Source organism: Bacillus fungorum (assembly GCF_002746455.1).
Classification (GTDB): domain Bacteria; phylum Bacillota; class Bacilli; order Bacillales; family Bacillaceae_G; genus Bacillus_A; species Bacillus_A fungorum.
This window is the reverse complement of the sequence record NZ_NWUW01000002.1, coordinates 288358-346028: the sequence shown is the minus strand read 5'-3', so window position 1 is coordinate 346028 and position 57671 is coordinate 288358. Positions and strand designations below refer to the sequence as shown.

Below are 57671 nucleotides of genomic sequence, written 5' to 3'. Positions count from 1 at the left end.
GATGTGATGTGAGCCACAATAAGAGCATGTTTGCACGTCTTTCTGTTTCATGAGAGCACCACCTTTAATCTGTTTCTACTCCCTTCGACAGTTCACTTCCATTTCCCTTCCAAAAAACCTCTAATTCTCTTACATTTCAACAGGAATCTCAGAACAAACATCGTATATGTGTACTATGAAATATATTTAATGACGGGGGAATCTCATGAGTACAATTATGACAATCAATACCGCACAAGAAATTGAAAACGCAGAAATACATATGCTTTCTTCTAGATTAGCACTACTACAAGCAATGAACGGGAATCCAATGCAAGCACAAATAAAAAAATTCGGGAGCGCCACTGCCTTTTCATCAAAAATAATTGCTGGTCCTACTTTTAACACAGTAAAAGGCGTTACCTTTACAAATACAGATGCGATAGATGCGATTATCTCTTATTATCAATCACTACAAATCCCTTGCCGTTTTGAAATTACACCAGCGCAAGGTACAGCTGAACTATTTCAATACTTATCTGAAAAAGGATTTTACCAATCTAGCTTCCATACCGCTTTATATAGTAAACCGACAGAAGATCCATCTCTTCTTCCTTCTAACATTTCAGTACGCAAACTAAAAGAAAATGAATTTGATATTTTTGCAGACATATATGTACGTGGATTTAACATGCCATCCTTTACAAAAGATGGCGTGCGCCAAAATAACAAAATTCTTTTCAATAAACCAGAATGGCATTTTTTCATAGCTGAAATTCAAAACACTCCTGCAGGCATTGGTGTCTTGTATATAAATAATAGGATTGCTTCATTAGCTGCTTCTGCTACTTTGCCAGAATTTCAGCGTAAAGGCTGTCATACTGTCTTAATTCAAAAACGAATTGAAACAGCTATTGAATCCAATTGTCATTTAATAGTCGGACAAGCAAGATTCGGTAGCGGCAGTCAAAATAATATGGAACGGGCCCATATGAAAATCGCTTATACGAAATCAATATGGACTGCAAAAGACATGTAATTAACATTTTTCTCTTCTCATTACAATTTTATCTATTTTATGACAATCTCTTTTTCACCCTATTAATCATTTGAATATTCAAACTAAATTTGTTACGCTATTACTAGATACATCATTCAACTTGCAATATGAAAAGAGAATTCTAATCAAACTACAAGGAGGAGAAATGTATGACTAAACATGATTATGGCTTAAAAGAAAAAGTAGAAGGTGCTATTGATAAAGTAAAAGGCGAAGTAAAGGAAGTTGTTGGGAAAGTAACTGACAATAAGAAATTACAAGCTGAAGGAAAATGGGATAAGGTAAAAGGTACTGCTAAAGATACTGTCGGTAATATAAAAGAGAAAGTACATGAATATAAAGAGCATAAAGAAAATAAATAAAAGAACGAAAATGTATGGTTGTGCAAGTGGTAAGTTACTAAATCTGTAAAAAGAGAGTTTGTACCCATAAAATCATTTTAAAACGACAAATAGATGCCTCAAAGCATCTATTTGTCTATAAATAAGTATTTTAATTACCTAATCACTCAAGCTTTTCCTTACTAACATTTTCTAACATAATGCCTTTGATACAGTAAAAGCTTACTTTGTGAAATTTGGTTTTGGATCACCTGTATACGGTTCATGCTCAACAAAGATTTTTATATCTTTTCCATTCGCATCTTTCCCCATTTCTTTATATGTAAATTTCTCTTTATCTAATTGTGTTAATTCAACAACTGCTTGATAATTTTGCATCTCAGAGATTAGCACTCTCTTCTTTCCATTAAAAGATAATATAGTTCTTTAAAAAGATGGTTTGAAATTAAATGTTCATTCCATTTTTTTGTTTATGTTATTATGGTAAAAGAAAGAATATTTCGAAATAACAAACCGGAATTTGGACAGAAATGAGGAAAAGAAGTTGAATATTGAGCAACAATTATATGATGTGGTGAAACATTTAATTGAACAAAGATATCCAAATGGTTGGGGTGGAGCCGCAACGATTCGTGTAGAAGATGGAACAATTTATACAAGTGTTGCTCCGGGCGTAATAAATGCTTCAACAGAACTTTGTATGGAAACAGGTGCAATTTTAGAAGCTCATAAATTTCAAAAGAAAGTTACACATTCTATTTGTCTTGCAAGAGAAAATGAGCATTCTGAATTAAAGGTACTCTCTCCTTGTGGTGTATGCCAAGAACGTTTATTTTATTGGGGACCAGAAGTACAGTGTGCGATTACAAATGCTAAACAAAATATTATTTTTAAACCTTTAAAAGAGTTGCAACCATATCATTGGACAGAAGCATATCATGATGAAATGGCAAAAGAATGGCGTACGAGATAGGGGGATAAGTTTCATTATTTTCCTGCTGAAAATGAAAAAACTTCACGACCTTTTCCAAATAAAACATCGGAAAAAGCCGTGACATAACACTTATTTTATAATTGACGGAAGAAGGACAAAATGGCCTTTTACTTTCCTTCACTTTTTTCTAACACATACAAATCTTCTTCAATATTAGATAATTTCTCTGTTACAAGCTTTCTAGCATCTCCAATTGCTTGATTGTATGCGAACGGCCCAATTAATTTAATCATTTCTTCTATTAATCGCTCTGCTTGGAAACGCCCAATTTCATCTAAATCTTCTTCAACGAAAAATTGCTGAATTTGTGCTACAAGCTCTTCTTTTTTATCATTTGGTATTTTTATATTCATCATCATTTGTTACTCCTCTATATTTATGATAGTACGTTTCTTAACTCTACCATAGAAAAACGATTGCCAGGACAAGTTTTTGTAACTCCTTCTAGCTCCCTATGGCCGAGTACACTCTCTTTCTCAATAGCAAACTGCTTCATAAACATTTTACATAAAGAATATAATGCATTCATTTGTGCGGGAGTTGGATCATATTTATCAAAATTTCCCGTCATACATATTCCAATTGTATCTCTATTATTATCTTTCGCATGTGCTCCAATATGTAAACCTCGCCCTTCGACTACAGTTCCATCTTCTTCAATAAAATAATTGTAACCGATCCCGCTCCACCCTCTTATTTTTTGATGAAATTCATGTGTTTTATACACATCCCATCCATCTTCGGATGTATGGTGGATAATCAGTTTATTTACTTTTTCTAAAGGAACTAATTCATCTTGAAATGATAGATTAACACATTTAATTTCCATTTGAACATCCTCTCCTTAAAAATCAATGATCATAATTGTTTTATCATCTGGTCTTATTCTCTTTTCCCCTTCTAACTCTTCAATAATTTCCACATATTCACTTATACTATTTTTTCTTATAAATGCAACAGTTTGTTCGAGTGGCCAATCCGGGTGGAATAATCCGTCTGAACAAATAAAAATCCCGCTCACTTCATCTATATGTAATTCACCATGTTGTAAATAATGTATTGCTTCTTTCATTCCATTTGCAACGGCATACCCGCCCTGCATATTTGCCAGATAACGATTATATTTTAACTGTTCTCGCACATCTTGAAAAACATGTTCTTCTGGTACAGATAACCCTTTTTTACGATCTTCTTCTCTCTTTTTTTTTGCTCGTTTACTAATTCCTTCAACCGTGTCCTTCGTTAATACTTGCATCGTTCCATTTTGAAGTATTGCAACGATCATACAGTCCCCTAATTGTGCGTATTTAATTTTCTCACCATCTATTTGAACTGCCGCAATACATGTGCACCACAAATGCTCTTTTTTTCTCGTATCTACTTCATATTCTAACATTTTGCTTTGCAATGCTTCATTTGCTTTTGCAACGGCAACTTGTAAACTATGACTTTCACGTAATGAAGTAAAATAACTTGCAAATAAATGCGAAGCGATGTATGCTCCATTATGTCCCTTTTCATCACGAAACGGGACGAGCGGTGTTGCACCATCACATACACCATAAATCTTTTTTTCTTCATTACAAAAGTAAGAATCCTCACATTCTTGCTTCAACGGGCTTTTCTGTTGATATGTTTTTATCCTCACAACTGTATCCCCTTTCAAATGATAAAATACTCGAATTCTTTTGATTAATCTAATTTTCCGAAATAAACTGTTTTTCCCTAAAACTTTCAATATCATATATAATCTTGAAATAATATGAATTTTTTAGTGAAGGACGGGAAAGAGATGATCAGATTTCTTGGTGTTATTATTGGTTCTATTATTATTGCAATTGCCTTTAATCTTTTCCTTATCCCCCACAAAATTTTAAGTAGTGGCATTGGCGGAATTGCTATTATTTTAGGGATTATAACTCCTGTAAACACAGGTATTATTAACTTTGTATTAAACTTACCTATCCTTATTTTAGGCTACATAGGTCTTGGAAAAAAAGTAATTTTCAACACGATTGTCTCTGTTATTGTATTATCTGTTGCATTATACTATGTTCCAGTAAAAGTCGTAGCAACAGATCCACTTTTATCGTCGATCTTTGGTGGTGTCATTGCCGGAGCTGGTATCGGTCTTGTTTTTAACTGTAATGGATCAACTGGTGGTTTCGATATTATCGGTATGTTGTTGTCTCGCAAAAGAGACATTAAACTTGGTGGATTCCTTATTGTTTTAAATGCAGTCGTTGTTATTATTGCAGGATTCTTCTTCACTTGGGATGTTGCTCTTACAAGCTTACTTTCCATTTATGTAACTGGTAAAGTCATCGATGCTATTCATACGAAACATCGAAAGGTTACACTTATGATTGTAACAAATGAAGCAGAAAAAATGAAAAAACAACTTCTTTCAACTGTTGTACGTGGAATTACATTACTTGATGGCGAAGGTGCTTATTCCAGCGAAAAAAAACGTGTACTTATGACAGTCGTTTCTCGTGAAGAATTAGCAAGTATGAAATTAACAATTTCTGAAATTGACCCTCATGCATTCGTTAACATTACCGAAACGGTTGAAGTATTAGGATTGTTTAGAAAAGGTTAAAAAACTAGGTGGATTTCCACCTAGTTTTTATTTTCCATAAATTCAATTCGATTTCCAAACGGATCTGACACGTAAAATCTAATTACATCTGGTCGTGCATGATCATCTATTACTTTAATACCTTGCTTTATTAACTCTTGTTTAAATTCATCAATTTTTAAAACATAAAAAGCTGGGTGCGCCTTTTTAGCTGGATTAAAGTTTTGCTCAACTCCGATATGAATCTCTTGATTTCCACACTTAAACCAGCACCCACCACGCTTCTTTAATTCCTCTGGCTTCGGTATTTCCTCCATACCAATTTTATTACCATAAAATTCTCGTGCTTCTTCTTCACACCCTACAGGCGCAGCTACTTGCACATGATCAATCCCTTGAATATAACTTTTCATTTTCTCTCCCCCTCCTCTATCCTAATATTATAAGGAAAACATCCGCCTGTAACTTACAAAAGATTTATAAAACAATATAAGCTCCTCTTATTACCACCTTACATTCATTTTGCAAAAAATAAAGAAAACAAAATTTATTCTATAACTTCCATTTTTTATAGAAATACACATTACATCTATATTATAGTTATGAATAGACAAATCTTTTTAGATGCTAGTTGTACGGAGGAATTATTATGAATCGTAAAAAATATTCATCAACTCAAAGAAAACGTCATCTGAACATTTCTGGACGTTTACGAGACCATATACAAGAACGTTCATTAACAGAAATGTACGCATCTCTATTTGAACACAATCCTGATAGTATTATTTCACTCACTTTAGAAGGATTTATTCTACATATTAATCCTTCTGCTGAAAGAATATTAGGTTACAATTCTTTAGAATTAGAACGGAAGAACATTACTTCCATTTTAGAAGCTCATATTTCTGAGCAAGTATTACAATATATAAAACAAACTAAAGCCGACAATCAACAAGAGTATATCGTATCTATTTATCACAAAGACGGATATTTATTGGATGTCGTAACAAAATTAGTTCCTATTTTTTCAAAAAAACGTCTAACAGGCGTGTATGCAATTATGAAGCCTCTTGAAAAATCAGAAAGAATTGAGAAAATGCTTAAAGAAAGCGAGAAGAGACTACGTACCTTAGTGAACTCCATGCCTGCGTTTGTTATATTTAAGGATCATGAAGGGCGCTGGCTTGAAGCAAATGACTATGCACTTTCTTGCTTCAATTTCCATCATGTACCTTACCATGGGAAAAAAGATAGTGAACTCATTCAATATAACGAAGCTTACCGAGAAGCTTTTTTACATTGTGAAGAAATCGACGAACTAGCATGGCAACAAAGACAAATTCTTCATGGTGAGGAATTTATTATACATAGAGATGATTTCGATTTAATCTTAAGTATATCGAAAGTTCCACTTTATCATACTGACGGTTCTCGCAAAGGTCTTATCGTGATGGGAAGAGATGTTACTGAGCTAAAAGAAACTGAAAAGTTATTACGAAAATCTGAAAAGCTCGCAGTAGTCGGACAACTGACAGCTGGAATTGCCCATGAAATTCGAAATCCACTCACTTCTCTAAAAGGTTTTCTAACATTGCTACTCCCTGAAATAAATGAGGAGCAGAAATGGTATATCGATGTTATGTTAAGTGAAATTTCACAGATGGAATCTATCACGAGTCAATTTATGGCGATGTCTAAACCACAAGTATTATCAATCCAAACTTGTAACATACAAACTTTAATTGAAGAGGTAGTTACATTTATTTTACCGACTGCTATTATGCACAGCGTTCATATCATTATGGATCATTTTGATTACGTATATGATATTCAATGTGACGGTAACCAATTAAAACAAGTTTTTATAAATATATTAAAAAATGCGATCGAAGCAATGCCAAATGGCGGAAATATTTTCATCCAAACAAAACCATTAGAAGATAATTTCATCTTCATACGTATTATTGATGAAGGTTGTGGCATTCCAGAAGATCGTATCTCCCGTTTAGGCGAACCGTTTTATAGTTTAAAAGAAAAAGGAACAGGACTAGGATTAATGATGTGTTACAAAATAATTGAAGAACATCATGGTAAATTACACATTTCAAGTGAATTAAATAAAGGTACGATTGTTGATATTCAATTACCACTTTCTTCATCCCATCTTACAATCTAGTCTTAAATAATAAAAGAAGCATCTGTTAACGATTAGCAGATGCTTCTTTTATTTTTTGTACTTATAGAACTTTTTTCTCATACCACTCTTTTGCTTTTTCTACTTCCCCCATCGTTAATTGATGTCCTCTATTTTCCCAGTGCATTGTTACGTTTGCATTTACACTTTCTAATAACGTCTTCAGTTCCTCTGACTCAGCAGGTGAACAAATCGGGTCATTTGTCCCCGCCGCAATAAAGACGGATTTCTCAGCTAAATTAGGTAATTGTGTTCCTCTTCTAGGCACCATTGGGTGATGAAGCACAGCACCTTTTAACGCATTTTCATAATGGAATAATAAGCTTGCCGCAATGTTTGCTCCATTTGAATAACCGATAGCAACAATGTTATTTCTATCAAATTCATATGTTTTTGCAGCTTCATTTAAAAATTCATTTAATTCCTTCGTACGAAAAATAAGATCCTCTTCATCAAAAATACCTTCTGCTAATCGGCGGAAGAAACGCGGCATCCCATTCTCTAACACATTTCCACGGACACTTAATACCGAAGCTTCCGGGTCAATTATTTCTGCAAGTGGTAATAAATCTAATTCATTACCACCTGTACCATGAAGTAATAACAATACTGGTTTTGAAGTATCTTTCCCTTTTTGAAAAACATGTTTCATCATAATTCTTTTCCCCTTTCAATCACTTTAATCTAAATTTCTCACTTCAAATGGTAAAAGTGTTTGTTCAATCTGTTTTCTATGTGGTTCATATCGCTCCGGTAACTTTAATTCTTCACCCATTGTCTCTAACGATTCGTCATGAGCAAAACCAGGAGGATCTGTTGCAATTTCAAATAAGATTTCACCATGTTCTCTAAAATAAATTGCATTAAAATAATTTCGATCTTGTACAGGAGTTACGCCATATCCAAATCGAGACACATGCTCTTTCCAATCTAGTTGATCAGCATCGTCACTCGCTCTCCAAGCAATATGATGGACTGTACCAACACCCATTTGGCCACGTCCGATTGTCGATAATTTCAAATCAATAATATTTCCAATATCAGCAGAAGAACGGAATCGAACAAATTCACCCTCTTCTCCAATTTTCTCAAGACCCATAACGTGCTCTAACAATTCAGCTGTTTTTTGAGGCTGTGCAGATAAAAGAACAGCACCACCAAACCCTTTAATTGCTACTTTTGGCGTAACTTCTCCAAAACTCCACATATTTAATTCGCCTTCTTCTCTTTCAACTAATTCTATATGCAAACCATGTGGATCATCAAATTCTAAATACTGCTCTCCAAATCGAGTCATTTTTGTATACGAAACATTGAATTTTTCTAATCTATTTTCCCAAAACTCCATTGCCCCTTTTGGTATAACATAAGAAGTGATTCCTACTTGACCGTCACCAATAACTCCTTGACGAGCACCTGCCCATGGGAAAAACGTAATAATTGTTCCAGGCTTTCCTCCTTCATTACCAAAATAAAGATGATACGTACCTGGATCATCAAAATTCACTGTTTGTTTCACTAAACGTAAACCTAATACACCAGCATAAAAATCTACATTTTCTTGTGGATATCCTACGATTGCTGTAATATGATGTATCCCCATTGTTTTCTTTTCCATTTCGTCCACTCCTTTTTTATTTCATTATAAAAATTGCTTTACATTAAAATTCATTATTCATTTTGTCCATACTGCAAAGTAAACTCCACCATTATAATTACATCTCGAATTCAAGATATAATTTTAAAAATTACTCATTAATATCTAACCTATCGAAATTATCTTGAATTCGAGATAATTTACCAAAAAATATTTGTTCACTCTATAATCATAATAAACCTCGATTTAGAATGTTATTTGTCTCGAACTCAAAATTTATTATAAGTAACTTATTTTTTATTGTCAATAATTTACTTACTTCATTTCAAATTAAAAAAGTCATACAAATGTATGACTTTTCAATCTATCAAACATAACTTACCTTCTATTTACTAAGGGAAACCATTCCGAAAGAGAAACTACCCGCCCCATCTCATCCTTAAACACAATATGCTCTCTCGTTAAATGACGCGGACTCTTCACTCCGGCTGCCGCTGCTAATGAAAATAAACTATATCTCATGCTAACAATATAATTCATTACCCGCCATTTCTTTTCATAGGGATCTAACGCTTTTTGATAATGCGGATTCGTCGTCGCTACACCAGATGGACATTGGCCAGTATTACATTGAAGTGCCATAATACAACCACTCGCCATCATAAATCCACGTGCTGAATTTACAGCATCTGCACCAATAGCTAAAGCAATTGCCACTTTATCTGGTGTAATTAATTTCCCCGAGGCAAACACTTTGAATTTATCCCGAACACCATAATGATTCGCCGTATCAATACATGTCAATAATGCTGGAATAAGCGGCAGTCCCATACTATCTGCCATCGATTTATACGTTGCCCCTGATCCTCCTTCTGAACCATCGATTGTAATAAAATCTGGATAGATATTTAACTTTTTCATCGTGTTAAATAAATCTTCCAACGGCTCCTGCTGTCCAATTACAATTTTCATACCGATTGGTTTACCGCCAGTTTCTTGCAAACGCTGAATAAAATAAAGTGTATCGGCTGCATTATTTAAAAATGAAAATCGATTCGGAGAATTAATCGTCTCTCCTACTCGTACATTCCGAACAGAAGCAATTTTCTCATTTACTTTTTGCCCCTCTAAATGACCACCACGTATTTTCGCACCTTGCCCAAATTTCAATTCAAACGCTTTAATATTACTTTCTTTCACTTTCTCCATAAATTTCTCCATTGAAAAATTCCCGTCCTCCTCACGGTATCCAAATAACCCCGGACCAATTTGCGCAATGATATTCGCCCCTGTATGTAAATGTTCTGGAATAACGCCACCTTCACCAGTATTAATCCACGATCCGCCTGCCATTTTCGCTCCAAAGCCGCTCGCTAAAATATAATTTTCGCCAATCGCACCGTAAGAAGTTGCTGATGCTCCAAACATGCCATACAGTTTCCATGGATATTTACGATTTTCGCCAACGATAATTGCATCGTCTTCTTCGTATAACCAAAGATTCGTTGTATCCGCTGTCAATTTTTCTCTCCGTGAAAATAATCCTTCTTTATGAATCACATACTTTTTCCCTTCACGTTCTTGCGTTACATCCACACTTAATTCTTCTGTTAATACCGGAAACAACGTATTAGCAATATAATAACCAGATGCTTCAAAATCTCGTTTCGATCCAAAACCAAGTATTTCCGAACGATATTTCGCTAAAAACATAACACTTTGAAAATCATAACGTGAGAACGGCTTCCCATCCGTATCGTGATCAAACCAATATTGCCGAAACTCAGGTCCTATTTTTTCCAGTAAGTAGCGCATCCTTCCTAAGTATGGATGTAATTTCAAAATAGAATGATGCGTCCGTTTTTTTATAAAAAATGTGATAATAAAAAAGACGATTAAAAGCAACATTAATAATAGTAATATACTAATAATAACGAGTAGCGTTTCACTCATCTCGCTTCCCCCTATGAAATTCCATAATAAAAGGAGAACACTCCATGCGTTCTCCTTTTATCTTTATTCAAATTAATGTAGCAAGATGCTCTTTCGCGTCATATTCAACTAAACTTTCAGCATATTTAATTCGATGAACAAAATCTGGATTAGCAATTAACGGTCTTCCGAATGCAGCTACGTCAATTGTTCCTTCTTGCAGTGCTTCTTCTGCCTCTTTCGGATTCAAATTACCAACCCCAACAATCGTACCATCCCAATATTTTCTTACTAATTGATGAAAATTCTTTCCGTCAGCAATCACTGCCGTATAATTCATCGTTGAAGGGTGAATCATCGTTAATCCAACTTCTTTAAACATATTTACGAATGTTTCAATTGCCAGCTCAGGGTTTTCCCACATATAAGTAGGATTATCCCCTTTAAAAGCAGAGAAACGAAGAAGTGTTTTATCAGCTCCAACTGCTTCTATTACAGCCTCAGTTACTTCTTTCATAAACGTTAATCTTTGCTTTAAATCACCGCCATATTTATCAGTACGCTTATTTGCAAACTCATAAGTAAATTGATCAATTAAATATCCGTGTGCACCGTGAATTTCTACTCCATCAAACCCAGCTTCAATCGCATTTTTCGCAGCTTGTGCGTATTGACTAATCACTTCTTGTATTTCTTCTAACGTCATTGCTTCTGGTGTATCAAATGGTTTACGAAAACGTGGAACATTGCCTTCTGCAGCGATTGCAGAAGGCGCTTGCGGCATTTGCCCACCAATTATTTCGTGATGACTCATACGTCCAACATGCCATATTTGAGCAATAATCGTCCCACCTTCTTTATGTACCACCTCTGTAACAGGTTTCCAAGAATCGATTTGTTCTTGTGTATAAATTCCTGGTACCCCTGGGTTTCCTTTTGCTCTTGAGCTAATGACGATTCCTTCTGTAATAATTAATCCAACTCCATCAGCTGCACGTTTTCTATAATACTCCACTACATCAGCACCAACTACTCCAGTTTCATTGTCTGCAAAGCATCTTGTCATTGGTGCCATTGCTATACGGTTACGAATAGACCAAGCTCCAATTTGAATCGGATCAAATAACTTCGTCTCTTCAACGTTTTCAAAAGATCCTCCAGCGTTTACATTTGTTCCTTCATAAATACTTGCCGCTTTATTATTTGAACTTGTCATTTTTCTTCCCCCTAAAAAATTCTTACTATAATCGAATCATACTTACTTTTAGATAGTAACGTCAATTTATACGCTTTAATCACAAAACATTCGAATATCAAATAAATAGAATGCTATAAATAAACTAAAAAAGGTTTCCTTAGTAGGAAACCTTTTTTAATTGACCATATATGACTGTCAATTTGTTCATCTCTTTTATATAAAGAATATAAACAATTATAATCTCTTCACATATAAAAAATCCCTTATCAATAGAAGCGGAAATGGTTCAGTATTCTTCTAAAAATAATAACTTATAAACCTAAAACAATGAAAGCCCTGCCTCTCTTTCATCCTTACGGCTCCTCGTCCGTGCCAGTGTGAATCAGGATTGCAAAAATCAAGTAACTATTCTATCGAAGTATTTAATTAAACTTCGAACATTCGTAAAAGAATTAAAAAATAAAAATGGATTTAATCGTAGTAATAACAAAAGAAGTTAATGCTCTAAAAGTGGTTTAAAAGAGTTGAATGTCTTTGAAATGATTGATTGTCTATAATTATGTTCCCAAAAAATTCAAAATCTTTTTTGGGATGCAATACATTATTTGTAATGAACATTAACAAAAGCTTTTTATTTGATTTTCTGTGATACCTTCAATTAATCCCAGTTCACTAATCAAAAATTCATGTGCGTTATCTAACATTTTCTTTTCGCTTGCATTAAGTGCTTTTTCCTTCTGTATACGCATTAAATCACGCACAACCTCAGCACCTTCTTGCATTTTACCCGTTTTTATTTTATCAGTGTTCACTTTGTACCTTTGTTTCCACGTAAGTAATCTATCTGATTCTCCATGCTGAAAAATATCTATTATGTGTATTAATGCCGTGATATCCGTTACTGGTCGTATATTTGAATTCAATATTTTTCCTTCAGGAATCATTATTTCCATATTACTAGCCGACATTTTTATAACATAATACTGTTGTTTTTCCCCTGCGATTTCCTTCTCTTCTATGGCTTCAATTATACCTGCTCCTTGCATTGGATAAACAATGTTATCGCCAATTTGAAACAAATAATCCACCTCCATATATGGTAACCTTCTCAAGCATAACATACATTTGATTTTTTAGCAAAATTTTATTTTATCATAAAATTATTTTTTATGTCAATCATTCAGGAGTAAGAAATTAAATTTACAGAATATCAATAGAAAACCCACAGTTTTATTAACTGTTCCACCTACATCCATTCTAATTTCACATTCTCTTTTAACATAAAAACACATCACTACATTTAAGTAGTAATGTGTTTTTGATAAGGCATAGATAAAGGATCTACTTTTCGGTCTATATACTAACCTGCTTACTAACTGTTTCTCTCGCTAAAAGAAAACTCATAATCACTTGCGCAGCTACTCGACTCGTCATATCTCTGAAATCAAGGGTTGGATCAATTTCTACAATATCCATCCCTTGAACGAGCGGTTCTTTACCAAGAAATTCAATTGCATCAAGTAAAGTCGTACTGTCCATTCCGCCAGGACCAATTGCTGGACAACCTGGTGCAAATGCTTGATCTAATACATCCATATCAAGAGAAATGTAAATAGAAGTCACGCCTTGATTTCTTAATACTTCAATACTTTCCGTGATAATATCTTTGATTTCTCTCTCGCGTACATCTTTCATTGTATACACCTTCACGCCATGTTCTTTTGCATATTCATGGTACGCTCGTGCATTTGAAAAATTACGAATTCCGATTTGAACGAGTTGTTTTCCTGTAATGACATCATTTTCTAGTAAACTACGGAACGGTGTGCCATTTGATGGACCACCATCATCTAAATTACGTAAATCATGATGGGCATCAAATTGAATAATACCGACCTTCCCTTTACTATTTGCAAACCCTGTTATACTCGGAAAACTAATCGAGTGATCACCGCCAAGAACGATTGGTATCATATTCGGATTTACTTTCGTTAAGTGGGCAACTGATTTCACAATTCGGTTATGACTTTCTTTTATATCCGTCACATGCATCGTAATATCGCCGCAATCATATAAGACACTTTCTTTCATATCGTGTTCTTCTGTAATTGCATACGTGCTATATGCATCTAACATTGCACGAATTGTTTTTGGGGCAAAACTTGCTCCTGAATGACTAATAGATGGTTTAGAAAGAGGGGCTCCAATTAAGGCAGCACCGAATATTTCCACGCCTTCCTCCCAATCTTTAATCATCTCACTCCATTTCGTCACTTCACGATCAATAAACTTTGCATTTTTCTTTAAATAGTGGCCGTGCTCCACGATTGTTCACCTCTTGTATATGCGATATTACCATTCTTCCATACTGTATTTACATGACTTACGCCGTAATGATACGGTACGTAAGCATAATTGTAAGCATCCCATAAAACTAAATCTGCCTTGCGACCAACTCTAATTTTCCCAGCTACATCACCACGATTAATTGCGTAAGAAGAGTTAACTGTTACTGCATTCCAAACTTCTTCTGGTGTCATTTTCAATTTCAGCATTGCGATGCTCATAATAAGCTGAATGTTTTCAGTTGGACAGCTACCTGGGTTAAAGTCTGTAGCTAGCGCAACTGCAACACCTTCATCAATCATTTTACGTCCACGTGCAAAGCTTTCTTTATTTAAATAGAAAGTTGTTCCTGGTAATAAAGTGGCTACTGTATTAGAGTTTGCAAGCATTTCAATTCCTTTATCAGAAGCACCAACTAAATGGTCTGCTGATGCTGCACCAATTTCAGCCGCTGCTTCTGCACCACCAAGAGGGTCGATTTCATCTGCATGAATTTTCACATCAAAGCCAAGCTCTTTCGCTTTTAATAAAAACTCTTTTGACTCTTCAACAGAGAACACACCTGTTTCACAGAAAATATCAACGAATTCCGCTAATTGCTTCTCTTTCATTTCTGGTAATAAATCTAACATCCATTGTAAAAATTCTTTCGATCTACCTTTATACTCTTTCGGAACTGCATGAGCACCTAAAAATGTGGAAACTAAATCAATTGGATGCTCTTTTTGTAATTGTGCAGTTGCCTCTAATTGCTTCCATTCCGTCTCATCATCTAATCCGTAACCACTCTTCGCTTCTACAGTTGTAACTCCAAAAGATAGCATACGGTCTAAATGGAATTTCGCTTTTTGAACAAGTTCTTCCTTCGACGCCTGTTTCGTTGCATTTACAGTTGAAAGAATACCTCCGCCTTGTTCTAAAATTTCTAAGTACGGAACTCCTTGTAATTTTAGTGCGATTTCATTTTCACGAGATCCACCAAATACAAGATGAGTATGCGGGTCAACAAGACCAGGAGAAACCATTTTCCCGCCGCAATCAATAACTTCTTTCGCCTGAAGTCCTTTCGCTTCTTCCGCTGTTCCAACGAAAGTGATTACACCATTTTCAATTCCAACCGCACCGTTTTCGATAACAGGAAGCGTGTTCATCGCTTCCCGTCTTAACAAGCCATCTTCCTGATCCATTGTTAGTAATTGACCGATATTTATTAGTAAAGTGTCCAGCATGTTTTCTCCTCCTTATTTCATCATCGGAATGTTAACGCCTTTTTCTTTCGCAGTTTCCACAGCTAAGTCATACCCTGCATCAACGTGACGAACAACACCCATACCAGGATCAGAAGTTAATACGCGCTCAATACGTTTTGCTGCTGCTTCTGTTCCATCTGCAACGATAACCATTCCAGCGTGAAGTGAATAGCCCATACCAACGCCACCACCGTGGTGAACAGATACCCAGCTTGCACCGTTTACACTGTTAATTAATGCATTCAAAATTGGCCAGTCAGCTACTGCATCACTACCGTCTTTCATCGCTTCTGTTTCACGGTTTGGAGATGCTACTGATCCGCAATCTAAATGGTCACGACCGATAACGATTGGTGCTGATAATTCACCATTTGCCACCATTTCATTAATGATGCGACCAAATTTCGCACGCTCACCGTAACCAAGCCAACAAATACGTGATGGCAGACCTTGGAATTCAACTTGCTGACGAGCCATACGAATCCAGTTACATAAATGCTCATTATCCGCGAATTCACGTAAAATTACTTCGTCTGTTTTATAAATATCTTTTGGGTCACCAGAAAGTGCTACCCAGCGGAATGGTCCTTTTCCTTCGCAGAATAATGGGCGAATAAATGCTGGAACGAATCCTGGGAAATCGAATGCATTTTTCAAACCTTCATCGAAAGCAACTTGGCGAATGTTATTTCCGTAATCAAATGTAATTGCACCTTTTTCTTGCATAGCAAGCATTGCTTCCACATGTTTTGTCATGCTTTCTTTTGATAATTGTACGTAACGTTCTGGATCTTCTTCACGAAGTTTTGCCGCTTCTTCTAATGTGTAACCTACTGGAATATAGCCGTTTAATGGATCATGAGCAGATGTTTGATCCGTAACTAAATCTGGCGTAATATTACGCTTCACTAGCTCTGGTAAAATTTCTGCCGCATTTCCTAATAAGCCAATAGAAATCGGTTCTTTCTTCTCCTTATACTCGTTCGCAACAGTTAACGCTTCTTCTAATGATTCTGTATACATATCACAGTATCTCTTTTCAATACGACGATCGATGCTGCGCTTATCAACATCAATAGCAATGACAACACCGCCGTTCATCGTTACAGCAAGAGGTTGTGCACCACCCATACCACCTAAACCAGCAGTAAGTGTTAATGTACCTTTTAATGAACCACCGAAATGTTGACGTGCCGCTTCACCAAACGTTTCATATGTTCCTTGTAAAATACCTTGTGTTCCGATGTAAATCCAGCTGCCTGCTGTCATTTGTCCGTACATCATAAGACCTTTTTTCTCTAGTTCACGGAAGTGATCCCAGTTCGCCCACTTCGGTACTAAGTTTGAGTTAGCTAAAAGAACGCGTGGTGCATCTTCATGTGATTTAAAAATGGCAACTGGTTTTCCTGATTGAACAAGTAATGTTTCATCGCTTTCTAATGTTTTTAATGAATCTACAATCGCATTGTAGCTTTCCCAGTTACGAGCTGCACGACCAATTCCGCCATATACAACTAATTCTTCTGGTTTTTCAGCAACTTCAGGATCTAAATTGTTCATTAACATACGAAGTGCAGCTTCTTGAACCCACCCTTTTGTTTGTAACTCAGTACCTCTTGGCGCGCGAATTGTTTGTTTAACTTTTCCCATTTCAATCTCTCCCTTTTCTCATCTTATAGTGCTGCGTTTACATCTAATCTTTCTTTTATCGAATAATTCGTTTTTAACCAATACGCAATATTTTCAATATCCGTTGAGAATATGCGGTCATTTGTAATAGAAGGTACTTGCTGACGGCCTTGATGGTAGAAACTCTTCGTCACTGTACTCATGTTTTCAATACCGCGATATTCTGCTGCTTGCATCGCACAAATCATCTCAATTGAAAGAACGCGTCTTACATTTTGAATAATTTGATGTGCATGGCGTGAAGCAATTGTTCCCATACTTACGTGATCTTCTTGGTTAGCTGATGACGGGATTGAATCAACACTCGCCGGATGTGCTAACGTTTTATTTTCAGAGACTAGTGACGCTGCAGCATATTGCATAATCATTGCACCAGACTGAAGTCCTGGTTCTGGACTTAAAAATGGCGGTAAATCATTTAATTGCGGATTTACTAAACGCTCAATACGACGCTCTGAAATATTTGCAAGTTCTGCCATTCCTACTTTTAAGAAGTCCATCGCAAACGCAATCGGTTGACCATGGAAATTACCACCCGAAATTACTTTTTCCCCGCCATCAAAGATTAGCGGATTATCTGTTGCTGCATTCATTTCAATTTCTAATTTTTCTTTCACATAATTTAAAACTTGCCAAGAAGCACCGTGTACTTGCGGGATACAGCGAAGTGAATAGGCATCCTGTACACGTAGTTCTCCTTGTTTTGTTGTTAACTTACTATCATGAAGGATGTCACGAATTCTGCTCGCTACTTCCACTTGCTCTTTATAACCACGTGCTTTATGAACATTTTCATCAAATGCATCAATAATGCCTTGTAACCCTTCAATTGTCATCGAAGCAATTAATTCAGCTTGATACGCAGCTGCTTCTGCTTCTATATAAGAAAGAACTCCTTGCGCTGTCATCGCCTGCGTACCATTGATTAATGCAAGCCCTTCCTTCGCTTCAAGTTCAATCGGCTCAAGACCTTCTTCTGTAAGAGCAACCATCGCATGAACTCGTTTCCCCTTATAGAACACTTCACCTTCGCCTAATAATACGAGCGCAAGATGAGATAAAGGAGCTAAATCACCACTCGCACCAAGTGAACCTTGTTGCGGAACGACTGGGTGAATTTTACGATTTACAAACTCAAGAAGCATATTTACTACAAGCGGTCTAACGCCAGATACTCCTTTAAGCATCGTGTTCGCTCGTAAAATTAACATACCGCGTGATACTTCTTCAGGGAATGGATCACCAATCCCACATGCATGTGACTGAATTAAATTGTGTTGAAGTGCCTTTACATCATCTTTTTGAATAAGCACGTCACTAAACTTTCCAAATCCAGTTGTAATACCGTAAACGACTTTTCCGTCCTCTACAATTTTCTCAACTACTTCGCGGCACTCTGCCACCCTTTGCATACTATTTGGACAAGCTGTTACATCTTCTCCTTCAAGTAACAACCTCTTCATTTCTTCAATTGTCAATGTATGTCCTGTTAACGTAATCATTCTTTTTTCCTCCTTAAAAAGGCAAAAGGGGACCTTATCTTTTTAAGACAGACTTCTGTCCTAAAAAAGTAAGGCCCCCTTCTAACTAATAGACTATGGGCAAATCATATGTGATTAATTCCTAAACCAATCGCCTCATGCTCAGATCCTTTTACAGGTGCACCAATCGTTCCATATAATGCAACAGCAACCCATTCGCCTTCTTTTTTTCCATCGTATGGTGTACCGCGCACAATCGCAAACCGAAGTCCTACTGTACGAAGAACGTCTGCTAACTGAATTTGTCCTCTCGTCACTCCGTACAAAGCTTCCATAATCGCATGATAAAGTGCATGTGTTTCTCTGTAAACGTCTGTTTCAATAACTTGGTTGCTCTTAGCCGCTGTTTCCATTGCTGCGACAACCTTTTGCGAATTCATCGAACCCACTTTCCCCGTACAATACTTCCAACCTTTTGGGATAGATAATACAGGGCTTTCATTCTCATCCGCAAGTGCCAACAGCATGGCCATACGACCAATTCGATGTGTTCCTTGAAGAAGCATGTGACTCTCTCATTTCTTTTAATTATTTGAATATTTCTTAATTTAAGAATATATGAAAACGGTTAAATCGTCAATAGTTTAAACTCACATTCAAACATTTTTTTCATCTCCTCCATTTGTGTACACAAATTATTTACACAAATTTTTCTACTGGAAAACAATCTAATTTTTTATAATCCATAGTTACTGTATACGAGATTTCTTTGAATAAGCCTGCTTTTGCTAGCGCATACGATCCCGCACAAATAGCAGCTACTAATTTTTCTTGTTCGTGAAATTGACGGATGACTGAAAAAAGTCCTTCTGCATCCTTCATATGTATCGCATCTCCGCCTGGAATAATAATTCCCTCATATTCTTCTATACGCACTGCCCTTAATTCTATATGTGGTTGCACTTGCAAACCTGTTTCACTTATAATCAATTCGTTCGTTAAGCCCGCTGTAATGATTTCATATTTATTTTTCAGCAATGCCGTTGCTACTGTTATTTCAAACTCCGCAAATGTTGGGTATATAAATAAAAGTATTTTTTTCATAACCCTCTCTCCTTTAACCAATCCATAAAATATTCCTCTAAATCGTCCGCTGTTAATCTATTCGTGTCCACATAAGTTACAGGAAATTGTTTATACCAATCTTTTTCAGTTTCTACTAATTTAAATTGCTCCTCAAATGTACTTCTGTTTCTTGTTCTATCATTATTTTTTCTATTATATACATTCTTTTTCGTAACATCTAAGTAAAAAATCGTATCCGAACGGCATTCTCTTAATTTATATAATTCATCTTTTAATTCAGTTTCTATATCCCACTCTTCCCCTATAATCGTTGGATAAAAGAGTGTATAAAACTCAATGTCTTCTGGTCCACGATCAAAAATTATGACTGAATCTTTCACATTTTGAAACTCCTTTATTTTTGCTTCCATAAACATTTTTTGATTCATAATAAATCCTTCTTTTGAACTCATATCCAAATTTAATTGTTTTCGCTTTTCTACAATTGGATAAGGATTTTCATATATAACTGAAAGCCCATATCGCTCTACCCTTTTAGCCAATGTTGTTTTTCCACTTGCCATCGGTCCTTGGAGTGAAATTACATATGCCATTCCTCTCATTCCCTTTCACTTTAGTAAAACTATAATATACAGAATTTTGAAAACTACAAACAAAATATATATCATCTTGTTTCTTATTCTTATGTAACTTATAATAAAAAATAGAGATTATGACGGACGCATCAATAATGTAAGCTTGGAAATCCAAGCTTACATTATTTTTTGCTTTCCCTTTTCTAATAAAAAGAGTATACTAGATTAGAACGTATGTTCTTAATGATTACATACAGTAAGGAGATAGAACAATGGTATACGACACAAAAGCAATTTCTTGGAATGAGTCTTTAAAACAACTTCAACGCCGCTATACAAACAAACAAGTTGACCGAAAAGAATTTGAGGATATTGAACTAATGGAATTCTTCCGCGATAACAACTACATTTCTTTACCTACACGTATAAGCGGCCTATCAACAGCACGTTTTACTTCTTACTCTATTTTCACAACTGAAGATAAAGATCGTAAAGTTGGCACATTAATTATTGAATATGTAGAAGATGATAATAATAATTTATGTGTTGAACAACTATACTTTGTTTAAATGGTAACGCTTGGTCAAAATGATCAAGCGTTCTTGCTTTCTATGAATCTCACTGTTTATAATATGAATAAAAGAAAACCGTAATCATTAAGGGGGGATACGCTTGCTCGAAGGATGGTTCAGTTGGTTCATTGTGCTATGGACTGTTATTTTATTAGGACTTATGTCTATCGGTGGATACTTTATGTTCAGAAAATTTTTAAAACGACTACCGAAAGAAGATGGTATGTCCATTTTAGATTGGGAAGAGCACTATATTAATAAAACTAGGCATTTATGGGATGACGAACAGAAACAATTGTTAGAAGAGCTCGTAAGTCCTGTTCCAGAACTATTTCGCGATGTTGCTAAATCAAAAATTGCTGGCAAAATCGGTGAACTGGCATTACAAGAAAAAGCCTCTCAAATTACACAAGATTTAATTATTAAAGGGTATATTATTGCTACACCGAAGCGTGATCATAAATTTTTAGTAAAAAAACTACAAGAAAAAGAGATTGATTATTCAAATTATAAAACTTTACTAGCAAAATAATCTTCATTTTTCAAACAAGTTAACCGCAAGACTAAACAATTTATACGTTGCGATTGGAACAAAAAATTATTACTAATATCAATAAAAAAACAGCGTCTTTGACGCTGTTTTTTCTGTACAGATATATACTTTACGTTAGCTTCATATCTTTTTCATTATAAAAACCATCTTCTTTTTCCATTTCCTTCTGTAATTTCGTAAAGGAACGGTACATCGCAATTCTCCATGACACAATCATCGCGAATGCAAGTAAGAAGAACATGCCACTAAGTTGTCCTAAATCAAGAGATTGGCTTAAGTATGTTTTAAATACAATCCGCACGACAAGTAATCCAATTAATATAAAGACAAATGCTTTTGAACGCTTCAAATAAATCTCTTGTCCTCTAATTTCAAATTTAGATGTTTTAATAAGAAAAATAGAGAAAAACAAACCAACACCAATTGCTTCTAACATTTCTGCTGGAGTTAATCGAAATTCAGGAAAAACATACATCAATGCCCCCGTGCTCATGAAAAATGGCGGGAGTATAATTTTTTTCAATGTTGCAGGTTTCTTAGCTGCTTTTAAACGAATAAACATCGCACCAACAGCCATACAAACAGCAACGATACTGGATAAAACAACTATGTTCATATTTTCTCATCCTTTTTTGTGGCTATATGCAAAATATACTTTCATTATATGCTTTTCCGTTAGTATTTCCAACATTTTCGCAGAATAATACTAAAAACCGGTAAAACCACCAAATAAACTTGAGAAATATACGATAATTTTCGTCATCCAGTTAAAATATAGGAAGATACCCATGACAATCATAACGTATCCACCAATTTTCATGAATTTCATACTATTTCTTTTAATCCAAGACATTTTCGTAATAAAGAATGATAGTACGAAGAACGGGATAGCAAATCCAAGTATGTATGCTATCATATAAACCATTGCTGATTCTGGATTCGTTGCCGCTAATCCAATGACAGACACTAAAATAGGTCCAGTACAAGGCGTCCACCCTGCAGCGAAGGCCAATCCAATTAGAACGGATCCAAAATAGCCACTCGGACGATTTTTAAACGTAAATTTACGGTCTTGCATTAAAAACTTCGGCTTAAACACACCGACAATAATAAGACCAAATACGATGATAAATATACCACCTAGCTGTCTAATTAAATCTTTATAATTTGTAAAGATACCTCCAATAAAACTTGTACCAAATCCAATTGCAATAAATATAATTGAAAATCCAAGTAAGAAAAACGCTGTATGTATCATACCTCTTTTGCGAAGCATTGCATTTTCTTCTTTCAACTCAGAAACCGACATACCTGTTATGTACGATAAAAATGCCGGATAAAGCGGTAAGCAACATGGGGAAATAAATGATAAAAACCCAGCACCAAACGCTAAAAAAATACTAATATCTTGCATTATTCCACTCCTCTCCTTACATATTGTAGCAAAAACATATAAAAATGCTATGAACAATTCGTGAAATCACTTTTCCAACGTGATAATAAGAAAAACTATCCTCTCACACTTTTTCTAAAAAACGTTTTCATTTCCTTTTATTATATAGAAAAATCTCAATTAAACTACAAAACCTCTCTAATGTTATTAACATAACAAAGGTAATATAGTTTCTCAAATGATTAGTACGTCTATATACATATTGATTAAAAAATATTTTTTTCAAATGCTGTCTCTATACAATACAAACCTAATTTTACAATACTTCTATTATTACTAATTTCAAGATTATGCATAAATATCATATTTTTATTATTATTCTATAAAATGTCACACTTTTCTTTTATTTGACCCTTCATTTTTAATTTTGTATACTTCCCTCTAGTTATATATGTCCGTTATGGAACAATTTCATATAGATGGGAGGAATTTTTCATGCTTCGTTATTCTCTTTTAGTTTTATTAGGAGCGTGTAGTTATGGGATTTTAGCTATTTTCGTTAAACTTGCATATGCAGAAGGATTTTCACTTGGAGAGGTAATTGGCAGCCAATATTTGTTCGGTTGGATTATTTTGCTTGCTATTACACTTCTATTTTCTAGACATCGTGTTCCATTAAAACAAGCATTAATTTTATTCGTTGCAGGTACATCTGCAAGTTTCACTGGAATTTTTTATTATGCTTCATTAAAAACTGTGCCAGCATCTATTGCAATTATACTTTTATTCCAATTCGTTTGGGTCGGAATTATTATTGAAGCAGTCGCAACAAAAACTTTACCTTCAAGAGAAAAAGTTATTTCTGTTATTTTCTTACTTGCAGGCACATTTTTATCAAGCGGTTTACTAGAAAAATCAGCAGGTGATTTCGATACGACTGGAATCATATTAGGTTTATTATCTGCTGTTACATTTGCAACATATATTTTCGTGAGCGGAAAAGTAGCTGTTGAAGTACCTTCATTACCACGTGGTGTTCTCTTAATGGCTGGCGCTTTAACTTTAGTAATGATCGTATTCCCGCCAACATTTATTTTTAACGGTGCCATTTCTGAAGGTCTTTGGAAATACAGTTTAGGTTTAGGAACATTTAGTATCGTTATTCCTTCTATCGCCTTTACAATTGGTATTCCAAAGATCGGTTCTGGCTTAGCAACCATTCTTGGTGCAGCAGAACTACCAGTTACAACAATTATGTCTGTATTCGTTTTAAAAGAAGCTGTATTATCTTCGCAATGGTTCGGTGTATCACTTATTTTAATCGGTATCGCAATCCCGCAAATTGCCTATGCAATCCGTGGGCGTTATCGTAAACATCATACACACAAAAAATTAGCAGCATAAAACGAGAGAGGATTTTCATTTGAGAATCCTCTCTTTTATTATTGTATACTTAATGTAAATACTTTATTTAAGAAAGAAGGCATTATAAGTGGCAGCAAATCTAGAGCAATTAACTGAAACCCTAATTTCTATTCGTCGAAATTTACATGAGCATCCAGAACTATCATACGAAGAATTTGAAACGACGAAAGCTATAAAAAATTGGTTAGAAGAGAAAAACATTCCGATTATAAATTCTACTTTAGAAACAGGCGTTATTGCTGAAATTTCGGGGAATAATAACGGACCGCTTATAGCAATCCGTGCTGATATTGATGCCCTTCCTATTCAAGAAGAAACAAATGTGCCGTACGCTTCAAAAATTCACGGTAAAATGCATGCTTGTGGGCATGATTTTCATACAGCTGCTATTATAGGTGCCGCCTATTTATTAAAGGAAAAAGAATCTTCTCTTAGCGGAACTGTACGCTTTATATTCCAGCCAGCTGAAGAAAGTAGTAATGGTGCTTGCAAAGTCATCGAAGCCGGGCATCTACATGGCGTGCAAGCTATTTTCGGAATGCATAATAAACCTGATTTACCAGTAGGTACAATCGGTATTAAAGATGGTCCACTGATGGCCGGAGTTGATCGATTTGAAATTGAAATTCACGGAGTTGGTACACATGCAGCTGTACCAGATGCTGGGGTAGATCCCATTGTCGCGTCCTCTCAAATTGTTATGGCACTCCAAACAATTGTAAGCCGAAATATAAGTTCTTCTCATAATGCCGTTGTTAGCGTTACAAACATCCATTCAGGAAATACGTGGAACGTTATTCCTGAAAAAGCTACGTTGGAAGGAACAGTTCGCACTTTCCAAGCAGGAACACGCGAAAAGATTCCTGCTCTAATGAAACGTATTATTCATGGGGTTTCTGATGCGTTAGGTGTAAAAACAGAATTTCGTTTTTATCCAGGTCCTCCTGCCGTTCATAACGATACATCTCTAACAAACTTATCGACTCAAGTTGCCGAAAAAATGAATTTAAATATCATCTCCCCTACCCCGTCAATGGCCGGAGAAGATTTTTCTTTTTATCAACAAGAAATACCTGGTTCATTCGTCTTTATGGGAACGAGTGGTACACATGAATGGCATCATCCTGCTTTTACAGTAGATGAGCGAGCATTACCTATAAGTGCAGAATACTTCGCTTTGTTAGCTGAAAAAGCCCTTAAACAATTCGCATAAAAAAGGAGCCGTTAAGAATACTTAACGGCTCCTTTTTTAAGTTAAATCACGTTTTAAAAATACTGTATAGGAAATGCTTAAAAATACAAAGAAATACAGTAATAACATACATGATGCAAACGGGAACGTTACTCCATCAATAAAACTTCCATTCTTTGAAATACTGTATAAATCTGTGTTTGCCGGCAATAAATATTTCGCCCAATTGTATCTAGTTGCTGCTAGTAATGCAATATTTCCTGATAATGCAAGAAATAGTGAAATACCAATCGCGCCTCCGCTAGATCTTGTTAGCACAGAAATCATAAATGCGAATGCTGCGTACACAATCGTCGGCAACCACGATAAAATATAATACTTACTAGCCTCTACAAAAATATTTTGTTTTATAATATTTCCATCTTGGAAAATAAACTCGCTCCATGCAGGCTGCTGGAATTTATAAATAACAAGTCCACATAAAGTGGAGAAAATCATATTAAATATAAACAATAACGCTGCAAATATCACAATTGCTAAAAATTTTGCTGTCAAAATTTTAAAGCGACTCGCTGGTCGTATCGTTAAAAATTTATATGTTCCCCAGCTATATTCATTCGCAAAAATTGTACTTGCATACACGAGGATAAACGGGAGCAATATTGGAAATACGATAAAACCTGTATCTCTCATGAAAGAAAGCGGAGAACTGCTTGCCGGTGCTGTATCTGTATCTAAATGCTTCATCTTAAGCTGATATTCCTTTACAAGCTCGTCCCCAGATCGTTCTGCTAAAATAGCTTCTTTTTTCATGCCTAGCTTTTTCTCTATTTCTACAGTTCGTTCTGTATAATCGGCTTTCCATCCTTTTGTTTCCGGTTCTAAATACTTGACCGTAACCCATCCTAATCCGATTATTAATACTGCAATAACTGTAAATGGAATAATCGTTCGCTTTCGCTTAAATATTTTATACAGTTCGTTATACACTAAATTAAACAATATCTTTTCCCCCTGTTAATTCTAAAAATTGCTCTTCTAACGTTTTTCTTTCTTCATATACACGATACACTTGAATATTTTTCTCAAGCAATGTACGAATAACATTTGGGATTTCTTCATCTTTTACATTAATAAGTAGATCATTACCTTTTATTAAAACATCTTGGTCTAACATTTCTGCTGCTTTATTCGCATCATCTACACGTATACGGATTGTCTCCATTTCTTCGCTTTGACTATGCTGAATATTTTGCGTCGCCACATATTCTCCGTGCTGAATAATGATAACTCTGTCACACATTAATTCAACTTCTGAAAGTAAGTGACTAGATACAAGTACCGCTTTTCCTTGTTCATGTGCAATTTTCTTTATGTACATTCTCATTTCATGTATTCCACTAGGATCTAATCCATTCGTTGGTTCATCTAATATCAATACATCTGGATCGTGAATCAGGGCTTGAGCAATTCCTAATCGTTGTCTCATGCCGAGTGAATATGCTTTTACTTTGCGATCGATTACTTGTCCCATCCCTAACAATTTCACGACTTCATCGATACGTTCTTCTGTCACATTACCATTCATGCGTCCGAAATATGTTAAATTCTCATAGCCGCTCAAAAATGGATAAAATTCCGGTGTCTCAATTACTGCTCCGATTTTAGAAGCAGTACTTTCAAATTGCTGTTTTACAGATTGACCATCAATCCAAACTTCTCCCTCTGTCATACGAATCATGCCGACCATCATTCTCATTAAAGTCGTTTTTCCAGCACCATTGGGTCCGAGCAAACCAACTACTTCACCTTTTTTAACTTCGAAACTAATATTTTCTACAAGTGTCTTTGAACCGATTCGCTTCGTTAACCGCTCAACCTTTACAATCGATTGTTCATTTGTCATTCTATACAACCTTTCCTTCCCATTCTTTGTCAAGTCTTTACACTGTAACATGATTATTTTTATGTGTAAAATAGAAAAAGGCATGATTCCTCATGCCTTTTCCTTGAAATGAAATGAATTTTTATCTTGTAAACTTTGAACAAATCGAAAACATTGCACCATCGATAATAGGAAGATAACGATTATAATTACACTAACAACTACTATTGCATATATTGTAATCGGTGCACTATTTCCCCCTTGTATTCCTGCTATTTTCATAAAGATAATCGTAAATAATTTCAAAAATAACATCCCATTAACTAATCCAAAAACAAACGCTGCTCCATAAATAAATAATTGCTCCTGACATAATAAACATAGTACATCATTTCTCTTCCTATTCTCTGCTACATAAGATTTCATTTCTTCTTTCCTCACTTGCAGAAGAGAATAAGTCATTTTATATGTAATAAACGTACATATGAAAATGACTACGATAAACAACGTGTAAAAACACATTTGAAATAAAAGCGTAGTCCCTAATTCCCCAGCAACTACTTCATTAAATTGTAGCGATATCATAAAAAACAAAATCATAGTACTCATAGCAATCCACATAAATTGCTTCATCCTTTTGGTAGCAAATGTTCTTATATTTTTTCTCGCTAACCGACATAAAGACATAAAATTCTTCCCCTACCTTATTACATACGCATTCTATACTACTAGTGTATAAAAATATGACATTTTAAACATCGCACTACAATCGGAATTTCCTCTAAGTCTTTAGTCCTAGAAAACAAAAATGAACATGCTTATCTCTTTAGTATAGAACTAAAAAAAGAACACTAAAGCGGAAAGGCAATTATATTGCCTTTCCGCTTTAGTGTTTAATGAGGTGTACTTTTTAATAACTTAATTAATCTCATCCTCAACTTCTATTCTTTTCTTCTCTCTTGCAATTTTTAAAAACTCTAAAAGCTCTGGATTGCTATTCATTTTTTTGTAAGCTACTGACATTTCTGCAACAAAATTAGAATCATATAGCTCTTTATATACAACTTCTGTTTTATACAATTTATTTGCCGATACAGGTATTACTGTAATTCCAATCCCAGCTGCTACAAGTCCCATAACTGTTTGATACTCCGTTGCTTCTTGCACAATACGCGGGCTAAATCCAACTTCTCTACAAAGAGATAATATTGTATCATACAAAGCTGGCCATACTGGTCTCGTAATAAATACAAACGGTTCATCCCGTAAATCTTCTATATGTATTTCATCTTTTTCTGCAAGTGGATGAGCCTTCGGTAAACATAACGTACAAGATAGTTTTTGAATTGGCTCTAATTCTAATAATTGTGTTGGGATTGGTGGACGCAAAAATCCAATATCAATACGATTATCATGAAGTGCATGCACTTGATCTGGAGTAGATAATTCATGTAATGCAACAGACACCCTCGGAAATTTCTTTCTATACTCCCTTACGATAGATGGTAAAATATCATATATCGCCGCACCTACAAAACCAATTGAAAGTGAGCCCACTTCTCCCCTTTGGGCACTTTGTGCAATCTCTACCGCTTTTTCAATTTGTTCGAACGCTTTTTTTACTTCTTTCAAAAACATTTCTCCAGCTTCTGTTAATTCAACCTTTCTCTTCGTTCTTGAAAATAACATAACTCCCATTTCTTTTTCTAATTGCTGAATTTGTTGACTAAGCGGTGGTTGTGTCATTTGTAAACGAGCAGCCGCTCGTCCAAAGTGTAACTCCTCTGCCACTACAACAAAATATTGCAAATGCCGTAATTCCATTTTGGACACCCTTTTCCATTTCAATTAATACGTCTAATATATTAATAGCATATAATTTATATATTAGACAAATTTTTTGAATGAACGTATAGTAGAAATTGTTAATTCTTTTTTACAATTTTTATGTAAAAAAAGAAAGAGGTGGTTACTGTATGAAATGGTGGAAATTAAGCGGACAAATTTTACTATTATTTTGTTTCGCTTGGACAGGTGAATGGATTGCAAAACAGGCACACCTCCCAGTTCCAGGAAGTATTATCGGTATTTTTTTATTATTAATCTCGTTAAAATTTAACCTAGTGAAAAAAGAGTGGATACAGGACGGTGCAGACTTTTTATTAAAAGAACTTATTTTATTTTTCATTCCTTCTGCAGTCGCTGTCATACGCTACAAAGATACACTATCACAATATGGAATCGATCTCATCTTAATTATTATGATTAGTACACTTTGTGTCACTCTCGTTACAGGACTCTTAACAGAATTGCTACTAAAGCGGAAAGGATCAGCACAATGATCGGCTTTCTTTGTTTACTATTAACACTATTCACATATTGGATATCAAAGAAAATGTATCAACGCTGGAATTGGAGCCTACTTTCTCCTCTTCTCATCTGTCCAATTATTTTAATTGCTTTATTACTCGGACTAGACACACCTTATGAAACATATGAAACAGGTGGTCAATGGTTAACAGAATTATTAAAACCTGCAACAGTTGCTTTTGCATGGCCAATCTATAAATACTTTGATTTATTAAAAAAACATGGGATGGCTATCTTACTTAATGTCATTGTCGGTTCGTTTTTATCCGTTATTACTTCAGCACTACTAGCAAATTATTTTCAAATTGATTCAACACTAGAACATAGTTTAGCACCTCATATTGTAACGACTCCAATTGCAATGGCTATTTCAGAAATGATTGGTGGTATGTCACAATTAACAGCGGTGTTTGTTGTTTTAACTGCTTTAACAGGAGCATTGCTCGGACCTTCTCTTATTCGTATATGCCGTATTAAAACAGCAATTGCAAAAGGTATTATGTTAGGAACGAGCGCAAATGGAACCGGTACATCAAAAGCTTTCGAAATTGGTCCTGTAGAAGGAACGATTGCAAGTTTATCTATGCTTTTAACTGCAGGAGCTAGTTTAGTTATCGTTCCGCTTTTCTTATCGTGGATACATTGAAAAAGCAAGTGTTTAAACACTCGCTTTTTTATTTATGTATTTGTTTAAAATCTCATAATCCTCCGGGAAAGATAACGTTAATTCCTTCATTTCATCTATCCTCTTCCAAGCAATTTCATGTATTAACTCATCAGGATCTTGGATTTTCATACTACCGCCTATTTTTTTTACGACATAATAATGAACGTATACAGGAACCCCATATGTAATACCTTCTTTTTCGTATATTTTACTTACAACTTCCACATTGTAACCTGTTTCTTCCCAAACTTCTCGGATACAACATTCCTCTAGTGTTTCTCCTTTTTCAAGTCCTCCACTTGGGACGGACCACCTTTTTTCTTCACCCTTTTGTCCTTGCAATACCATTAAAACTTCATTTCTTTCATTTACACATACTGCTGCACAACCTATCCATCTTTCCATATACATCCCTCCCCTACTACTATTCGTCTCCTTTTTTATTTTCTCCTTGAAAAAAGAGGAAAAAAGGAAAACGATGACGAAAGCTTACATCAACTTCATAGACAATCCCTTCTTAGAAATTAAAAACGGAAGGATGAAAATATGATTTCTAAATATGTTGTGGAATGTGTCTTTTGTGAAGAAAATCGAAAACCTCGCCAAGCTATCGTCACGGTTCCTGCCACTACTCAGCTACTAGCCATTGAAAAAGTGCGTGCAGAATGTAAACGTCGTTTCGGAAAAGCTTTATTATTACAAACCGAAATTAAAGAAGAACTAGTTTTTGAACAAAAAGAAAGCTGACCATCAATTGGCCAGCTTTCTTATCCGATCATATTTTCACATGAAGATTAGGGGCATCCTCTTTGAGGATCGGGATTTTCCCATTATGTACGTTCCATAATGGTCATCGAACAATATATTTCTATACAATTAAATATTGAATAGAATAGGGCAAAACTTGTTCGCATTTTTAGAAAAGGGATAGGGATATAATTCAAGTAGTACTTCGAATACTCGAACTTTATACTCATTATATTAAAACAAATCCTTTTATATGGGAAATATGAATTACTTACATAATTCATTCGTAAAACATATTAGTTTGCTATATTATTTTTATTCCATTAATAACATACATCCAGCGAAAACTGGTGTCATAATCATTGAAAACTTCAAAAGCATACGTGGTGCATAATTTGTAAACTTCGCACCGATATAAGCTCCTAACATCGTCCCAATTAATACTTGCAATAATAATATATAATCTAGATATCCTTCTGAACTATATCCTAACCCACCCCCAATCGCAATCGGCAATATAACAAGCATTGTTGTTCCTACAGATTGCTGAATCGTCAATCCTAATAGAACCATTAATCCAAGTTGAATAAATGGTGCAGAACCAATCCCGAATGAACCAGCCATCATTCCAGTGACTAATCCAAGACATATACATTTCATTATGTTTTCTTTCGAAATATCTTTAATTTCTGCTAAAAGTAATTCTTCCCTATTTTTAAACTTAATTAATTTAATACACATAAAAATTGCAGATAAAAATAGCATTCCAGCTGTAAACCAATGAAGAAGATACGGTGGTATAAGTGAACCAATTTTGGAACCGATATAAGAACCCAGTGCTCCACATCCACCAACAATCCCGCCTATAGTAAATACAACATTTCCTTCACGATAATGACTTATAACCCCAGATAATGTCGTAAATGCCATGGCAGTTAAAGACGTTGCAAGCGCAACGTGAATAGGAATATGGAATACTAAAGTGAGTATTGCGATAATAAAACCAGCTCCCCCTGCTCCAACAAATCCTAATAAAACCCCCATTACTAACATCGTTATAATAATTGCCACATACTCTCCCTCCAGTAATCCAATTATCCATCATATTCCTCCTTGCATACAAATAAAAAGCGCCCTGGACGGATGCTTTTTATACTTTTCAAAATTGATACTATGTACTTAATCTTGATTAATCAAAATAACCGCAGGGCCAGCAACTACTACCCCAGCTACTTCTATCTTTTCAAATTCCTTTACTGTAATAGATATAACGCCTTCTCTTTCCATCAATTCTTTACTCAGGACATCAGTCGGTATTGCTTTCACCGTCTTACCTCCTTTTTATTTATACAATATGATAATGTGAAACTTTAATCAGTAAGGGTTTGATCCATTCCACACTGATTATAATCGGGCCGTTCGTTTATGCACGATAAAAACAACCCAATGCATCTATATATATGCATCACCTCCGCTTTCATTCCTTATTCCACTCAATTTCCTTCCCTCCCTTTCGTAACATATTGAAAAATAAAAAAGCACTCGCAAAAGCGAATGCATTTTCATTATTTACTTTCTATTACTTTTAACATTCTATTAATAAATGCCGCCGATTCCCCACGCGTTGCAGAACCTTTCGGCATAAATTCATTATTTTCATTTCCTTTTACAATACCTAATCCATAAACACGTTGTACAGCTTGTTTATCATATGCTAAATTTTGATCCGAGAATGGTAACGGAACTAAGTTACCTTTAATTTTTTTATATTGCAGTGCACGGTCAATCATGATAACAGCTTCATCTCGTTTAATTGTATCATTTGGAGCAAATGCCCCATTTCCTCTACCACTTATTATCCCGGCACTTGCTGCACGATAAATACCATCTATTAACGATGAATGTGCTGTATTTAAGTCATTAAAATTCGATGACCCTTCAGGTAACTGCAATGATCTTGATATTAAATTCGCAAATTCACCACGTGTTACAAGACGCTCTGGCCAATAAGAACCTTTTCCATCCCCAACCATAATACCGCGTTTATCTAATTCACGAATGTCTGCTTCATACCAACCACCTGTTATATCATCTTTATGGTTCGCATCATAATAAACTTTTGTTCCTTGTAAGAATGGTTCCCACGCATTATTTTTAATCATAATAGCCGGACAATTCTTCCCACTCCAAAATTGATGCTTCTTCACATTTTCTAAAGGAATATGTAATTCTCCCATTAAATAAGCTGTTAATTTACGAGCATTTTCAACAGCTTTATTATAATCACCATCTTCGTTTACAGCAATTTCAATCGCAATTGATTCTCGATTTCCAGTTCCTTCTGCTCCATCTCCAGCATGCCAAGCATTTTCGTTTAATGGAAGGTGTTGATAAATCTCTTTATCGTCTACCGTAAAATGCCAAGACGCTGAGCGATCTTCCGTTCCCGTTGCTTGGTTATATAAATATAATGCATGGTTTCTAGCATTTGCCCCAACACTGTAATTATCTGTCTCATGAATCGTAATATATTTCGGCTTCATCGCATAACCTGGACGAATATTTTCATTTCCTTTCGGTACAATCATTTCTTTTAAAGTTACACCATAAATATCCGTTGTTTTCTCTTCTATTGGTGCAGCGTACATAACTGCTGCACGTTTTGTACGTGTTGGTGTTGTGTCTTGAATAAGCGAAGATTTTGTTCCTTCAAACTTTGCTGAAGGTGAATGAATCCATTTCATCTCATTATTTATTTTGACTTGGAACCATTCTCCTGCTTGTCCAATTACCTGAATAGTTTGTGGCTCCAACACATTTTCTTCTTTGTATGAAGTAAATGGTTCAGAGTAAGTAGAGGTTTCTTCATTAATAACTAACTTTTCACTTAATAATGGGTGAATTTCTTTAACCTCTATATTCCCATCACTATTTTGTATCCATCCCGTTCCCGATGAAGTTTGAACGTAGTAAGCGTTCCCTTTTCTCTTCTCAGCCTTTACGACTTGATTAGAAATACGAACCCCTGTCTCTTTTTGAAAATTACTAGAATCGTATAAAGGTACTTCTTTCACTATATGTACAAGAAAATCACCTTGTACTTCATTTTTTACTCCTTTATCTTCTCCTCGACCATCTTCATCCTTCATATGGTTTTCAATACTTTTTAAAGCTTGTTCATCAGGTGAAACTGTAACAGTTTTTTCAAGCTCGTTAGCATAGGAATAATTCGGAATCGTTACCATACTAAATACAATTGATGCAGCTAAAACATTATAAAATCCTTTTTTCATCATAATACTTAACACGCATATCATTAAATCCGTGTTAAAATTCCCCTCCTCAACCAAAATATAGGCTATCTACTAAACTATTAAACAACATAACCATTTACAATATAACAGACTCATTCCAATTCGTATAGATAGGAATGACTACTATTTTCCTGTATTTACTATATTGGAATATAAAAAAGAAGCTATAATATATTAGCTTCTCTCTACGTTTATTTAATCGTTATGCACCTTATATTCCACAACTTTACCATCTCTATCAAATTGTAAAACAAGCTGTTCACTATCTATCGAAATAAAACCACGTTCAGCTCCAAGATAGTACGAAGTGATAACCCCGTCTTCTCCATTTCTTGTTTGAGTAGGCTCTCCTAATAATTTTATAATTTCTTCATTTGATTTCCCTGTTAATTTATATTTTTGCAATAAATCTTCTACCATGTGTACCCGTTTTTCTTCAACATTTAACCACCGCTCTTGATTAAACTTGGAAGTGTATTTATTCATACTTAATTGCCATGTGCACACTATTAACGGAATAAGCGCTACTACTAATACCCCCGACATTTGCTTCTTTTCTTCATTACGATTTTTAGAAACATATAAGATAGATTTTTGAATTATAATTAATACCACAAATGGCATGACTACTACAAAAATACTCGTTACACTTAATGACGTATGAGCCATATCAATAATGAAAATAAACACAAGATACATTAGTATATACAAACAAAAATAAATATACAAAATCCCCCTCAATATAGCACTCAGATAGCCCACCTCTTTTTAATTCATTCTATAATTCATCCGGCTAATAATTTCTCGAAGTTTTTCTAAATCTTGATTTGTATAAATTACTTTCCCTGTTAAAATCTCATTTCTGAAGAACGTTACAATTTGCTCTCTATCTTTTAATCTCGGCGTTTTTTCTTTAGAAAGATCTAGCACTTCTTTTCCACTCTCATTATAAAAATATACAATCGATTTTACGTTTTCTTTTACAATATCAACTTGCATTTCTTTCAAACAATTGTATAGCATATGAGATAGTTTCTTCGCCCTATATACTGGATTCCCTTCATTTTTCACTTGCATCATTAATGAATCTTCACCTGTAATACATTCAAGTGTCTCTTCTTTCTCTACTTCTTGTTGATACTTGCCAATTTCATCAATCATAAATGAATATATACTAGCATTTTCTTTCGTTAAGCCATGAATTAATTTCCCTGTCCATTCTTTCGTCTCAAGTAGATACATGCCCGTTTTACTTAAAACAAGATGATGAATTCGAAAATCATTTCCTCCATGCTCATTCCTTATAAAAACATTCGGCATAATATGAAATTCATTATCTAGTATTATGCCTTGCTCTACGAAGCCACGCTTCATATAATGTAATGTTTCGTGTGTATTCACTTCAGCTCCATTTTTCGTATACTCTCGCAAATCTGAAATTAACTTTTGAAACATATGTATTTCGTTACTATGTTTTTCTTGCATTTCACTGCGTTCTTTACTATGCTGTACAGCTAATTGATTTTTCATCATACGCATATTTTCAAGTTCTCTAGCTGCATTTATTTGTAAATCATTGTATTTCTTCTGTTCCATATTTTTCAATGTATTTTGTTGTTCTTTATGCTCTGTAACCGTAGCTGCAATTTCATTTTCGTACGTTTCAATCGCTTGTTTCTTTTCAAATTCTACTTGCTGACTCTCTGATTCTAGCTGTTTATTTTTATAAAACAGTACAAACACTACAGCTAATAATATTAAAACGACACCTATTAGCACATAATCCATATTTTTACTCCTTTATCTCATTTTTAATTATTTTTTATAATCATCCATTATATTATACTATGCTTTCAATATGCACTTTGTAAAAATTACATATTTATAATAATAGGTATCTCAGGAGAGATACCTTTTACGTTCATTTTATTGTACACCATACTGAATATAACTTGAATCATAGTATATCCAGCTATTTCCTCCTAAACCAAGCCAACCATCTTGCTTACACCATACTCGATATGCCTCACCATGATGTAATTGTCTTATAACATTTCCATTTAATGATGGAGCATCTCTCAGATTCACATTATCACCAGTAATAGTCGCCACATAATGTTTATACTGAATGTAACTTGGATCATAGTATATCCATTCGCTTCCACCTAAAGCAAGCCAGCTATCTTGTTCGTCCAAAACTTCATACGATTCTCCTCTATTTAGCTGGCGGATTACACTAGATTGTAAAGTTGGGCCACTCCGTAAATTTACATTATCGCCATTAATTACAGCAACGCCGTACACTGCAGTAGCAGTACTAGGTGGGAAAACATTTCCACCACCATTTGTTCCATTTCCTTGCAAAGCTTCTAATGAAACCGCCGCCGATACATCACAATTTCCTACTACACCTGAAATTCGACCAGAATCTGTGTATTGCCACGCTGTCCACTCTGTCCATCCACCAGCATCAGCAGGCGGCGTACTAGAGTATTTAGAAATCCAAAGTGGCATATCACTTAACCCATTAATTCCAAACTCATTTATATACCAAATTCCTGTATATAACATTACATCTTTTCCAGTAGTCTGTTTCACATAATTTATGAAACTTCTTGCCCAATTAGATATAGCAGTACCAGTTAAATTACTATTACTCGGATCTATCGGGGATTCTAAATCTAGAACTGGCATTAAGTCTGTCTGATTGCTTTGTAATATGTTCACAAAATGTTTCGCTTCTGAAATTGCATCATTTAGTTCTGGATGTGCAAAATGGTATGCACCGATTAATACATTCGCATTTCGCGCGGCTTGTACATTTTGAACCAAAGTAGGATCAAGATAATTCACACCTTCTGTCGCTTTTGCATACGCCGCTGAAATACCGGATCCCTTCACTGCATTCCAATCAATATTCCCTTCCCAATGAGAAACATCGATAAACGTAATATTTGAACTAGATCTATCTTGCATATAAAAGCTCCTATCAATTTTTTTCATTTCGTATACATACAATATGTACAACTTTAATAAAGGGTCACGACATTTATACTATAGAAATAAAGAGCAAACATATTTTATAAACAAAGTAAAAAAGCCTTGTAATTACAAGGCTTTTTGTAAATTCCCTTTATTTTGGAGTAAATACATATTATAGTACAATCCTTGTTCACTCAGTAATTCTTGATGTGTTCCTCTTTCTACTATTTCTCCATCATGCATAACAAAAATTTGATCTGCATCTTGAATTGTAGATAATCTGTGTGCAATCGCTATCGTCGTTCTCCCTTTTCGCATTTGCTGTAATGCTGTTTGGATCGCATCTTCTGTTTCTGTATCAATATTAGCTGTTGCTTCATCCAATACTAATACTTTCGGATTCGTTGCTATCGTTCTAGCAAAAGCAATTAATTGTCGTTGACCGCTAGAAAAGGCAGCTCCTCTTTCTACTACTTCCGTTTCATACTGCTCTGGTAATTTTTCAATAAACGTATTCGCTTGCACAAATTGTGCCGCTTCTTTAACTTCTTCATCCGTAATTCCTTCATTATACATACGAATATTTTGTTTTACATTTCCAGCAAATAAAAATGCATCTTGCAATACGAGTCCTATTTTCTTTCTAATTTCTTGTTCTTCAAATTTCTCTAAATCTACACCATCTATTACAATATTTCCGGAATTAATATTATAAAATCGCATTAACAAATTCATAATGGTACTTTTCCCGCTACCAGTGTGCCCAACGAAAGCAACTGTTTGCCCTTGTTTCACGTGAAAAGATACATTTTTTAAAACATCACGTTTTCCATCATACGAAAAAGTAACATTTTTAAATTCAATTTCTCCATTAACGACTTGAGGATTTCCATCTCCTTGTTGAACTGGCGCTAAGTCTTTCTCGTCCATTAAGTGAAATACACGTGATGATGAAACAAGTGCCTGTTGGAAAAATGATAATTTCATCATCATCTCATTTACAGGCTGGAAGAAACGATGTATATAGTTAACAAACGCATATAGAACCCCTACTTCAACAGGACTCTTCAAAGCATCAATTCCAAATAAACCAAGTACTAATGCAATGGCTATAATATGAACTAAATCCGTTGCTGGGCGTAAAAGTAACGCGTCTAACTTTAACGTCCGTCTCCCTGCACTATAATGTTTATTATTCACTTCTTCAAACTCTTTTCTCATACGCTTTTCTTGTCTGAACACTTGAACAATATTCATTCCTTGAATGGACTCATTTAACTTTGCATTTAACACGCTTAATTGATTACGCACTTCTAAATAAAAAACCGCACTTTTCCGGCGATATAGCACCATGATCGCAAACATGATGGGAATTAATACGAGAGAAAATAGAGCTAATTTTACATTTAATAAAAACATTGCTACTAAAATACCTATTAAAAAGACTACATTTTTGACAAATGTGGATAACACACTGACATAAAAATCTTTTATTGCTTCCGTATCATTCGTTATGCGCGATACGAGCGTACCGATCGGCGTACGATCAAAGAAACTTAATGACAACTTTTGAACATGATCATATACTTCAACACGCATATCTTGAACAATTTTAAAAGCGATATTTTGAAAATACAATAAGTCTAAATAAGTAAATAATACTTTTAATAAGTGAGCAATAAGGTACACTACAAATAGCGTAACCAGTGCTGATTGATCAAAGTTACGTGGTACTAAGTGTTCATCAAGAAATTGTTTAATTAAAAAAGGACCCATCATTTCAGTTACAGTTGCACCAACTAAAAAGATAAACGCTAAAGATAGCAATCCTTTATATGGCTTCATATAAGAAAGTAATCTACTTAAATCACTTCGCTTCTTCTCTGTCATCATACGCCTCCTTTCTCAACTAATGCTTCTAATTGCTGGCTCTCATACATTTCTTTATACCAACCGTTTTCTTCCATTAATTGCTCATGTGTACCTCGTTGCACAATTCTGCCTTCATCCACAACAAGAATAAGATTAGCATGCTGAATTGCACTTAAACGATGAGCAGTAATAATCGTTGTTTTCCCTGCTCTTTCCCTCTTTAATGCATTTAAAATCGTTTCTTCTGTTTTTGCATCTACCGCTGATAAACAGTCATCCAAAATTAAAATTTCGGCATCTGTTAATAAAGCACGTGCAATAGAAATTCTCTGTTTTTGGCCTCCAGATAACGAAACACCTCTTTCTCCTACTACTGTTTCATACCCTTCTGAAAACTGGAGAATGTCATTATGAATACAAGCGATTTCTGCAGCACGGGTAATTTCATTATATGTAGCATCCGCCTTTCCGAAGGCAATATTCTCCCCAATACTTGCTGAAAATAAAAAATGATCTTGCGGCACATATGAAATGGCAGAACGAACACCGTAAAGTGTTACATCGCGAATATCCCGTTCCCCAACTTTTAATTCACCATTAAAATGATCATACTCACGGATTAAACATTTTAATAACGTCGTTTTCCCCGCACCTGTACGGCCCACAACTCCTAGTGTTTCACCCTTCTTCAAATCAAAATGAACATCTATTAGCTGTAACAGTTCATTTTTCTTATATGAAAATGAATCCACTGCAAATGTAACATCACCGCTTGCTACTTTATGGACAGCATCTTCTCTATTTACTACATCTGATTTTTGCGAGAGAATTTTTTCTACACGGTCATACGAAGCACGCCCACGCTCCATAATGTTGAACAACCATCCAAACGCTAGCATTGGCCAAACAAGTGTACCTAAATACGTTGTAAATGTAACGAGGTCCCCTACAGTTAATTCTCCTCTCACAACCAATACTGACCCGTAACATACTGCAATTAAAAAAGAAAATCCAACGATAAGAGAGATTGTCGGATCAAACAACGAATCGATACGCGCGACTAACATATTTTTATGTACGACATCTTCTGACTTTTTTCGAAATGCTTGTAAATCTTCTTTCTCTTGTCCAAGTGATCGAATTACCTTCATCCCACTCATACTCTCTTGCACTTTATCATTGATTTCCGAAAACGATTGCTGCGCTTTATGAAACCTTTTATGTAATAACGTTCCATAATAATTTGTTGAAATTGCTACAATCGGCATTGGAATTAAGCTTAACATTGTTAACTTCCAACTAATCGTAAATCCCATCGCTACGAGTACACATCCCCCAACCGCCAATGAGTCAACAAGCGTTAAAACACCCGATCCAGCAGTTTGTTGAATCGCCTGAATATCATTCGTCGCATGCGCCATCAAATCGCCCGTACGACGTGATTGATAAAAAGATGGGCTCATCTTTGTAAAATGTTCATATAAATTCTTTCGTAATTGACGGGCTAACTTTAACGAAGATCCAAAAATCATAATACGCCATAAATAACGTAATATGTACATAGTAATCCCTACAACTACTAACAAAATAACCCACTTCAACAATTTTTCGGACGTTAATGTTCCATTATTAATTTCATCTACTACAATACCTAGTACTTTCGGAGCTACAAGTTCAAGAAGCGCGACACCAAATAACATAATAATTCCAATTATGTACGCTCGTTTTTCTTGCTTAAAAAACCACGCTAAATTAATAAATACCTTCATTCTTCTCCTCCTCCCTTAAAATGAGCGATGTTTTCAGTTTACCAAAAATACAGAATTTTTAAAAGTTTTAAACTCTATAACTAACAAAAAGAAAAGACACTCTTAGCGAGTGTCTTTTAGCGCTTATTTCATTTGTTGCTTGTTCATCGCGCTCATCATTTGATTGATTTTCTTTTGGGAAGGTTTTTGTCCCATTTGCATCAAAAACCTTATATATCAAGGTTTGACGACTGTTTTCCGCCACTTTTTCTGTTAAGAAAAATATAGCACATCTTCATTTACCTTGTCTATAAAATTCAAGTATCTTATACATAAGTGGTTTATCATTCATCTATTCTTTATTATTTTGGGTCTGGAACGCTCGCTAGGTCATTACCATATTTATCAAACAAACCTTTAGATTTATGTCTTAATTCTAATCCTTCTTTCATTTTATCTGAATTTGTTTCATTAACTGCTTGCAATATTTTTGTCCCACTATCCATCATTACTTCATAACTTTTTATTAATGTTTCATGATGTTGTTTATATGCATCTGGAATATATTGTTGTGGGTATGTTTTTAATGTATCATAATCATTTCCAATTGCTTTGTATCCATTTATTATAGCATCTTTCCACTTACTATCCCCAAACAACGCTGGATTAGATTCTGCTTGATTTAGTAACTTTTGAATAATATCATTTGCCATTGCAGTTTTATCCATAATGATAATAATATTATCAACATATTTTTTTCTCTTCTCTTTCTCATCTTCAACTGAACTAACTTTCGGTTCTTCTTTAACTTGTTCAACTTTAGTTTCTTCTACCTTTTCTTCTACTTTTGGTTCTTCATTTTTAGTTTCTTCTTTGACTGTATCTGTCTTTGACGAACATCCAGCCACTAATGCCACTATCAATAGCGTAACTCCCCATTTTTTCAACATTTACTTATCCCTCTCCCTTTATAAATTCCACACTGTCACTAATAAAAATATCATATTTTTCCATACACATAAACTTCCTATTATGTACTATTTAAAATGATTTTATATTACCTTCACTAACAAAAAACAGAATTTTCTGTTTTTTATTGAAAAATAATTAGGTATAATATCTATTATATTCTATTCTTGCTATCATTATTTATAAGAATCTATAAAAAACAAAGGAGGATATCATGAACGTTCAAACAAAGGGGAATGAACAGATTACAAAGTTATTAGATAACTGGTATATAGAAATTAGAAAAAGAAATTTAGATAATGCAAAGCAACTAAAAAAGGAAATCAATAAAAACATTGCCAGTGTAAAAGACGATAAAAATGTACTTTTATACCACTCCTTATTGAAATTCCGTTATCAATACTTGATGGATAGTTTAAGTATTGGCAAAGATAGTTTTAAAGAAATAGAATCTTTTGATATACCAACAGATGAAACTTTATTATATTATTACCATTTTTTCAAGGCAATGCACGCAAACATAACTGGTGATTATAATTTAGCAAAAGAACATTATGAAAAAGCCGAAATTAAATTAAAACAAATCCCAGACCAACTTGAACAAGCAGAATTTTATTTTAAACTTTCTACCTTTAGTTGTCATAACCAACAATATATTTTAGCACTTAAACAGGTATCTAAGGCAAAAGAGATTTTTTCTAAATACAATGGTTATGAATTAAACATTGGTTACTGTAATAATCTTTACGGATTAGCATGTATACATTTGAAAGAATATGAATTAGCAGAAGAATGTCTTATCTCTGCATTGGATATATTCCAAAAACAACATGAAGAACAAGCAACCTTATACGTTCGACATAACTTAGGTTTTATGTATGCAAATCAAAACCTTTCAGAATTAGCAATTCGCTATTTATCCGAAGTAACTGAAAAAATGCCGGCAAACTATAGAGCAATTTTAATTGAAGCATGTGAACAAGCAAAAATTAATAATAAAGAAAAAGCATTAGAACTTTTGAAAACAGGTTTAGAAATCAGTTTAGAATTAAAAAATCAGGAATACCAACATCGCTTTAATATCTTACTAGCGATAAACAATGAGGTTTCTGGAGAACAATTAGAATCAATAATACTAGCAGGAATGCTCTATTTTGAAAAAGAAAACCTATACGAGTACATTCATGAATATAATGAAAAATTAGCAGTAAAATTTTATCACGAAGGAAATCACTTAAAAGCAAGTAAATATTTCTATCTAAGTTCAAATGCAAGAGAAAAAATTAATGATAAGGGGGCATTAAAATGAAAAAAGTAATAATTAGTTTAATGGGAATTATGACTGCACTAACATTAACATTTGGTGTACTTGATTCTAAAGATACACATCAAACTATTTATACTGTAAAACAAATGTCAGATGGTCATACTGGTGGTTAATAGGTTGAATTAAAAGGGTGGTTATAAAATAGATAACCACCCTTTTTTATTTTCATACTTCTTTAAAATCTTTAATTAAATAATTTATTTCGCTTAAAATATCTTTTAAAGTTCATTTAAATCATTTTTTATTATGTAAAAGAACGGGCGAAGCCCCACCGAACGAAGTGAGGTAATGAGCCGAAGGCGAACGGGAGAGCGTTAGCGAAAGAAAGATAGGGGGAGCGCTAGCGACCTTCCTTTTATACTATCTATTCTTTTTACTATCTATTTTCTATACCTATCGCTTTTTGTCCATTTTTGTTCATTTTTTGATATAGGTCTTATCACTTTTCGTCCTAAAATGGACATTTTCTGATGAACTAATTTCGCTTTTTGACCAAAACAGGACAAAAAATGATACCCCATTGCAGTTTAAGCAATCATTTTAACACTACAAAGTGTCTAAGAGGGTGTCAAGATTAATAATTAGGTACTTTTGAGACAGGATAAAAACCTTTGTTATCAAGGGGTTTCGGATTTTCCTAATTTGCTAACTTTATATATATTAAACCAAATCACGAAAACGAAAATCAAAAAGATTCCCACCTCAAAAACGACCTCTCAAATTTGCTTGTACCAGATTTTAAGAACTAATCCAATACCAAAACATCTAAAACAACTAGAGCGCCATATAAAGAAAAATAAAGGCATATCATGAGATACACCCAATATTTCTATTACCAAGGGTCACCGCTGTCAAAATTATTTTGAACTGTTACATTTCCAAAAAACTTCTCTGAACCTAATTTCTCTATTTCACCATTTATAAAACGTGCACAGATTCTACCAGAATAAGTACCCTCACCTCTGTTAGTCCATTTATAAGACATTACATCTTTATCAAAGTTTAATGAGTAAGAATATGTACCATTACGATATAGATAAAGTGTATAACCAACGAAACCAGAATAGTTTTCAGCATTAACATCTTTACCCCATGTATAAGTAACTATCCCATCTCCATCTTCGGCTACTTCTCCTACTGCTTTAATGTCCATTGGTGATACATTAGTTTCATAGTTGTTAGGTGGTAAAGGTTTAACAGTTTCATCTGTAATTTGAAATTTATTAGATGTCTGTGCTAAACTTCCTTCTTCTACATATGTATTAAATAGAATAGAAACCTTAATAAAATACTCGCCTGCTTGCAAGTTTGTATAATTAATAGAATCAGATATAGTTGTAGTAGTTGAAATCTCCACATTATCTTTTAAAAATACAACCTTATATCCCTCCCATTCACGATACTTAACTTTATTATCATCGTGTGTCCAAGAGAAACTAATCTCTCCAAGGGATGTAGGTGTTTGATTTTTAATATCAAAACCCTTAATTTCACCAACATTGGTTTGTAATCCATTAGGAGCACTAGGTAATGTAGGCGTTACACCTTCACGGTAGTATAAAGAATCATCAATTTGACTTTCCCAATCAGTAGGTCTAGTTTCTCTCCAATAAATTTCATTAACATAATCAGAAAAAGAAGTTGTATTGTCCAAACGACAGGTAATATTTAAATATCCCTTCTTTTCAACAGATACACCGATAATACTATAATTTTTGTTTCCTATAATTATTTGTCCATCGCTTTTACCAACAAGTTTCATAATTTTTCTGGTCAAAGAAGTATCCCTTACAAACACATGAATCTCTGAATCAATTGTAACCATTGATACTGTGCTTTGATAATGCTGTGTGTAATCACTTGTGCGCTGAATAACCGCAGGACATTTCAAAAGATATTTACTTGTTTCATCCACATACTTTAAATTAAATATGATATTGTGCTCACACTGTCTCATAATCCCTTTATAATTTTCCGAACGTGGTACAGTTACTTGATTCCAAATCATCCAATACATGTCGTTATAATAGATGTAATCTCCACGCATCATTGCGAAATTAGTTGAAAGATATTTATCATTAAATTCTCGAGTATCAGTATTTGTAATGATTCCATACTTCTTAGCGCCATTTATAAACACTTCTTGACCCGCTAATGACATCATGTCATTGAATGCATTATATTGCAGTTTAAAAATATTAAATTTATCCATTTTTTATCCTCCTTTCTTATTGAAATAAATTGAAGAAGTTGCTAGGTGCAGAATCTTCATTTGGCATTTGACGAATCTTCTTTTCTAATTGGTCAATTCGTGCTTGCAAATACTTAGCAAAACTGTCAATTGTCATATCATCTTGTCTATAGTTTTTGATTAAGTGTGGTTGGTTTGCAATTGAATTTAAGATTGCTAGTGCAGTCGCATAAATTGCTTTCTTGTTGGCTTTTGACGATGCATTGTAAGTTACGTCACCGTCAACTCCTTCTTCCTCTAAATACACAATTAATTCTTCATACGGCAATTCGATACCACCGATTTCCATTTGTAATCTTTCGATATTATCCATATCTATATTCTCCTTTGTAATTGATTTGTTATATATTAAACATTCATGAGAGTTGCAAACTAATCTGTTAATGTACTCTTGAATGTAAGTTGGTGTATCCAATGGCTCATTGTTATAGAGCCAGATTCCTTCGTATGTAAATACGAATATATGCGTTTTAGCGTTGTGGTGTTCCGTAATGTAAAATCCATTCAGTTTGATTCCATTCACTTCATATCCCATGTTCTCATCATCTTCAAAATGAACAAGAGTTGTATCATATGGAGTAAAGGACAACTCTTGATACAACATGTTTGCAACATATGGATAGATTACTTCATATTGTTCTGTTGTCATTAGTGGACGTTGTTTGATTGGATTTAATGTTAGGTACATTGATTTGATTTTGTTTTCAAGATATAATAGAGATTGACTAGGTAAATTTAGGATAGAATCAAACATCATGGATTCTCCTTTCTGAAAATTTTTTAGGGTGTGTGTTGAGAGGTTGGCTATAGGAGCATTTTGTGAACATGGGGTAAACGCTTTGTTCGACTTCTCACCTTTGGAAACACAAAAAATGAACAATACACGAATAAAGAAGTACCCCCATAATACTAATTATATGGTAGTTTACATAATTAAGGTTATAGGAAGTCCTATCACACGAACATTTATTGACTATTCAGTCGGAATGTTCGTTTTTTGTTTTGCGTTCATCTCCTTCCAAACGCACTTATTCACCAACCCAAAAACGAACAAAAAGGAGTATTTCGAACGTTTGTTCTCTAAATACCTCTCTCAATTTTGTTCGTTTGTTTTTTTGGCTCGGCATGCCCTCGTACACAGGTATTACTTAACAGTGTGTCGCATGAAAGTAATACCTTTACATCACTAAACATTGATATAACAATATTATTACTAACTCACCACACACAATCACAACACTCACATATGTCTCTCTTATCCCTCGACTGCATCCTCTTTCTTAGTTGCAACGTCTGCTTTTACATCCATTGTCTTTGCTTGCTCATACTCATTGACCTTGTCATTGACTTGCTTCTGCTCACTAACTCGTTTCTCACGTTCAAGTATACGCTTCAACTCTAGGTGTTCGTTGCTAACATATGGATTGATTGCAACCAATGACTCCATACTGATTGCACCAACATCATACATCTTAACTAAGTTATCAATGACCTCTGTCTCATTGACTGGTCTTGCATAGTGGAACACCATATCTAACGAATCAATAGCATCTTCATTGTATACCTTACCTTGCTTACCTAACAGCCCCACTACCTTGCTGTTACGTTGCTCTAGTCCCTCTCTTAAGTAACGCTCATTGAGTCCACCCTTCATGTCAGCAAGTTGATACAGCATTCTCATACTCATCTCTGATAAGTTACTTACATCAGAAGCATTTAATGCTACAGCAGGAACACTTGCAATGTTAATCAGTTGTTGCATAAGTGTATTGAAGATTACTTCAAATGCCTTATGATTGACACCATTACTTACCATTTTAAAGTCAGCACCATCATCTAAAGTAATTCCACCACCAACGATATGAGGATTCAGCCCCTCTCCTTTTAGTTGTTGCCCAATAACTACTGGGATTGGATTATGATGTTTATAGAATGAATCACTAAACTTAGATAGTAAATCCTCCATAGCATCAATGATGTTAATAAAGTCATCTAAATCGCTCTTTCCAAATGTCGTGCTCAATTCATTATCTGTTTTATAGTGAATTGGTAAACCACTAACATTTTTATAAGAACCCACAACACGTAAATCCATACCTCCAATTGTTGAATACTTCACTACTTCCTCTTGTGTATAAACAACATAGAAGTCACTCTCTAATGATGTATAATACTCAACAAATGCAATCATATCGTTCTCATCATTATAGATAGGATATCCACATTCTGTCGGAACGACCTTACTGCTCACATTTCCATCATCTTTGATATACACATACTCATATGCGTTACCATACTTAACTAAATTATTTAGCAGGTCGAAGTCAATCTTGTCATAATTACCTTTCTTATACACCCTCTGCATATCTCCAACAATTTTTTCCTCACCAGTAAAAGTTATCGGTTTTTTTAATAGGTAAGTAGTTTCAAGGTTCACAATTAACTTTGCATACTGTAATAAAACTTGTCGTTGTTGATATGGTTTATTATTATAACTTTCTACAACCCTATTTGAGATAGCATGTTTACCATCCAAATATTTTTTCTTTTCAATTGTGTCTAAAATTCTTTTCTGATTTTCAAAATGAGACACCTCATCAACAAACCAGAATTGATTACCATTATGTACGGTTTTTATATAATCTTTTAAATTCATTTCTTTTTCCTTTCCTAAATAAAAAGCACCCTTTAAAAGGATGCTTAAAACATTATTAATTTACTTTCTCCCCTTAGTAGCAAGTGCACCTGCAATAGTAATAACTGCCAACGCTCCAATCTGAAACGCTTTATTATTTTGTATATTATATACAATATCTTTATAGCGAATTTCTTTTCTAATCGCTCTAATCTCATTCATAATTTCTACTCTTTGACTATCAGATAGAGTATCTTTTTCTAGCATTTTATACAACATTCTTTGTTCTTCAATTAAATTGTCAACAACTTTATCAAATGAATGATTTAAATTATCCATATACTGCTTTGCTAGTTCTTGAAAATTAGGTATATTCTTCAACACATTTTCCAGAGTTTCTACTGGTAATTTAGAAAAGTTTTCAACTAACTTTGCGAATGTTTCACCTTTAACAATTTCACTTGGACTATTAACACCAATTTTATTTAGAATCTTTGATAGTTTTATAGCATCCTTTTCATTTTTAGTTTTCATTGTAATCCTCCGATTAACCATAATATGGAAAAATAATACTACATTTTCCTTAAACATACCATTTATTTTGCTTAATACCTTGAATTGCTAATGCCATAGCAATTACACAATCATCATGTTTATCATTACCTTTTTTATTTCCTGTTTTTCCATCAGTTTCAACATAAATTTGCATCTGGTCTAATGTTTCTTGACAGTTTATAAGAATCATTTCTAATTCAAATTGCTCTTTTAAATCTGTAATCATAATATTTTTTGTTACCTGTGTAGTTTGATATCCTAACTGCAATTGTTTTTTGCCTAATTGCTGATTGAAAATTTTATGTTTGTACAAATTCATATACTCATATTCTTTTCGTAAACGTTCTAAAATTGGCGTACCAAAAGAGTTTCTTTCTACTGTTAAGAAAGCATAGTTATACCATTTGCCAATAATATCAAGCAACTTGGCAAATTCATAAACAGGAATTTTATTGTCGTAAAAACTTAATACCTGTTCACCGTCTGCATTTAAAATTGAGATAGTAGAATAGTCGCCACCACTACCACTTGCAGTGTCCACACCTGCATAATATTTAATTCCTTGTTTTGGCAATTCATAAATCATTAACGATTTCCCAATATATTTCGCAATACTATCTGGAATGCCCACCTTTATCTCTTTATATACCAATGGTTTTTTAATATATTTTGAGCGTTCAACTATTTTTTGTTGGTCGAAAACATTTAATCCACTACTAATAAATGATTCCATTGGAGTTGCAGGAAATTCTTGATAGAATTGTTGTAGGGTCATATCAAGTAGTTTCCATCTACGCCACATTAATTGTTTCAGCGTTGCTCCTTGCTCATATAAATATAATTCGTCTTGCTCTAAATCATCTTTAGTAAGACGCTTTCCTTTATTATTTTCTTTATACCATGCTTCCGCTTCGTCATAATCATCTTTAAATTGTTTTGCATATGAAGAAGAATAGAAAGGGAAGAAAAATGCTTTGTACTTTGAGTTTTCCTTATATGCGTTATCGAAGAGTTTTTGATAGGTGTTAAAACCGTTTGAGGTTGTTTCAATTACTAATTTTGACGTTTTACTCTTTGCTAATGCTTGTTCTGCTGATAATAAAATTGAATCTTGATTCTCGTAGAATGCAAATTCCGATAAAAGAATGTATTCATATGTTGTACCACGACCTACATCTTTACCTCCAGCGGTTGCAAGCGTAATAGATGAACCATTATCAAATTTCAATTGGTTACGGTTGTTTTGTGTATCTTTTGGAAACTTAAATTTGTCATGTGGAAGGTCATCGTACATCATTTTTAATTTGTCAAATAATGATGTTGATGATTCCTGTTTATAGGAAACTATCATATAATTTGTTCGTGGTCTGTTCATTGCCATCCATAAACACAAAGCCAATGACATTGTACTAAAACCAATTTGCCTTGCCTTTGCAATTACATTAAAACGTCCCATTTCATTAATGAATTTCTTTTGTTGGTCATTAACCACAAAAGGTATGTAATCCCCTGTATTAGTCGTGATTTTGACGAAATTTTTAAGCCACAAAACAGGGTCATTGTTAATTAATTTTAGTTTTTCTGCTGTAGTAGGTTTTCTTGCCATTATACAATCAGCCCATCGTCTTCTGGTTCTTCATCTACTTTAGATAATTCTGCCCCTGCTTTAATAATACTGTTGATTTCTTTATTAAGAGTTAATAGCAATTTAACTTGCTTTTCATCACCTGTTAATGCTTTTTCTCTCACAACCTTGTAAATAGTATGTATATCATCAATCATTTTAGATTGTAAATACAGTGCCACCAAATTTGCATACTCTGGTGTCTTTTCCCAATTTGTAAAACCATTCATAGTTTTTCTGCCAACTGAAATAAGAAATTCTTCTTCATTTTTTGGCTGAATAGTTTGATTGAATCGTGTATCTGGGAATTTATAATTAAAATACATACGATTCTCTTTTGTAACTTTCTTTAATGCTTCCTTTAATGTCATTTTACTTAAACCTCTTTCTTACATACATTCATCAAAGAAATCCCATTTTGGTTCCTTCGCTTTTTTCTCTGCACGCCTCTTCGCTTGCTGTTTTTGCCATTCTTCCATGTCAACACAATCTTCTTGTCCCATCTGTGCTTCCATACGCTTAAAATGTGCTTCTACTTGTTTTTGATTAGATAGATAATCTTGATATTCTGTTTCAAGTTTCTCTCTAACCCAACCTTGACCTGCTTTTTCAAGAATTTCGAATTTCTTAGCACCTGCTTGTTTTACAATGTCACATTTAGTTTCTGTCCATGCTCTGTAACCTTTCCAATCAAATTTGACTTTTTTGTCAAAGATTTCTCTAAAAACAACATCATCAAATTTAACCAATAAGTCGGTTACCTTTTCTTTCTCTCTTTCAAGGAAGGATAAGTTTTTATTTGTTGTTTCAGTTTCTTTTAAATTCGTCTTAATAGACGTACTTTTTACATATTGGTTTGTTTCTTGCTTCCATTGTCCAGTTTCATCTTGATATCTTTTACCAGAAACCTTTGTTAAAAATGCACAATCGTTAATAATTTCCCTTGTTCGTGTCATGCCTAGTTCCAGCACTTCACACCATTCTTTGTCGCAAATAGCATATTCGAATTGTGCGTTATTTCTCCAATTATGGTAAGCCATAACTGTTAGGTTATAATTATTTCCTCCTGCTAAATTGTATTCACTTGATTTAATTGGCGTAAAACCTTTGAATTTGAATGGATTCTGTTTCCAATCAACTTTCCTCTCTGCTGTCTCTTTCTTCATTTCATCGTTTATTTCAATTGCTAGTGCATTCTTTTTTACATCACCGTTGAAAGATAAAGTTATATAACCTTTATCTCTTAAACCTTCCAATGCTTTTCCTGCCCTTGCATTGTCTCGACTTGCTTTTGAAGTTGCCCATTCCAAATCCTCTACAATGATTGTCACATGTGTTCTGATATTCATTGTGCCAACATTTTTCATAAATTGAAGATAAGCAAACACCTTTAACTCATCGTTATTTAATTTGTACTCTGTACCAAACCCAAACGCCACGTTTGGAATTTGGATATAATTATCCGTTGTCATTTTCATTTAAATTTCCCCTTAATTTAAAATAATTGATATAGTATTACCCTTTTATGTATTTGTTTTCTTCTCCATTGATACGATATTCTACTAACGCTGTTACCAATTCTTCTGTTCTTTCAAACAACCAAAAACGCTTATTTGTCTTATCATGAATTGCTGTACAAATAAATCTTAATTCCTTCTCAAACCTTAAAAAGTCGTGTAAATTCGTGCTGTAACAGAAAAAATATTTATTCATGTCCATATATCTTCCTCTCTTGGATTTAGCCGTTGATTACATCAACGTCATATTTAACTTCTTCTTACTCGTAAGAGCATACGAAAATGGATTGTAATGAGAATTAACAAGTTGGTTATCATATGTACATCCATTTTTTAAATCGTATATATTACGAGTAAATTCTTTTCTAATTTCGAATTGTTTATTTGGAAGGATAATATCCAATTCCAACAATTTACTAATACCCTCTAAATCCATTTTCGTTTCCCAGAAACCGCTGTCATTTAAGAGTATTTTTTTAGAAGAATTATATCTTCTTTGTACTTCTTCAAAGTCCATTAATGTATGTCTTTCTTGAAGACGAATTATTTCTTCCATGCCCATTTTTTCTAGCCAATTGCATTGGGTTTCTCTAAATCTACCTTTGTAATCGTAGTATCCTAAGTAACTAGAATCAATTGCCATGAGCATTAGTTTTCCATCTTCTGTTGAAGGCAATGGAATATCATATAATGCGTATAGTAGCAATGCTGTACTCATTGCATATTTGTCTGTGTAGTTATCTCTTGAAACTCTTTCAATTATGTTTGGATTTGCACTCATTATGTTTGGTTTACTTTTGTTGGAGAGCATTGTTACGTGATTGTCGTATGTCATGCCATTTACAAGGGCAATATCAACACCGACTGCTTTGCGTTTGTCTTTTTTATTTGTGGAGTAAAGATTGTTGAAATCGTAGAAATGTTCCACTTCCCAATCTTTAACTTGTTTGAGGATTGTTGCACCAACTAAACTATCAATATCATCGCTCATACATACTGTAAAATCTGCTTCCTCAAATACCCATTGAGGAAATTTATTTTTAAAACCTTGCTTCATAAATTAGCGAAAGTGTAACTTTCACTCTTAAAACTTTTGCACTAATTTATGTTTTCAACGTTTGATAAAACCATATTTTTATCTTTTTATTTTATTATTAAATTTTATAAATGTTATGTATTATTCCCTTATTCCCTTTTACTCACGTGCTGATTGAGTAAAAGAGTTAAGTTTCTACTACTTCCACATATTTCACTCCTTTAACTTATCTTTTTTAATTTATTTGGATGATTCCTCATCCTGTATATAGTATAACATTTTTTGTTACACATTTCAAATTTATGTATTACATAAAACTGAATTGTCAAGTGTTTTTTTAAAAGTTATCTATAAATTCTTTGTACTTATCAATTTTAACTCTATCCATTTCACAATTACCTGTCTCATATTGACTGATTAATGATTGTGAACATCCAATATGTTCGGCTAATTGTCGCAAACGAATTTTCTTTTTTCTGCGCTTTAACACATATTCATCCTTAATGTTCACTTTGATTACCTCCTATTTAAAATTTTAAACGATTATCAAAATAATATAGGAGAGGGTTAACCCCTCTACCTATTCATTGTTTGTTACATTATTACGCTTGTTTAAGGTTATAAACTGCGACTGCTTTTTTACTTCCAACCTCAAGTGAGCATTCTGCCACTACCTGACCTTTAACATTGTCACCAGTTTTACCTAGTTGTTCAAATTGTGGTTGACGTAAGAAAGCAACTTTAAGAGCATTTACATCAAATGCAACAATTTTATCTGCTGGCATATAACGGTCTAGGATAAAGTTAACTTTTCCGTAAGAAGTTTCTACAGAATTTACAACAATACCGAAGTCAGTAGTCACATGTTGGTAAGAATAACGGTCTTTGTATAGTTCGTCAATTTGGTCTTTTAAGTCAGCACCAACTAATGCATAAAATTCACCATTTTCATTTCCTGCTGTCCATAATTTCTTAACAAGTTCCTTAATTTCTTTCTCAGTTAATACATCTTTAGTAGCACCGTTTACAACGTTATCTGCGTCAACAAATTTTAAAATACCATCCATTTGACGTTTACCGCTAGCACCATCGTTCTTAACACCATTAATTAGTTTTTTCTCCATACCAATAGCAAGTTCAATTAAGCGGTCATTGATTTCTTGTGCGAATAAGTCGCCAACAGCACCTGTTGCCTGTGCTGTACCAGATACAGAAGTTGCTTTGTAGAAGATTTCCATAACGTTATTTAGTTCTGCACGTCCAGATTGTACGAATTGAGTTGCGTCAATGCCTTCATCAACTGAAATGTCAGCAGTACCATCAAGAGTTTTTTCTCTCCATGTGTGAAATTTACCTTTCGAGTCAACATATAACCCTTTGCTTAAAAGTAAAGCCATGAAAGGAGTAGCGATAGGTGATACTAAAGCGATTTCATCGGTAAGATGAATATTTTCCTGTGTAGTTAATTTTTTAGAATCTAACATTCTTTTTTCCTCTTTCTTATATTAAAAATTTAATTTTTGACTAATCATAGATTTAGTGTCTTTGTTTTTCTTAGCAATGCTATAACCATCCACCTGTTTATGATTGGTCGGTTTATATCCATTCGCCAACTCTAGTTGACCAATGATTTCCTTTAATCTTGTAATTTGATTATTTAATGCTTCTGTATCATCGACAGAAACGTTAATGAAGTCAGCGAAAACTTCAATGCCTTCTTCTTTTAAGGTTTGTGCAACCTCTCTCTTCCAAATAGATTCTAACTTTTGTTGAATTTTAGTTTCATCTTCTGTTAGTTCCTTTGGTTTGTATTGTGACAACTCTTCAATCTGGTTATATAGTAAATCTACTTCTTCTTGTGAATAAGTTTTTTCTTCAACTATTTCTTCATTTTGTTGAGTGTCTTTAAATTCAATTTCCTCAACATCTTGTACCTGTTCTTGATTATAGATTTCGTCCATTTTTATTTAACACTTCCTTTTAATTCAATAAAAATAGGAAACAGTACAGTCGTACCGTTTCCACCAGTTGGCTATCACTAAGATAAAATCCTAGCAGGTTACAACGGTTAGCAGTCCGTTGTAACTAATTTCAAGGTAATCCCTTTAAGGGGAATTGATTATGCAAAGGGGTTGCATAATTAAAATTTTCAATTCGAAAGCAAAAAATATTATTAAATTAGCGCCTTCATACATAAAATAAATATATGGAAAAGTGTAACGTTTTAATTTGTTATATGAAATCGTTAAAGTTATTAGGTGGATTTTTTAGTGTTTGAGGTGACTTTTTATTAGAAGAGATAAAAAAACACTCATACAGTTAAAATGAGTGGTTTAGAATCTATTTGAAATTACTTCTTTCCAGTTATCAAAGATTTTCTTTTCACAACGTTTAAGAGTTTGTTTGAAGTTTGTCTCAGTTATTTTTTGATTTGTCATGACTTCCATTTGCTTTGCTAAATGACGTTTCTTCAAAACAGGTGTACCGTCTTCTTTCCATCTGAAAGCACCTGTGTTATTTTCTTTTAAATCTTTTTCAATGATATTGTAAACGTCTTGCACAAATTTAGTTTGGTTTGGAGTAAGCCATAAACTAAATGCTTCTAATCCTCCAATGTGCTTCAATGTCTTACCAAACATCATCATCCAAATATCTGTTTCTTCTGCATTTGTTTCTGCTTTTACATATGTAGATTTATTTCCTTTACGGATACGCTTAACATTATCTCTCTTCATTTGTAATTCAATGAATTTCGTTAACATTGCTTTGTTTATATATTTAACCATTTCTTTTGTTTCCCTCTCACAATCCACTTTCTTAATTGCGTAAAGAAATGCTTCTTCAAACAATGGTAATAAATTATCTTTAGTTTGTTTAAAATCTATTTTAAACTCATCGCTACTTTGCCCCAATCCTTCAAATTTCTTTAAAAGGTTAAAGAAATCATATTGTGTAGCACCTAAACAATCTCTTACTTCGCTTTCATTAACGTAAATTGAAGAAAAATCATAATTACGCAACGCTCTCCAATCTAACTTAATCCAATCTACCTCATATAAGTAATCTAGAAATTCATGTAACCCTTCAAAATCATCTACTTGATTACTTCTTTCAGTTAAATTCCTAGCATTTCTTCTGGCAAAACAACTTTTCATCATAAATGCTCTAATACGATAAGCCACATATTTTAAACCATCTTTTACTTCTGGTGCATTATCATTGTATTTCAATGTTGTTAAATCTTCATCCACATAATCCAATAACACTTGTAAAATTTCTCTATCTTGTCCAGTTTCTTGATACTTTTTAATTAATTCTCTCATACTTCATTCCCCTTATATCTATACATAGGTTCTCCCAAACCCTTAACTAAAGTATAACATTTTTTGTTACACTTGTCAAAAAATGTGTTATATAATTCTTGACTTTTTAATCTTTTCGTGATTTTAACTTTTGAGCACCTACACATTTTTCTATTGACTTTCGGTGTCCGTCCTTCAACATTGGTTGAGTGGAAAGGACAACGGCTAGGGCAGAGAATGACTACCTTATATCGCAAAAATGAAAAAGTTAAAGCGATATAAAGCAGACGTTCATTGTCACTCCAACATTGTATATCGGGTTAAGGTTTCCGCATAGTAACACCTTGTTTGAACGTTAGATTTTCACCTACAACGAACTTTTAACATGCCATGCTTGTCCAACATGCCGAAAGATTTAGGGAAGGAATTGTACTACTGACATATCCTTAATTATTCGTAACCTAATATTATCTTTCTTATTCGTTGCTACCTGCACCGTAGTACACCAAGCAACCTTTACCAAACCGTTTATGGACGTTCTCTCCTAGACTATACTCAGCGTAAACAAGGAAACGCTTTTGAGAGTATACGCTTAATTTTATGACATTGGCTTAGCGAACCTGTTCAAGTGTTTAGCGTGGTGTTAGGTCATTCCCACGTTTGAAAATTACCGTACACTTCATAAAAAAGACAATACTTAATAGCCCTTGCATCATCAAATTTTTTTCGATAAAATGAAGGTGTAGGATTTTTCCTATTTAGTTTTAATGCGAATGAAACTAACGTGAGAAGTAGAGTGTTGGTAGCACTCTACTTCTTTTTTCGTTGACAATTAAACAACTATTGAAACAATGACGCTTTCTGTTTCAATGTCAGTGACGAGAAAGATATTATGAAGACCTCCCAATATTCATTAATGGACTAGATGGCATCGCCTTCTTAATAAGTTCAAAATCCTCTAATGACTGTAAATAACGCTGTGTGGTCGATACATCAGAATGACCTAGTAATTTTGATAATGTGAAGATATCAATTCCATTTAAAATACACTGAACAGCGAAGAAATGACGAAATGTATGTGGACTACATCTTACCTCTTCAACTTCTACTCTTTTTCCTGCTTCTTTAATTACGTTATAAATCCCCATATGTGATAATGGGTCGGCTGTATAAGACAAAAAATAATTATCTGTCTTAACAATTTTATCTTTGAGATACTGCTTTCTTAATCGCTCATATCGAATTAGAATCTTTTTTAACGGTGGAGAGATGAACATAATACGCTCCTTATTCCCCTTACCATTAACTAAAATCGTTGTTTCTTTTACGTTTTGAGTCAATAACCCTCTAATCTCCATCGCTCGCAACCCACAATCGCTTAACATGGCTACTATTGCCTTATTTCTTGCTTCAATGTAGTTTTTATAACTAA

60 protein-coding genes and 3 pseudogenes (2 of these 63 only partly in view) are annotated in these 57671 nt (G+C 34.1%); 14 read left to right on the top strand and 49 right to left on the bottom strand.

The genetic code is table 11. From position 1 onward, the window contains the following. Window positions 1–51, bottom strand: partial view of a hypothetical protein gene (locus CO726_RS04520; RefSeq protein WP_099683436.1) — the 5' portion only. The gene continues 153 nt to the left of window position 1, outside the view; the window shows 51 of its 204 coding nt (coding positions 1–51); the start codon lies at window positions 49–51; its stop codon lies off the left edge, out of view. A 154-nt stretch (window positions 52–205) separates the two neighbouring features. Between CO726_RS04520 and CO726_RS04515 the strand changes: the two genes are divergently transcribed. Then, complete coding sequence (locus CO726_RS04515; RefSeq protein WP_099683435.1) at window positions 206–1018, top strand: GNAT family N-acetyltransferase; 813 nt, start codon at window positions 206–208, stop codon at window positions 1016–1018. A 170-nt stretch (window positions 1019–1188) separates the two neighbouring features. Next, window positions 1189–1401 carry a CsbD family protein gene (locus tag CO726_RS04510; RefSeq protein WP_099683434.1) on the top strand — a complete coding sequence of 71 codons (213 nt, stop codon included), beginning with the start codon at window positions 1189–1191 and terminating at the stop codon, window positions 1399–1401. A gap of 201 nt (window positions 1402–1602) precedes the next feature. On the opposite strand, the pseudogene CO726_RS04505 reads toward CO726_RS04510, so the two are convergent. Further along, window positions 1603–1788, bottom strand: a pseudogene (locus CO726_RS04505) (DUF4822 domain-containing protein); the annotation flags it as partial. A 136-nt stretch (window positions 1789–1924) separates the two neighbouring features. Between CO726_RS04505 and CO726_RS04500 the strand changes: the two are divergent. Next, window positions 1925–2353 (top strand): cytidine deaminase, encoded by a 429-nt coding sequence (locus CO726_RS04500; protein WP_099683433.1) that lies wholly within the window; start codon window positions 1925–1927, stop codon window positions 2351–2353. A 128-nt stretch (window positions 2354–2481) separates the two neighbouring features. On the opposite strand, the gene CO726_RS04495 is transcribed toward CO726_RS04500, so the two are convergent. Genes CO726_RS04495 through CO726_RS04485 form a run of 3 tightly spaced genes read right to left on the bottom strand, consistent with a single transcriptional unit; the run spans window position 2482 to window position 4040 of the window. Continuing rightward, window positions 2482–2733: a DUF2164 domain-containing protein gene (locus CO726_RS04495; RefSeq protein WP_136699361.1), complete on the bottom strand. Its 252-nt coding sequence runs from the start codon at window positions 2731–2733 to the stop codon at window positions 2482–2484. A gap of 17 nt (window positions 2734–2750) precedes the next feature. Beyond that, the gene (locus CO726_RS04490; RefSeq protein WP_099683432.1) at window positions 2751–3203 is read right to left on the bottom strand and encodes a peptidoglycan recognition protein family protein; all 453 of its coding nucleotides are present in this window, start codon (window positions 3201–3203) and stop codon (window positions 2751–2753) included. 15 nt (window positions 3204–3218) lie between these two features. Next, entirely contained in the window at window positions 3219–4040 is an 822-nt protein-coding gene (locus CO726_RS04485) for a protein phosphatase 2C domain-containing protein (protein ID WP_136699359.1), read from the bottom strand. Window positions 4041–4166: 126 nt separating this feature from the next. Between CO726_RS04485 and CO726_RS04480 the strand changes: the two genes are divergently transcribed. Then, on the top strand, window positions 4167–4976 hold the full coding sequence (locus tag CO726_RS04480) for a YitT family protein (RefSeq protein ID WP_099683430.1): 810 nt from the start codon (window positions 4167–4169) through the stop codon (window positions 4974–4976). A gap of 20 nt (window positions 4977–4996) precedes the next feature. On the opposite strand, the gene CO726_RS04475 is transcribed toward CO726_RS04480, so the two are convergent. After that, window positions 4997–5368 carry a VOC family protein gene (locus tag CO726_RS04475; protein WP_099683429.1) on the bottom strand — a complete coding sequence of 124 codons (372 nt, stop codon included), beginning with the start codon at window positions 5366–5368 and terminating at the stop codon, window positions 4997–4999. Window positions 5369–5604: 236 nt separating this feature from the next. Between CO726_RS04475 and CO726_RS04465 the strand changes: the two genes are divergently transcribed. Continuing rightward, on the top strand, window positions 5605–7131 hold the full coding sequence (locus CO726_RS04465; RefSeq protein ID WP_099683428.1) for a BA3702 family sensor histidine kinase: 1527 nt from the start codon (window positions 5605–5607) through the stop codon (window positions 7129–7131). Between the two features lie 61 nt (window positions 7132–7192). Here the strand turns inward: CO726_RS04465 and CO726_RS04460 are convergent, their stop codons facing one another. The 12 genes and pseudogenes from CO726_RS04460 to CO726_RS04405 all read right to left on the bottom strand — a co-directional run bounded on the left by CO726_RS04460 (window position 7193) and on the right by CO726_RS04405 (window position 20330). After that, window positions 7193–7804 carry an alpha/beta hydrolase gene (locus CO726_RS04460; protein ID WP_099683427.1) on the bottom strand — a complete coding sequence of 204 codons (612 nt, stop codon included), beginning with the start codon at window positions 7802–7804 and terminating at the stop codon, window positions 7193–7195. Between the two features lie 24 nt (window positions 7805–7828). Next, window positions 7829–8767 carry a ring-cleaving dioxygenase gene (locus CO726_RS04455; protein ID WP_099683426.1) on the bottom strand — a complete coding sequence of 313 codons (939 nt, stop codon included), beginning with the start codon at window positions 8765–8767 and terminating at the stop codon, window positions 7829–7831. 357 nt (window positions 8768–9124) lie between these two features. Further along, a complete protein-coding gene (locus CO726_RS04450) occupies window positions 9125–10699 on the bottom strand; it encodes an FMN-binding glutamate synthase family protein (protein ID WP_099683425.1) in 1575 nt (524 codons plus the stop codon). A 67-nt stretch (window positions 10700–10766) separates the two neighbouring features. Continuing rightward, entirely contained in the window at window positions 10767–11894 is a 1128-nt protein-coding gene (locus tag CO726_RS04445; protein WP_099683424.1) for an alkene reductase, read from the bottom strand. 599 nt (window positions 11895–12493) lie between these two features. Continuing rightward, window positions 12494–12955, bottom strand: coding sequence for a CarD family transcriptional regulator (locus CO726_RS04440; protein ID WP_169513012.1), 462 nt, complete (start codon window positions 12953–12955; stop codon window positions 12494–12496). A 274-nt stretch (window positions 12956–13229) separates the two neighbouring features. Next, window positions 13230–14201, bottom strand: a complete 972-nt coding sequence (hutG, locus tag CO726_RS04435) for a formimidoylglutamase (RefSeq protein ID WP_099683423.1) — start codon at window positions 14199–14201, stop codon at window positions 13230–13232. Further along, window positions 14180–15451, bottom strand: a complete 1272-nt coding sequence (gene hutI / locus CO726_RS04430) for an imidazolonepropionase (protein WP_000887529.1) — start codon at window positions 15449–15451, stop codon at window positions 14180–14182. Before hutI ends, hutG begins: the two co-directional genes overlap by 22 nt. Before the next feature lie 12 nt (window positions 15452–15463). After that, entirely contained in the window at window positions 15464–17122 is a 1659-nt protein-coding gene (gene hutU / locus CO726_RS04425) for a urocanate hydratase (protein WP_099683422.1), read from the bottom strand. A gap of 23 nt (window positions 17123–17145) precedes the next feature. After that, window positions 17146–18663, bottom strand: a complete 1518-nt coding sequence (gene hutH, locus CO726_RS04420; RefSeq protein WP_099683421.1) for a histidine ammonia-lyase — start codon at window positions 18661–18663, stop codon at window positions 17146–17148. Between the two features lie 104 nt (window positions 18664–18767). Next, on the bottom strand, window positions 18768–19208 hold the full coding sequence (hutP, locus tag CO726_RS04415) for a histidine utilization transcription antiterminator HutP (protein ID WP_000926516.1): 441 nt from the start codon (window positions 19206–19208) through the stop codon (window positions 18768–18770). A gap of 136 nt (window positions 19209–19344) precedes the next feature. Further along, window positions 19345–19746, bottom strand: a pseudogene (locus tag CO726_RS04410) (DJ-1/PfpI family protein); the annotation flags it as partial. Beyond that, window positions 19743–20330, bottom strand: a complete 588-nt coding sequence (locus tag CO726_RS04405; RefSeq protein WP_136699355.1) for an AAA family ATPase — start codon at window positions 20328–20330, stop codon at window positions 19743–19745. The pseudogene CO726_RS04410 and the gene CO726_RS04405, both read right to left, overlap by 4 nt. Window positions 20331–20575: 245 nt before the next feature. Here CO726_RS04405 and CO726_RS04395 point away from each other — a divergent pair, with 245 nt between their 5' ends. Together CO726_RS04395 and CO726_RS04390 are read left to right on the top strand one after the other, a co-directional pair. Beyond that, window positions 20576–20872 (top strand): hypothetical protein, encoded by a 297-nt coding sequence (locus tag CO726_RS04395; protein ID WP_099683418.1) that lies wholly within the window; start codon window positions 20576–20578, stop codon window positions 20870–20872. Between the two features lie 103 nt (window positions 20873–20975). Beyond that, the gene (locus CO726_RS04390; RefSeq protein ID WP_000889382.1) at window positions 20976–21407 is read left to right on the top strand and encodes a DUF2621 domain-containing protein; all 432 of its coding nucleotides are present in this window, start codon (window positions 20976–20978) and stop codon (window positions 21405–21407) included. A 130-nt stretch (window positions 21408–21537) separates the two neighbouring features. On the opposite strand, the gene CO726_RS04385 is transcribed toward CO726_RS04390, so the two are convergent. Together CO726_RS04385 and ccdA are read right to left on the bottom strand one after the other, a co-directional pair. Then, a complete protein-coding gene (locus CO726_RS04385) occupies window positions 21538–22044 on the bottom strand; it encodes a CcdC family protein (protein WP_001028639.1) in 507 nt (168 codons plus the stop codon). Between the two features lie 90 nt (window positions 22045–22134). Next, entirely contained in the window at window positions 22135–22842 is a 708-nt protein-coding gene (ccdA, locus tag CO726_RS04380) for a cytochrome c-type biogenesis protein CcdA (RefSeq protein WP_099683417.1), read from the bottom strand. A 474-nt stretch (window positions 22843–23316) separates the two neighbouring features. On the opposite strand from ccdA, the gene CO726_RS04370 reads away from it, so the two are divergent. Both CO726_RS04370 and CO726_RS04365 read left to right on the top strand, forming a co-directional pair. After that, complete coding sequence (locus tag CO726_RS04370) at window positions 23317–24225, top strand: EamA family transporter (RefSeq protein WP_099683416.1); 909 nt, start codon at window positions 23317–23319, stop codon at window positions 24223–24225. 88 nt (window positions 24226–24313) lie between these two features. Then, the gene (locus tag CO726_RS04365; RefSeq protein ID WP_099683415.1) at window positions 24314–25459 is read left to right on the top strand and encodes a M20 peptidase aminoacylase family protein; all 1146 of its coding nucleotides are present in this window, start codon (window positions 24314–24316) and stop codon (window positions 25457–25459) included. A 36-nt stretch (window positions 25460–25495) separates the two neighbouring features. Here the strand turns inward: CO726_RS04365 and CO726_RS04360 are convergent, their stop codons facing one another. The 4 genes from CO726_RS04360 to alsR all read right to left on the bottom strand — a co-directional run bounded on the left by CO726_RS04360 (window position 25496) and on the right by alsR (window position 29147). Beyond that, window positions 25496–26440, bottom strand: coding sequence for an ABC transporter permease (locus CO726_RS04360; protein ID WP_099683414.1), 945 nt, complete (start codon window positions 26438–26440; stop codon window positions 25496–25498). Beyond that, window positions 26433–27344: an ABC transporter ATP-binding protein gene (locus CO726_RS04355; RefSeq protein ID WP_136699353.1), complete on the bottom strand. Its 912-nt coding sequence runs from the start codon at window positions 27342–27344 to the stop codon at window positions 26433–26435. Before CO726_RS04355 ends, CO726_RS04360 begins: the two co-directional genes overlap by 8 nt. A 90-nt stretch (window positions 27345–27434) precedes the next feature. Then, window positions 27435–28010 (bottom strand): FtsX-like permease family protein, encoded by a 576-nt coding sequence (locus tag CO726_RS04350; RefSeq protein WP_099683412.1) that lies wholly within the window; start codon window positions 28008–28010, stop codon window positions 27435–27437. 231 nt (window positions 28011–28241) lie between these two features. Beyond that, entirely contained in the window at window positions 28242–29147 is a 906-nt protein-coding gene (gene alsR / locus CO726_RS04345; protein WP_000423226.1) for an acetoin biosynthesis transcriptional regulator AlsR, read from the bottom strand. A 152-nt stretch (window positions 29148–29299) separates the two neighbouring features. On the opposite strand from alsR, the gene CO726_RS04340 reads away from it, so the two are divergent. Both CO726_RS04340 and CO726_RS04335 read left to right on the top strand, forming a co-directional pair. Beyond that, window positions 29300–29665, top strand: a complete 366-nt coding sequence (locus CO726_RS04340) for a CidA/LrgA family holin-like protein (RefSeq protein WP_099683411.1) — start codon at window positions 29300–29302, stop codon at window positions 29663–29665. Continuing rightward, window positions 29662–30339, top strand: coding sequence for an LrgB family protein (locus CO726_RS04335; RefSeq protein WP_098760037.1), 678 nt, complete (start codon window positions 29662–29664; stop codon window positions 30337–30339). The genes CO726_RS04340 and CO726_RS04335 overlap by 4 nt, the downstream gene beginning before the upstream one ends. 12 nt (window positions 30340–30351) lie before the next feature. Here the strand turns inward: CO726_RS04335 and CO726_RS04330 are convergent, their stop codons facing one another. After that, entirely contained in the window at window positions 30352–30765 is a 414-nt protein-coding gene (locus CO726_RS04330) for an NUDIX hydrolase (protein WP_000442971.1), read from the bottom strand. Between the two features lie 141 nt (window positions 30766–30906). Here CO726_RS04330 and CO726_RS04325 point away from each other — a divergent pair, with 141 nt between their 5' ends. Continuing rightward, a complete protein-coding gene (locus CO726_RS04325) occupies window positions 30907–31107 on the top strand; it encodes a DUF3903 domain-containing protein (protein ID WP_000624206.1) in 201 nt (66 codons plus the stop codon). Between the two features lie 315 nt (window positions 31108–31422). On the opposite strand, the gene CO726_RS04320 is transcribed toward CO726_RS04325, so the two are convergent. From CO726_RS04320 to CO726_RS31400, 10 genes and pseudogenes are all read right to left on the bottom strand, one after another. Continuing rightward, window positions 31423–32178, bottom strand: coding sequence for a sulfite exporter TauE/SafE family protein (locus tag CO726_RS04320; protein ID WP_099683410.1), 756 nt, complete (start codon window positions 32176–32178; stop codon window positions 31423–31425). Window positions 32179–32286: 108 nt separating this feature from the next. Beyond that, window positions 32287–32433, bottom strand: coding sequence for a BC1881 family protein (locus CO726_RS04315; protein ID WP_000644411.1), 147 nt, complete (start codon window positions 32431–32433; stop codon window positions 32287–32289). A gap of 239 nt (window positions 32434–32672) precedes the next feature. After that, a complete protein-coding gene (locus CO726_RS04310) occupies window positions 32673–34400 on the bottom strand; it encodes an S-layer homology domain-containing protein (protein WP_099683448.1) in 1728 nt (575 codons plus the stop codon). A gap of 216 nt (window positions 34401–34616) precedes the next feature. After that, entirely contained in the window at window positions 34617–35183 is a 567-nt protein-coding gene (locus CO726_RS04305; protein ID WP_099683409.1) for a hypothetical protein, read from the bottom strand. A gap of 6 nt (window positions 35184–35189) precedes the next feature. Beyond that, window positions 35190–36209: a nuclease-related domain-containing protein gene (locus CO726_RS04300; protein ID WP_099683408.1), complete on the bottom strand. Its 1020-nt coding sequence runs from the start codon at window positions 36207–36209 to the stop codon at window positions 35190–35192. A gap of 138 nt (window positions 36210–36347) precedes the next feature. Continuing rightward, window positions 36348–37397: a GH25 family lysozyme gene (locus CO726_RS04295; RefSeq protein ID WP_099683407.1), complete on the bottom strand. Its 1050-nt coding sequence runs from the start codon at window positions 37395–37397 to the stop codon at window positions 36348–36350. A 132-nt stretch (window positions 37398–37529) separates the two neighbouring features. Continuing rightward, the gene (locus tag CO726_RS04290; protein WP_099683406.1) at window positions 37530–39293 is read right to left on the bottom strand and encodes an ABC transporter ATP-binding protein; all 1764 of its coding nucleotides are present in this window, start codon (window positions 39291–39293) and stop codon (window positions 37530–37532) included. Next, on the bottom strand, window positions 39293–41044 hold the full coding sequence (locus CO726_RS04285; protein WP_098760030.1) for an ABC transporter ATP-binding protein: 1752 nt from the start codon (window positions 41042–41044) through the stop codon (window positions 39293–39295). The genes CO726_RS04290 and CO726_RS04285 overlap by 1 nt, the downstream gene beginning before the upstream one ends. Before the next feature lie 123 nt (window positions 41045–41167). Then, window positions 41168–41248: pseudogene (locus CO726_RS33110) on the bottom strand (YneF family protein); the annotation flags it as partial. Between the two features lie 137 nt (window positions 41249–41385). Next, window positions 41386–41973 carry a hypothetical protein gene (locus CO726_RS31400; protein WP_000915154.1) on the bottom strand — a complete coding sequence of 196 codons (588 nt, stop codon included), beginning with the start codon at window positions 41971–41973 and terminating at the stop codon, window positions 41386–41388. A 233-nt stretch (window positions 41974–42206) separates the two neighbouring features. Here CO726_RS31400 and CO726_RS04275 point away from each other — a divergent pair, with 233 nt between their 5' ends. Next, window positions 42207–43301, top strand: a complete 1095-nt coding sequence (locus CO726_RS04275) for a response regulator aspartate phosphatase (protein WP_088328068.1) — start codon at window positions 42207–42209, stop codon at window positions 43299–43301. After that, the gene (locus CO726_RS32760; RefSeq protein WP_254918733.1) at window positions 43298–43432 is read left to right on the top strand and encodes a hypothetical protein; all 135 of its coding nucleotides are present in this window, start codon (window positions 43298–43300) and stop codon (window positions 43430–43432) included. The genes CO726_RS04275 and CO726_RS32760 overlap by 4 nt, the downstream gene beginning before the upstream one ends. Before the next feature lie 719 nt (window positions 43433–44151). Here CO726_RS32760 and CO726_RS04270 read toward each other — a convergent pair. The 14 genes from CO726_RS04270 to CO726_RS04205 all read right to left on the bottom strand — a co-directional run. Further along, window positions 44152–45531, bottom strand: a complete 1380-nt coding sequence (locus CO726_RS04270) for a hypothetical protein (RefSeq protein WP_099683404.1) — start codon at window positions 45529–45531, stop codon at window positions 44152–44154. A 16-nt stretch (window positions 45532–45547) separates the two neighbouring features. Next, complete coding sequence (locus CO726_RS04265; RefSeq protein WP_000460408.1) at window positions 45548–46324, bottom strand: hypothetical protein; 777 nt, start codon at window positions 46322–46324, stop codon at window positions 45548–45550. Window positions 46325–46825: 501 nt separating this feature from the next. Next, the gene (locus CO726_RS04260) at window positions 46826–48226 is read right to left on the bottom strand and encodes a phage portal protein (protein ID WP_088328071.1); all 1401 of its coding nucleotides are present in this window, start codon (window positions 48224–48226) and stop codon (window positions 46826–46828) included. A 60-nt stretch (window positions 48227–48286) separates the two neighbouring features. Further along, the gene (locus tag CO726_RS04255; RefSeq protein ID WP_088328072.1) at window positions 48287–48739 is read right to left on the bottom strand and encodes a hypothetical protein; all 453 of its coding nucleotides are present in this window, start codon (window positions 48737–48739) and stop codon (window positions 48287–48289) included. 49 nt (window positions 48740–48788) lie between these two features. After that, complete coding sequence (locus CO726_RS04250) at window positions 48789–50366, bottom strand: terminase large subunit domain-containing protein (RefSeq protein ID WP_099683403.1); 1578 nt, start codon at window positions 50364–50366, stop codon at window positions 48789–48791. Beyond that, the gene (locus tag CO726_RS04245) at window positions 50366–50755 is read right to left on the bottom strand and encodes a hypothetical protein (RefSeq protein WP_088328074.1); all 390 of its coding nucleotides are present in this window, start codon (window positions 50753–50755) and stop codon (window positions 50366–50368) included. Before CO726_RS04245 ends, CO726_RS04250 begins: the two co-directional genes overlap by 1 nt. A gap of 18 nt (window positions 50756–50773) precedes the next feature. Beyond that, window positions 50774–51862, bottom strand: a complete 1089-nt coding sequence (locus CO726_RS04240; protein ID WP_099683402.1) for a hypothetical protein — start codon at window positions 51860–51862, stop codon at window positions 50774–50776. Between the two features lie 37 nt (window positions 51863–51899). Further along, window positions 51900–52103, bottom strand: a complete 204-nt coding sequence (locus tag CO726_RS04235; protein WP_088328076.1) for a hypothetical protein — start codon at window positions 52101–52103, stop codon at window positions 51900–51902. Window positions 52104–52133: 30 nt separating this feature from the next. Then, window positions 52134–52892: a hypothetical protein gene (locus CO726_RS04230; RefSeq protein ID WP_099683447.1), complete on the bottom strand. Its 759-nt coding sequence runs from the start codon at window positions 52890–52892 to the stop codon at window positions 52134–52136. A gap of 382 nt (window positions 52893–53274) precedes the next feature. Next, the gene (locus CO726_RS04225) at window positions 53275–53448 is read right to left on the bottom strand and encodes a helix-turn-helix domain-containing protein (protein WP_001021805.1); all 174 of its coding nucleotides are present in this window, start codon (window positions 53446–53448) and stop codon (window positions 53275–53277) included. A gap of 91 nt (window positions 53449–53539) precedes the next feature. Then, entirely contained in the window at window positions 53540–54421 is an 882-nt protein-coding gene (locus tag CO726_RS04220; protein WP_074568243.1) for an SU10 major capsid protein, read from the bottom strand. 21 nt (window positions 54422–54442) lie between these two features. Then, window positions 54443–54898: a xanthine phosphoribosyltransferase gene (locus tag CO726_RS04215; RefSeq protein ID WP_088328078.1), complete on the bottom strand. Its 456-nt coding sequence runs from the start codon at window positions 54896–54898 to the stop codon at window positions 54443–54445. Window positions 54899–55270: 372 nt separating this feature from the next. Further along, window positions 55271–56260 (bottom strand): hypothetical protein, encoded by a 990-nt coding sequence (locus CO726_RS04210; protein WP_088328079.1) that lies wholly within the window; start codon window positions 56258–56260, stop codon window positions 55271–55273. 869 nt (window positions 56261–57129) lie between these two features. Beyond that, window positions 57130–57671: the 3' portion of a tyrosine-type recombinase/integrase gene (locus CO726_RS04205; RefSeq protein WP_088328080.1), read on the bottom strand. Its footprint extends 373 nt past the window's final position; the window shows 542 of its 915 coding nt (coding positions 374–915); its start codon lies beyond the right edge, outside the window — the gene reads right to left on this strand; its stop codon occupies window positions 57130–57132.

What these genes read in the sequence shown, in the direction of transcription:
- CO726_RS04385 (WP_001028639.1), bottom strand. Translation starts at nt 22,044, where the DNA reads ATGAACATAGTTGTTTTATCCAGTATCGTTGCTGTTTGTATGGCTGTT.
- CO726_RS04290 (WP_099683406.1), bottom strand. Translation starts at nt 39,293, where the DNA reads ATGACAGAGAAGAAGCGAAGTGATTTAAGTAGATTACTTTCTTATATG.
- CO726_RS04465 (WP_099683428.1), top strand. Translation starts at nt 5,605, where the DNA reads ATGAATCGTAAAAAATATTCATCAACTCAAAGAAAACGTCATCTGAAC.
- CO726_RS04325 (WP_000624206.1), top strand. Translation starts at nt 30,907, where the DNA reads ATGATTTCTAAATATGTTGTGGAATGTGTCTTTTGTGAAGAAAATCGA.
- CO726_RS04370 (WP_099683416.1), top strand. Translation starts at nt 23,317, where the DNA reads ATGCTTCGTTATTCTCTTTTAGTTTTATTAGGAGCGTGTAGTTATGGG.
- CO726_RS04355 (WP_136699353.1), bottom strand. Translation starts at nt 27,344, where the DNA reads ATGACAAATGAACAATCGATTGTAAAGGTTGAGCGGTTAACGAAGCGA.
- CO726_RS04235 (WP_088328076.1), bottom strand. Translation starts at nt 52,103, where the DNA reads ATGGACATGAATAAATATTTTTTCTGTTACAGCACGAATTTACACGAC.
- CO726_RS04335 (WP_098760037.1), top strand. Translation starts at nt 29,662, where the DNA reads ATGATCGGCTTTCTTTGTTTACTATTAACACTATTCACATATTGGATA.
- CO726_RS04300 (WP_099683408.1), bottom strand. Translation starts at nt 36,209, where the DNA reads ATGGATTATGTGCTAATAGGTGTCGTTTTAATATTATTAGCTGTAGTG.
- CO726_RS04270 (WP_099683404.1), bottom strand. Translation starts at nt 45,531, where the DNA reads ATGGATAAATTTAATATTTTTAAACTGCAATATAATGCATTCAATGAC.
- CO726_RS04515 (WP_099683435.1), top strand. Translation starts at nt 206, where the DNA reads ATGAGTACAATTATGACAATCAATACCGCACAAGAAATTGAAAACGCA.
- CO726_RS04310 (WP_099683448.1), bottom strand. Translation starts at nt 34,400, where the DNA reads ATGAAAAAAGGATTTTATAATGTTTTAGCTGCATCAATTGTATTTAGT.
- CO726_RS04295 (WP_099683407.1), bottom strand. Translation starts at nt 37,397, where the DNA reads ATGCAAGATAGATCTAGTTCAAATATTACGTTTATCGATGTTTCTCAT.
- CO726_RS04230 (WP_099683447.1), bottom strand. Translation starts at nt 52,892, where the DNA reads ATGAGCGATGATATTGATAGTTTAGTTGGTGCAACAATCCTCAAACAA.
- CO726_RS04495 (WP_136699361.1), bottom strand. Translation starts at nt 2,733, where the DNA reads ATGATGATGAATATAAAAATACCAAATGATAAAAAAGAAGAGCTTGTA.
- hutH (WP_099683421.1), bottom strand. Translation starts at nt 18,663, where the DNA reads ATGATTACGTTAACAGGACATACATTGACAATTGAAGAAATGAAGAGG.
- CO726_RS04480 (WP_099683430.1), top strand. Translation starts at nt 4,167, where the DNA reads ATGATCAGATTTCTTGGTGTTATTATTGGTTCTATTATTATTGCAATT.
- CO726_RS04260 (WP_088328071.1), bottom strand. Translation starts at nt 48,226, where the DNA reads ATGAATTTAAAAGATTATATAAAAACCGTACATAATGGTAATCAATTC.
- CO726_RS04445 (WP_099683424.1), bottom strand. Translation starts at nt 11,894, where the DNA reads ATGACAAGTTCAAATAATAAAGCGGCAAGTATTTATGAAGGAACAAAT.
- CO726_RS04490 (WP_099683432.1), bottom strand. Translation starts at nt 3,203, where the DNA reads ATGGAAATTAAATGTGTTAATCTATCATTTCAAGATGAATTAGTTCCT.
- CO726_RS31400 (WP_000915154.1), bottom strand. Translation starts at nt 41,973, where the DNA reads ATGTTGAAAAAATGGGGAGTTACGCTATTGATAGTGGCATTAGTGGCT.
- CO726_RS04330 (WP_000442971.1), bottom strand. Translation starts at nt 30,765, where the DNA reads ATGGAAAGATGGATAGGTTGTGCAGCAGTATGTGTAAATGAAAGAAAT.
- CO726_RS04460 (WP_099683427.1), bottom strand. Translation starts at nt 7,804, where the DNA reads ATGATGAAACATGTTTTTCAAAAAGGGAAAGATACTTCAAAACCAGTA.
- hutU (WP_099683422.1), bottom strand. Translation starts at nt 17,122, where the DNA reads ATGGGAAAAGTTAAACAAACAATTCGCGCGCCAAGAGGTACTGAGTTA.
- CO726_RS04245 (WP_088328074.1), bottom strand. Translation starts at nt 50,755, where the DNA reads ATGACATTAAAGGAAGCATTAAAGAAAGTTACAAAAGAGAATCGTATG.
- CO726_RS04285 (WP_098760030.1), bottom strand. Translation starts at nt 41,044, where the DNA reads ATGAAGGTATTTATTAATTTAGCGTGGTTTTTTAAGCAAGAAAAACGA.
- hutP (WP_000926516.1), bottom strand. Translation starts at nt 19,208, where the DNA reads ATGCTTCTTCAAGGAACACATCGAATTGGTCGTATGGCCATGCTGTTG.
- CO726_RS04510 (WP_099683434.1), top strand. Translation starts at nt 1,189, where the DNA reads ATGACTAAACATGATTATGGCTTAAAAGAAAAAGTAGAAGGTGCTATT.
- CO726_RS04450 (WP_099683425.1), bottom strand. Translation starts at nt 10,699, where the DNA reads ATGAGTGAAACGCTACTCGTTATTATTAGTATATTACTATTATTAATG.
- CO726_RS04250 (WP_099683403.1), bottom strand. Translation starts at nt 50,366, where the DNA reads ATGGCAAGAAAACCTACTACAGCAGAAAAACTAAAATTAATTAACAAT.
- CO726_RS04210 (WP_088328079.1), bottom strand. Translation starts at nt 56,260, where the DNA reads ATGAGAGAATTAATTAAAAAGTATCAAGAAACTGGACAAGATAGAGAA.
- CO726_RS04395 (WP_099683418.1), top strand. Translation starts at nt 20,576, where the DNA reads ATGGTATACGACACAAAAGCAATTTCTTGGAATGAGTCTTTAAAACAA.
- CO726_RS04350 (WP_099683412.1), bottom strand. Translation starts at nt 28,010, where the DNA reads ATGTCTTTATGTCGGTTAGCGAGAAAAAATATAAGAACATTTGCTACC.
- hutI (WP_000887529.1), bottom strand. Translation starts at nt 15,451, where the DNA reads ATGCTGGACACTTTACTAATAAATATCGGTCAATTACTAACAATGGAT.
- CO726_RS04475 (WP_099683429.1), bottom strand. Translation starts at nt 5,368, where the DNA reads ATGAAAAGTTATATTCAAGGGATTGATCATGTGCAAGTAGCTGCGCCT.
- CO726_RS04405 (WP_136699355.1), bottom strand. Translation starts at nt 20,330, where the DNA reads ATGAGAGGAATGGCATATGTAATTTCACTCCAAGGACCGATGGCAAGT.
- CO726_RS04240 (WP_099683402.1), bottom strand. Translation starts at nt 51,862, where the DNA reads ATGAAAATGACAACGGATAATTATATCCAAATTCCAAACGTGGCGTTT.
- alsR (WP_000423226.1), bottom strand. Translation starts at nt 29,147, where the DNA reads ATGGAATTACGGCATTTGCAATATTTTGTTGTAGTGGCAGAGGAGTTA.
- CO726_RS32760 (WP_254918733.1), top strand. Translation starts at nt 43,298, where the DNA reads ATGAAAAAAGTAATAATTAGTTTAATGGGAATTATGACTGCACTAACA.
- CO726_RS04255 (WP_088328072.1), bottom strand. Translation starts at nt 48,739, where the DNA reads ATGAAAACTAAAAATGAAAAGGATGCTATAAAACTATCAAAGATTCTA.
- CO726_RS04340 (WP_099683411.1), top strand. Translation starts at nt 29,300, where the DNA reads ATGAAATGGTGGAAATTAAGCGGACAAATTTTACTATTATTTTGTTTC.
- CO726_RS04220 (WP_074568243.1), bottom strand. Translation starts at nt 54,421, where the DNA reads ATGTTAGATTCTAAAAAATTAACTACACAGGAAAATATTCATCTTACC.
- CO726_RS04275 (WP_088328068.1), top strand. Translation starts at nt 42,207, where the DNA reads ATGAACGTTCAAACAAAGGGGAATGAACAGATTACAAAGTTATTAGAT.
- CO726_RS04215 (WP_088328078.1), bottom strand. Translation starts at nt 54,898, where the DNA reads ATGGACGAAATCTATAATCAAGAACAGGTACAAGATGTTGAGGAAATT.
- ccdA (WP_099683417.1), bottom strand. Translation starts at nt 22,842, where the DNA reads ATGCAAGATATTAGTATTTTTTTAGCGTTTGGTGCTGGGTTTTTATCA.
- CO726_RS04455 (WP_099683426.1), bottom strand. Translation starts at nt 8,767, where the DNA reads ATGGAAAAGAAAACAATGGGGATACATCATATTACAGCAATCGTAGGA.
- CO726_RS04265 (WP_000460408.1), bottom strand. Translation starts at nt 46,324, where the DNA reads ATGTTTGATTCTATCCTAAATTTACCTAGTCAATCTCTATTATATCTT.